The 53,761-nt window shown below is 64.6% G+C and carries 58 protein-coding genes and 1 pseudogene (1 of these 59 cut by a window edge); 31 read left to right on the top strand and 28 right to left on the bottom strand.

Annotated elements, in window-relative coordinates; genetic code table 11:
* Positions 1-500 carry the 5' portion of an MFS transporter gene (locus CAG31_RS17595; protein ID WP_085583417.1) on the bottom strand. It extends 1,156 nt beyond the left edge of the window, so the window shows 500 of its 1,656 coding nt (coding positions 1-500); its start codon is at positions 498-500; its stop codon lies off the left edge, out of view.
* Between the two features lie 352 nt (positions 501-852).
* Here CAG31_RS17595 and CAG31_RS17590 point away from each other — a divergent pair, with 352 nt between their 5' ends.
* On the top strand, positions 853-1,803 hold the full coding sequence (locus tag CAG31_RS17590; protein WP_085583415.1) for a polysaccharide deacetylase family protein: 951 nt from the start codon (positions 853-855) through the stop codon (positions 1,801-1,803).
* Between the two features lie 39 nt (positions 1,804-1,842).
* Here CAG31_RS17590 and CAG31_RS17585 read toward each other — a convergent pair whose 3' ends face one another.
* The 3 genes from CAG31_RS17585 to CAG31_RS17575 all read right to left on the bottom strand — a co-directional run bounded on the left by CAG31_RS17585 (position 1,843) and on the right by CAG31_RS17575 (position 4,384).
* Entirely contained in the window at positions 1,843-2,643 is an 801-nt protein-coding gene (locus CAG31_RS17585; RefSeq protein WP_085583413.1) for a sulfite exporter TauE/SafE family protein, read from the bottom strand.
* Positions 2,644-2,652: 9 nt separating this feature from the next.
* Positions 2,653-3,897 carry an FAD/NAD(P)-binding oxidoreductase gene (locus CAG31_RS17580; protein ID WP_085583411.1) on the bottom strand — a complete coding sequence of 415 codons (1,245 nt, stop codon included), beginning with the start codon at positions 3,895-3,897 and terminating at the stop codon, positions 2,653-2,655.
* A gap of 136 nt (positions 3,898-4,033) precedes the next feature.
* Positions 4,034-4,384 carry a helix-turn-helix transcriptional regulator gene (locus tag CAG31_RS17575; RefSeq protein ID WP_085583409.1) on the bottom strand — a complete coding sequence of 117 codons (351 nt, stop codon included), beginning with the start codon at positions 4,382-4,384 and terminating at the stop codon, positions 4,034-4,036.
* A gap of 104 nt (positions 4,385-4,488) precedes the next feature.
* Between CAG31_RS17575 and CAG31_RS17570 the strand changes: the two genes are divergently transcribed.
* Both CAG31_RS17570 and CAG31_RS17565 read left to right on the top strand, forming a co-directional pair.
* A complete protein-coding gene (locus CAG31_RS17570) occupies positions 4,489-5,352 on the top strand; it encodes an MBL fold metallo-hydrolase (protein ID WP_085583407.1) in 864 nt (287 codons plus the stop codon).
* Positions 5,353-5,475: 123 nt separating this feature from the next.
* Positions 5,476-6,333, top strand: coding sequence for a tyrosinase family protein (locus CAG31_RS17565; protein WP_085583405.1), 858 nt, complete (start codon positions 5,476-5,478; stop codon positions 6,331-6,333).
* 13 nt (positions 6,334-6,346) lie between these two features.
* Here CAG31_RS17565 and bkdR read toward each other — a convergent pair whose 3' ends face one another.
* Positions 6,347-6,835, bottom strand: a complete 489-nt coding sequence (bkdR, locus tag CAG31_RS17560; protein WP_007988200.1) for a Bkd operon transcriptional regulator BkdR — start codon at positions 6,833-6,835, stop codon at positions 6,347-6,349.
* 185 nt (positions 6,836-7,020) lie between these two features.
* On the opposite strand from bkdR, the gene CAG31_RS17555 reads away from it, so the two are divergent.
* From CAG31_RS17555 to CAG31_RS17535, 5 genes are all read left to right on the top strand, one after another.
* Positions 7,021-8,256 (top strand): 3-methyl-2-oxobutanoate dehydrogenase (2-methylpropanoyl-transferring) subunit alpha, encoded by a 1,236-nt coding sequence (locus CAG31_RS17555; RefSeq protein ID WP_085583403.1) that lies wholly within the window; start codon positions 7,021-7,023, stop codon positions 8,254-8,256.
* Between the two features lies 1 nt (position 8,257).
* Entirely contained in the window at positions 8,258-9,316 is a 1,059-nt protein-coding gene (locus tag CAG31_RS17550; RefSeq protein WP_085583401.1) for an alpha-ketoacid dehydrogenase subunit beta, read from the top strand.
* Positions 9,317-10,591 carry a dihydrolipoamide acetyltransferase family protein gene (locus CAG31_RS17545; RefSeq protein ID WP_085583399.1) on the top strand — a complete coding sequence of 425 codons (1,275 nt, stop codon included), beginning with the start codon at positions 9,317-9,319 and terminating at the stop codon, positions 10,589-10,591.
* A 7-nt stretch (positions 10,592-10,598) separates the two neighbouring features.
* Positions 10,599-11,972: a dihydrolipoyl dehydrogenase gene (gene lpdA / locus CAG31_RS17540; protein ID WP_085583396.1), complete on the top strand. Its 1,374-nt coding sequence runs from the start codon at positions 10,599-10,601 to the stop codon at positions 11,970-11,972.
* A 312-nt stretch (positions 11,973-12,284) separates the two neighbouring features.
* Entirely contained in the window at positions 12,285-13,304 is a 1,020-nt protein-coding gene (locus CAG31_RS17535; protein WP_085583393.1) for a branched-chain amino acid aminotransferase, read from the top strand.
* Positions 13,305-13,394: 90 nt separating this feature from the next.
* Here CAG31_RS17535 and dmeF read toward each other — a convergent pair whose 3' ends face one another.
* On the bottom strand, positions 13,395-14,324 hold the full coding sequence (gene dmeF, locus CAG31_RS17530) for a CDF family Co(II)/Ni(II) efflux transporter DmeF (RefSeq protein WP_085583391.1): 930 nt from the start codon (positions 14,322-14,324) through the stop codon (positions 13,395-13,397).
* Between the two features lie 11 nt (positions 14,325-14,335).
* Positions 14,336-14,611: a metal/formaldehyde-sensitive transcriptional repressor gene (locus CAG31_RS17525; protein ID WP_085583389.1), complete on the bottom strand. Its 276-nt coding sequence runs from the start codon at positions 14,609-14,611 to the stop codon at positions 14,336-14,338.
* A 626-nt stretch (positions 14,612-15,237) separates the two neighbouring features.
* Between CAG31_RS17525 and CAG31_RS17520 the strand changes: the two genes are divergently transcribed.
* Entirely contained in the window at positions 15,238-15,609 is a 372-nt protein-coding gene (locus CAG31_RS17520; RefSeq protein WP_085583387.1) for a DUF6124 family protein, read from the top strand.
* A 53-nt stretch (positions 15,610-15,662) separates the two neighbouring features.
* Positions 15,663-15,932: a hypothetical protein gene (locus CAG31_RS17515; protein WP_085583385.1), complete on the top strand. Its 270-nt coding sequence runs from the start codon at positions 15,663-15,665 to the stop codon at positions 15,930-15,932.
* A 120-nt stretch (positions 15,933-16,052) separates the two neighbouring features.
* Here CAG31_RS17515 and CAG31_RS17510 read toward each other — a convergent pair whose 3' ends face one another.
* From CAG31_RS17510 to CAG31_RS17500, 3 genes are all read right to left on the bottom strand, one after another.
* The gene (locus tag CAG31_RS17510; protein WP_085583383.1) at positions 16,053-16,391 is read right to left on the bottom strand and encodes an FKBP-type peptidyl-prolyl cis-trans isomerase; all 339 of its coding nucleotides are present in this window, start codon (positions 16,389-16,391) and stop codon (positions 16,053-16,055) included.
* A gap of 65 nt (positions 16,392-16,456) precedes the next feature.
* On the bottom strand, positions 16,457-16,981 hold the full coding sequence (locus CAG31_RS17505) for a hypothetical protein (protein ID WP_085583381.1): 525 nt from the start codon (positions 16,979-16,981) through the stop codon (positions 16,457-16,459).
* A 34-nt stretch (positions 16,982-17,015) separates the two neighbouring features.
* Positions 17,016-17,735 (bottom strand): hypothetical protein, encoded by a 720-nt coding sequence (locus tag CAG31_RS17500; RefSeq protein WP_139831360.1) that lies wholly within the window; start codon positions 17,733-17,735, stop codon positions 17,016-17,018.
* A 160-nt stretch (positions 17,736-17,895) separates the two neighbouring features.
* On the opposite strand from CAG31_RS17500, the gene CAG31_RS17495 reads away from it, so the two are divergent.
* Positions 17,896-18,972, top strand: coding sequence for a sensor domain-containing diguanylate cyclase (locus CAG31_RS17495; protein ID WP_085583377.1), 1,077 nt, complete (start codon positions 17,896-17,898; stop codon positions 18,970-18,972).
* Between the two features lie 54 nt (positions 18,973-19,026).
* On the opposite strand, the gene CAG31_RS17490 is transcribed toward CAG31_RS17495, so the two are convergent.
* From CAG31_RS17490 to moaB, 3 genes are all read right to left on the bottom strand, one after another.
* Positions 19,027-19,335 carry an RcnB family protein gene (locus tag CAG31_RS17490; RefSeq protein WP_085583375.1) on the bottom strand — a complete coding sequence of 103 codons (309 nt, stop codon included), beginning with the start codon at positions 19,333-19,335 and terminating at the stop codon, positions 19,027-19,029.
* A 240-nt stretch (positions 19,336-19,575) separates the two neighbouring features.
* Positions 19,576-20,781 (bottom strand): gephyrin-like molybdotransferase Glp, encoded by a 1,206-nt coding sequence (gene glp, locus CAG31_RS17485; RefSeq protein ID WP_085583373.1) that lies wholly within the window; start codon positions 20,779-20,781, stop codon positions 19,576-19,578.
* Entirely contained in the window at positions 20,778-21,317 is a 540-nt protein-coding gene (gene moaB / locus CAG31_RS17480; protein ID WP_085583371.1) for a molybdenum cofactor biosynthesis protein B, read from the bottom strand. Before moaB ends, glp begins: the two co-directional genes overlap by 4 nt.
* A 298-nt stretch (positions 21,318-21,615) precedes the next feature.
* Here moaB and CAG31_RS17475 point away from each other — a divergent pair, with 298 nt between their 5' ends.
* The 8 genes from CAG31_RS17475 (at position 21,616) to CAG31_RS17440 (ending at position 29,353) form a co-directional block, all read left to right on the top strand.
* Positions 21,616-22,515: a LysR family transcriptional regulator gene (locus CAG31_RS17475; RefSeq protein ID WP_085583369.1), complete on the top strand. Its 900-nt coding sequence runs from the start codon at positions 21,616-21,618 to the stop codon at positions 22,513-22,515.
* 132 nt (positions 22,516-22,647) lie between these two features.
* On the top strand, positions 22,648-23,478 hold the full coding sequence (gene fdhD / locus CAG31_RS17470) for a formate dehydrogenase accessory sulfurtransferase FdhD (RefSeq protein ID WP_085583367.1): 831 nt from the start codon (positions 22,648-22,650) through the stop codon (positions 23,476-23,478).
* Positions 23,475-23,960 carry a cyclic pyranopterin monophosphate synthase MoaC gene (gene moaC / locus CAG31_RS17465; protein ID WP_085583365.1) on the top strand — a complete coding sequence of 162 codons (486 nt, stop codon included), beginning with the start codon at positions 23,475-23,477 and terminating at the stop codon, positions 23,958-23,960. The genes fdhD and moaC overlap by 4 nt, the downstream gene beginning before the upstream one ends.
* Positions 23,957-24,208: a MoaD/ThiS family protein gene (locus CAG31_RS17460; RefSeq protein ID WP_085583364.1), complete on the top strand. Its 252-nt coding sequence runs from the start codon at positions 23,957-23,959 to the stop codon at positions 24,206-24,208. The genes moaC and CAG31_RS17460 overlap by 4 nt, the downstream gene beginning before the upstream one ends.
* Before the next feature lie 3 nt (positions 24,209-24,211).
* Entirely contained in the window at positions 24,212-24,673 is a 462-nt protein-coding gene (gene moaE / locus CAG31_RS17455) for a molybdopterin synthase catalytic subunit MoaE (protein ID WP_085583362.1), read from the top strand.
* 179 nt (positions 24,674-24,852) lie between these two features.
* Positions 24,853-26,199 (top strand): chromate efflux transporter, encoded by a 1,347-nt coding sequence (gene chrA / locus CAG31_RS17450; RefSeq protein ID WP_085583360.1) that lies wholly within the window; start codon positions 24,853-24,855, stop codon positions 26,197-26,199.
* 425 nt (positions 26,200-26,624) lie between these two features.
* Positions 26,625-27,989, top strand: a complete 1,365-nt coding sequence (locus CAG31_RS17445; RefSeq protein ID WP_085583358.1) for a glutamine synthetase family protein — start codon at positions 26,625-26,627, stop codon at positions 27,987-27,989.
* Positions 27,990-28,069: 80 nt separating this feature from the next.
* Positions 28,070-29,353 (top strand): FAD-binding oxidoreductase, encoded by a 1,284-nt coding sequence (locus CAG31_RS17440; protein WP_085583356.1) that lies wholly within the window; start codon positions 28,070-28,072, stop codon positions 29,351-29,353.
* 112 nt (positions 29,354-29,465) lie between these two features.
* Here the strand turns inward: CAG31_RS17440 and CAG31_RS17435 are convergent, their stop codons facing one another.
* The gene (locus tag CAG31_RS17435; RefSeq protein WP_085583354.1) at positions 29,466-30,251 is read right to left on the bottom strand and encodes a DeoR/GlpR family DNA-binding transcription regulator; all 786 of its coding nucleotides are present in this window, start codon (positions 30,249-30,251) and stop codon (positions 29,466-29,468) included.
* 207 nt (positions 30,252-30,458) lie between these two features.
* On the opposite strand from CAG31_RS17435, the gene CAG31_RS28225 reads away from it, so the two are divergent.
* Positions 30,459-30,809 carry a hypothetical protein gene (locus CAG31_RS28225; RefSeq protein ID WP_139831359.1) on the top strand — a complete coding sequence of 117 codons (351 nt, stop codon included), beginning with the start codon at positions 30,459-30,461 and terminating at the stop codon, positions 30,807-30,809.
* A gap of 197 nt (positions 30,810-31,006) precedes the next feature.
* Here the strand turns inward: CAG31_RS28225 and CAG31_RS17425 are convergent, their stop codons facing one another.
* Positions 31,007-31,900 carry a LysR family transcriptional regulator gene (locus CAG31_RS17425; protein WP_170930313.1) on the bottom strand — a complete coding sequence of 298 codons (894 nt, stop codon included), beginning with the start codon at positions 31,898-31,900 and terminating at the stop codon, positions 31,007-31,009.
* A gap of 86 nt (positions 31,901-31,986) precedes the next feature.
* Between CAG31_RS17425 and CAG31_RS17420 the strand changes: the two genes are divergently transcribed.
* Positions 31,987-32,763: an NAD(P)H-dependent oxidoreductase gene (locus CAG31_RS17420; RefSeq protein ID WP_085583348.1), complete on the top strand. Its 777-nt coding sequence runs from the start codon at positions 31,987-31,989 to the stop codon at positions 32,761-32,763.
* Between the two features lie 63 nt (positions 32,764-32,826).
* Here the strand turns inward: CAG31_RS17420 and CAG31_RS17415 are convergent, their stop codons facing one another.
* Genes CAG31_RS17415 through CAG31_RS17405 form a run of 3 tightly spaced genes read right to left on the bottom strand, consistent with a single transcriptional unit; the run spans position 32,827 to position 34,369 of the window.
* Positions 32,827-33,504 carry a DUF5710 domain-containing protein gene (locus tag CAG31_RS17415; protein ID WP_085583346.1) on the bottom strand — a complete coding sequence of 226 codons (678 nt, stop codon included), beginning with the start codon at positions 33,502-33,504 and terminating at the stop codon, positions 32,827-32,829.
* Between the two features lie 38 nt (positions 33,505-33,542).
* A complete protein-coding gene (locus tag CAG31_RS17410) occupies positions 33,543-33,965 on the bottom strand; it encodes an HD domain-containing protein (protein ID WP_085583344.1) in 423 nt (140 codons plus the stop codon).
* Positions 33,966-33,979: 14 nt separating this feature from the next.
* Entirely contained in the window at positions 33,980-34,369 is a 390-nt protein-coding gene (locus CAG31_RS17405) for a hypothetical protein (protein WP_085583342.1), read from the bottom strand.
* 160 nt (positions 34,370-34,529) lie between these two features.
* Here CAG31_RS17405 and CAG31_RS17400 point away from each other — a divergent pair, with 160 nt between their 5' ends.
* The gene (locus tag CAG31_RS17400; protein ID WP_085583340.1) at positions 34,530-34,961 is read left to right on the top strand and encodes a hypothetical protein; all 432 of its coding nucleotides are present in this window, start codon (positions 34,530-34,532) and stop codon (positions 34,959-34,961) included.
* Positions 34,962-35,143: 182 nt separating this feature from the next.
* Here the strand turns inward: CAG31_RS17400 and CAG31_RS17395 are convergent, their stop codons facing one another.
* The 5 genes from CAG31_RS17395 to CAG31_RS17375 all read right to left on the bottom strand — a co-directional run bounded on the left by CAG31_RS17395 (position 35,144) and on the right by CAG31_RS17375 (position 41,158).
* The gene (locus CAG31_RS17395; RefSeq protein WP_085583338.1) at positions 35,144-35,866 is read right to left on the bottom strand and encodes a hypothetical protein; all 723 of its coding nucleotides are present in this window, start codon (positions 35,864-35,866) and stop codon (positions 35,144-35,146) included.
* Positions 35,867-35,891: 25 nt separating this feature from the next.
* On the bottom strand, positions 35,892-36,440 hold the full coding sequence (locus tag CAG31_RS17390; protein ID WP_011333561.1) for a cupin domain-containing protein: 549 nt from the start codon (positions 36,438-36,440) through the stop codon (positions 35,892-35,894).
* Positions 36,441-36,871: 431 nt separating this feature from the next.
* Positions 36,872-38,155, bottom strand: coding sequence for an FAD-binding oxidoreductase (locus CAG31_RS17385; RefSeq protein ID WP_085583336.1), 1,284 nt, complete (start codon positions 38,153-38,155; stop codon positions 36,872-36,874).
* A 56-nt stretch (positions 38,156-38,211) separates the two neighbouring features.
* Positions 38,212-39,702: an aldehyde dehydrogenase gene (locus CAG31_RS17380; RefSeq protein ID WP_085583334.1), complete on the bottom strand. Its 1,491-nt coding sequence runs from the start codon at positions 39,700-39,702 to the stop codon at positions 38,212-38,214.
* A gap of 79 nt (positions 39,703-39,781) precedes the next feature.
* Positions 39,782-41,158, bottom strand: a complete 1,377-nt coding sequence (locus CAG31_RS17375) for a glutamine synthetase family protein (RefSeq protein ID WP_085583332.1) — start codon at positions 41,156-41,158, stop codon at positions 39,782-39,784.
* A gap of 282 nt (positions 41,159-41,440) precedes the next feature.
* On the opposite strand from CAG31_RS17375, the gene CAG31_RS17370 reads away from it, so the two are divergent.
* From CAG31_RS17370 to CAG31_RS17350, 5 genes are all read left to right on the top strand, one after another.
* Entirely contained in the window at positions 41,441-42,202 is a 762-nt protein-coding gene (locus tag CAG31_RS17370) for a gamma-glutamyl-gamma-aminobutyrate hydrolase family protein (protein WP_085583330.1), read from the top strand.
* 371 nt (positions 42,203-42,573) lie between these two features.
* The gene (locus CAG31_RS17365) at positions 42,574-43,716 is read left to right on the top strand and encodes an ABC transporter ATP-binding protein (RefSeq protein WP_085583328.1); all 1,143 of its coding nucleotides are present in this window, start codon (positions 42,574-42,576) and stop codon (positions 43,714-43,716) included.
* Positions 43,717-43,745: 29 nt separating this feature from the next.
* Positions 43,746-44,627 (top strand): ABC transporter permease subunit, encoded by an 882-nt coding sequence (locus CAG31_RS17360; RefSeq protein WP_170930314.1) that lies wholly within the window; start codon positions 43,746-43,748, stop codon positions 44,625-44,627.
* The gene (locus CAG31_RS17355; protein WP_085583324.1) at positions 44,624-45,499 is read left to right on the top strand and encodes an ABC transporter permease subunit; all 876 of its coding nucleotides are present in this window, start codon (positions 44,624-44,626) and stop codon (positions 45,497-45,499) included. Before CAG31_RS17360 ends, CAG31_RS17355 begins: the two co-directional genes overlap by 4 nt.
* Before the next feature lie 106 nt (positions 45,500-45,605).
* Positions 45,606-46,703 carry a polyamine ABC transporter substrate-binding protein gene (locus CAG31_RS17350; protein WP_085583322.1) on the top strand — a complete coding sequence of 366 codons (1,098 nt, stop codon included), beginning with the start codon at positions 45,606-45,608 and terminating at the stop codon, positions 46,701-46,703.
* 172 nt (positions 46,704-46,875) lie between these two features.
* Here the strand turns inward: CAG31_RS17350 and thpR are convergent, their stop codons facing one another.
* Positions 46,876-47,415 (bottom strand): RNA 2',3'-cyclic phosphodiesterase, encoded by a 540-nt coding sequence (gene thpR, locus CAG31_RS17345; RefSeq protein WP_085583320.1) that lies wholly within the window; start codon positions 47,413-47,415, stop codon positions 46,876-46,878.
* A gap of 109 nt (positions 47,416-47,524) precedes the next feature.
* Between thpR and CAG31_RS17340 the strand changes: the two genes are divergently transcribed.
* Complete coding sequence (locus CAG31_RS17340; protein ID WP_085583318.1) at positions 47,525-47,719, top strand: hypothetical protein; 195 nt, start codon at positions 47,525-47,527, stop codon at positions 47,717-47,719.
* A 529-nt stretch (positions 47,720-48,248) separates the two neighbouring features.
* Here CAG31_RS17340 and CAG31_RS17335 read toward each other — a convergent pair.
* Both CAG31_RS17335 and CAG31_RS17330 read right to left on the bottom strand, forming a co-directional pair.
* The gene (locus CAG31_RS17335) at positions 48,249-48,602 is read right to left on the bottom strand and encodes a DUF1428 domain-containing protein (RefSeq protein WP_085583316.1); all 354 of its coding nucleotides are present in this window, start codon (positions 48,600-48,602) and stop codon (positions 48,249-48,251) included.
* A gap of 2 nt (positions 48,603-48,604) precedes the next feature.
* Complete coding sequence (locus tag CAG31_RS17330) at positions 48,605-49,684, bottom strand: hypothetical protein (RefSeq protein WP_085583314.1); 1,080 nt, start codon at positions 49,682-49,684, stop codon at positions 48,605-48,607.
* Positions 49,685-49,972: 288 nt separating this feature from the next.
* Here CAG31_RS17330 and CAG31_RS17325 point away from each other — a divergent pair, with 288 nt between their 5' ends.
* The gene (locus tag CAG31_RS17325) at positions 49,973-50,245 is read left to right on the top strand and encodes a hypothetical protein (RefSeq protein ID WP_085583312.1); all 273 of its coding nucleotides are present in this window, start codon (positions 49,973-49,975) and stop codon (positions 50,243-50,245) included.
* Between the two features lie 43 nt (positions 50,246-50,288).
* Here the strand turns inward: CAG31_RS17325 and CAG31_RS17320 are convergent, their stop codons facing one another.
* A complete protein-coding gene (locus CAG31_RS17320; protein ID WP_085583310.1) occupies positions 50,289-50,498 on the bottom strand; it encodes a hypothetical protein in 210 nt (69 codons plus the stop codon).
* Between the two features lie 149 nt (positions 50,499-50,647).
* Positions 50,648-51,478: pseudogene (locus CAG31_RS17315) on the bottom strand (aldo/keto reductase); the annotation flags it as partial.
* Between the two features lie 85 nt (positions 51,479-51,563).
* Here CAG31_RS17315 and CAG31_RS17310 point away from each other — a divergent pair.
* Together CAG31_RS17310 and CAG31_RS17305 are read left to right on the top strand one after the other, a co-directional pair.
* Positions 51,564-52,334 carry an alpha/beta hydrolase gene (locus CAG31_RS17310; RefSeq protein WP_085583306.1) on the top strand — a complete coding sequence of 257 codons (771 nt, stop codon included), beginning with the start codon at positions 51,564-51,566 and terminating at the stop codon, positions 52,332-52,334.
* A gap of 343 nt (positions 52,335-52,677) precedes the next feature.
* Positions 52,678-53,544 (top strand): CAP domain-containing protein, encoded by an 867-nt coding sequence (locus CAG31_RS17305; RefSeq protein ID WP_085583304.1) that lies wholly within the window; start codon positions 52,678-52,680, stop codon positions 53,542-53,544.
* The last annotated feature ends 217 nt before the right edge of the window (positions 53,545-53,761 follow it).

The following is a 53,761-nucleotide window of genomic DNA, read 5'->3' as shown; positions in this document are numbered from 1 at the left end:
TGCGACGCGCCCAGCCCCAGCACCAGCGCCTTCATCCGCCATTTGGCCGGGAACGCCTGCACCATGTAATACAGGCCCAGGGAACTGAGCGCCGCGCCGACCATGCCGTGGGCGGCGCGCACCGCAATCGCCGAACTCAGGTCGTTGACGAACAGGTGGCCGAAGGTCACCAGCGCGTACAGCACCAGGAACACCTCGGTGAACGCCCGCAGGCCGAACTGCTGGCGGAACTTCACCAGCAACAGGTTCATCGACACGTTGGTCATCACATACGCCGCCGGCAGCCAGGCCATCTCCGCCGTGGTCGCGCCGAGCGCGCCTTGCAGGTAAGGCAGGTTGGCGACCACCAGCGAATTGCCCAGCCCGCCGGTCAACGCCACCAGCAACCCCACCAGCGCATAGGCCAGGCGCTTGGGGTTGGAATGCAGCGGCGTCGAGGGGGAACCCGGCAGGCTGGGCTTCTCGTGGGGCTGCCAGTTGCGCGGGGCGTAGTGATCCATTGAAAGGCCTTGTGCCGGAAAGTTGAACAAGTGTGACGCAAAACCACGGCCAAACCCATATCCGCTGTGGAATCGGAACTGCTCGCAATAGCGTGGAGTCAGCCCTGTCGACGGTGACTGAAACGGCCTCATCGCGGGCAAGCCCGCTCCCACATTGACCGTGCCGTGCACAAGACCTGTGGGAGCGGGCTTGCCCGCGATGACGTCGGCCCAGGCACCGCAGGGCTTGAGGCAGACCACTGCCCCGCCCGATTCGTAAAAATTGTTTAAAGGTCATCTCGCCCGCAGCGGATGTTTCCCGCCGCCCGCCGATGCCAACCTTGCCGCACTTCTCAACTGCAAGGTGTTCGCTATGACCACGTCCAACCGTCGACGCTCCCTGCGTCCGTTAAAAAGCCTTCTGGCCGCCGCCCTGTTGCTGCCCGCCCTCGCCTTCGCCCAGGAACGCCCCTGGCCGGACGGCTCGCAGCTGGTGATTTCGGTGTCGATGCAATTCGAGACCGGCGGCCAGCCGGAAGGCGCCGAAAGCCCGTTCTCCGGCAGCCCGCTGCCCAAGGGCTACCCCGACCTGCCGGCGCAGACCTGGTTCGACTACGGCTACAAGGAAGGCCTGTGGCGGATGCTCGACCTGTGGGACCGTACCGGCATCAAGGTCACCTCCCATGTGGTCGGCGAAGCGGCGCTCAAGCACCCGGAACTGGCCAAGGCCATCGCCGAACGCGGCCACGAAGTGGCGGCCCATGGCATGCGCTGGGCCGATTCGTACAACATGAACTACGCCCAGGAAAAGCAGTTCATCGGCGACGGCGTGGCCGCCGTGGAGAAAATCACCGGCCAGCGCTCGGTGGGCTACAACGCCAACTGGCTGCGGCGCAGCCCCAACACGCTGAAGGTGCTGCAGGACCTGAACTTCACCTACCACATCGACGACGTCAGCCGCGACGAACCGTTCGTGACCCTGGTGCGCGGCCGCAAGTTCGCCGTGGTGCCGTACACCCTGCGCAACAACGACATCGTGCTGGTCGAGGGCCGGCACTTCTCCGCCGAGCAGTTCTACCAGCAGCTGGTGCTGGAGTTCGACCGCCTGTATGCCGAGGGCGCCGAGAAACGGCGGATGATGTCGGTCAGCCTGCACGACCGTATCGGCGGCACCCCAGCGATGGTCGAGGCCATGGAGCGCTTCATCCGTTACGCCCAGTCCCATCCGAAGGTGAGCTTCATGCGCAAGGACCGGATCGCGCAGATCGTGCTGACCGAGAAGGATCCGCTGATCGACGACAGCGAAGCGGCCTATAACCACTGAGGCTTGCGGCGAGGACGCTTCCTCGCCGTCATCGCAAATTCAGGCCCGCAGCATCATGTAGGCCGCCACCACCAGGCACACCCCGGCGAACCCCACCTGCAAGGCCCGCGCCGGCACCAGGTAGCAGAGCTTGCGGCCGATGATCATGCCGACGATGCTGGCGACGATGAACGCTGCGCCCACGTGATCGATCCGCACCCCGGCGTGGAACGCACCGGCCACGCCGATGGCGGAGATCAGGCTGATCACCATCAGCGACGTGGCGACGATGCCGCGCATCTGCACATCGGTCAGTTGCTTGAACGCCGGCACGATCAGAAAGCCGCCGCCGACGCCGAGCAGTCCCGACACCACGCCGGTCACCGCCCCCAGCGCCGCGAGGGTCGCGGTGCATTTGGCGGTCCAGGCCAGGCGTCCGGTCTGCTGGTTGAGCATGCAGTTCTTCTGCCCCCAACTGGCATGGCCGTGGTCGCTCGGCCCCTCTTCCTTGCGTTCGCGGCGCAGCATGCGCCCGGCCACCATCACCATCAGCAGGCTGAAGAGGATCATTAGGATCTTCTCCGGCAACTGATGGGCGAAGTAGATGCCCAGCGGCGAAAACACCGCCCCCAGCGCCGCGATCAACAACGCCGCACGGTAGCGCACCAGCCCGTGGCGCAAGCCGTCGATGGCGCCGACCGCCGCCGCGCTGCCCACCGCGAACAGCGCCACCGGCGCCGCTTGCGTCATGCTCCAGCCCAACCCCAGCACCAGCGCCGGCACGGCGAGAATCCCGCCGCCCGCGCCGGTCAGGCCGAGGATCAGCCCCATCACCACACCAAACAGACTTGCCAGCAACATAAGCGGATCTCAGTCGACTCTGGACAGGCCGGTCAGCCATTCGCGACCCTTGAGCATGCCGTTCCAGTAGAACCACGGCAGCAACGTCGCCTTCAGCCACCACGCCGAACGGCGCGGCACGGTCGGGTCGAGGGCGAAGGTCGGCAGCAGTTTGCCGCCGTAGCCGAACTCGGCGAGGATCACCTTGCCCTTCTCCACCGTCAGCGGGCACGACCCGTAGCCGTCGTACTTGAGCGGCAGCGGCTGGCCCTTGCGCAGGGCCAGCAGGTTCTGCGCGACCACCACGACCTGCTTGCGCACCGCCGCGGCGGTCTTGGCGTTGGCGGTGCCACAGATGTCGCCCAGGCCGAACACCTCGGGGTAGCGCGGATGCTGCAGCGTGTGCGGATTGACCTCGCACCAACCGGCCGCATCGGCCAAGGGGCTCTGCGCGATGAAGTCCGGGGCGACCTGCGGCGGCACGGCGTGCAGCAGGTCGAAGGCCTTCGCCTCGCGGGTGACGTTGCCGTCGGCGTCCTTGACCTCGAACCACGCGGTCTTCGCCGGGCCGTCCACCTTCACCAGGTTCGAATTGAACGCCAGCCGGGCGTTGTACTTCTCGATGTACTTCATCAGCGGCGGCACGAAGGTCGGCACGCCGAACAGCGCAGGTCCGGCCAGGTTGAACTCCACGTCGATGCCGTTCAGCACCGAAGACTGGAGCCAGTGATCGCAGGACAGGTACAGCGCCTTCTGCGGCGCGCCGGCGCATTTGATCGGCATCGCCGGCTGGGTGAACAACGCCTTGCCGCCGCGCAGGTTCTGCACCAGTTCCCAAGTGTAGGCCGCGTGCTGGTAACTGTAGTTGGAGGTGACGCCGTGCCGGCCGAGGCTTTCCTGCAGGCCTTCGATCTTCTCCCAGGCCAGGCGCAGGCCGGGGCAGACGATCAGGTTGCGGTAGCTGACGGTGCGGTCGTCGTTGAGGGTGAGCTGGCGCTTGTCCGGGTCGACGCAGGTCACCAGGGCCTGCACCCAGGTCGCCTGGCGCGGCAGCACCGACGTCATCGGCCGCGCGGTGTCCTTCACGTCGTAGGCGCCGCCGCCGACCAGCGTCCACGCCGGTTGGTAGTAATGGTGGGTGCTCGGTTCGATCACGGTGACTTTCAGGGTCGGGTCACGCTTGAGCAGGCTGGCGACGAAACCGATGCCGGCCGTACCGCCGCCGATGACCACGATGTCCGCACTGATGGAGGGGCCCCAGTGTTGGTCGTTCATTGCTTGTTCCTTTTGCTGCACGCAAGGATGGATGCGGGAGCGAGCCGGCGCGCGATGACGGCGCGACATTCGCCATCGACATGGCCTGAACCACCGCAATCGCGATCAGGCCCGCTCCCGCAGGTGCCGTGTTTCGTTATTGGGGTCCTGGCTGTTCCCAACTCTTGAGCACCGCGCCGCAGTACAGGCCCGAGAGGGTTTTCATCACCTGGATCACTTCGTGACTGGCGAGGCCGTAGAAAATGTACTTGCCTTCACGGCGGGTCGCGACCAGCCCTTCATCGCGCAGGATGCCCAACTGCTGGGACAGGGTCGGCTGACGCACGCCGGTCATCTTTTCCAGGTCGCCGACGTTGCGTTCGCCCTGGGTCAACTGGCACAGGATCAACAGCCGGTCCTCGTTGGCCAGGGCCTTGAGCAGCGAACAGGCCTTGGAGGCCGACGCCCGCAGTTGGGCGACTTCACATTCGGTCAGACTGGATTGCATTTGCAGGAAGCCTTCAACGTCACTTAAGCTGCGAACATTATGTTTTTACATAAAGTGTTGCAACCCATGACTGACTTCTCGTCCCCTTTCACAGGTTCATCTCCATGCCCGCACTGATTGAAGCCTTCCTCGACCCCGTCTCCTCGACCTACAGCTACGTGGTCTACGAGGCCGACGGCGGTCAGTGCGCGATCGTCGATCCGGTGCTCGACTACGACGGCGCCGCCGGCCGCACCTGCACCGCCCAGGCCGACAAGATCATCGCCTTCGTCCGCGCCCATGGCCTGCACGTGCAATGGCTGCTGGAAACCCACGCCCATGCCGACCACCTCTCCGCCGCGCCGTACCTGCGCCGGGAGCTGGGCGGCAAGATCGCCATCGGCCAGGCGATCAGCAAGGTGCAGGACGTGTTCAAGGCGCTGTTCAACCTGGAGCCGGAATTTTGCGTCGACGGCTCGCAGTTCGATCACCTGTTCGCCCCCGGCGAATCCTTCATGATCGGCGGCCTCAAGGCCACCGCCCTGCACGTCCCCGGCCACACGCCGGCGGACATGGCCTACCTGATCGACGGCGAGCAGATCCTGGTCGGCGACACCCTGTTCATGCCGGACGTCGGCACCGCCCGCTGCGACTTCCCCGGTGGCGACGCCCATCAATTGTTCAAGTCGATCCACAAGCTGCTGGCCTTCCCCGCCAGCGTCAAACTCTACGTCTGCCACGATTACCCGCCGGCCGGCCGCGGCCCGCAGTGCCAGACCACCGTCGGCGAACAGCGCAAAAGCAACATCCATGTGCACGACGGCATCGATGAGGCGGCGTTCGTCCAGATGCGCACCCGGCGCGACGCCGGGCTGGGCATGCCGACGCTGCTGCTGCCGGCGATCCAGGTGAACGTGCGGGCGGGCAACCTGCCGCCGGCGGAAAGCAACGGCGTGACGTACCTGAAAATTCCGCTCAATGCCTTTTGAGGCGGAATGCCCGACACCTTTGCGATTCTTTTTCCCACGGGTGCCGGCGATAGGGTCGAATTGAACGAAGCGTCCTCCATGCGGAAACTCGAATGCGCAAACATTCAATGGAGTTTTCGCAATATGGACATTCGCATCAACCACCGGGACATGACGCCGGATCAGAAATCCCGTTTCGTCAGGGCCGTCCTCACGCTGAAAAACGATGTCGACAGCGTGCTGCGGCCCGGACAGCAGAGCCGCTACGACGACTTCGTGCAGATCCACAAGAACTCGATGGGCAGGGGCAATCCGCTGGTTCCCAATCCCCACGCCACCCCTTTGTTCTACCCTTGGCACCGAGTCCTGCTGCGCCAGTTCGAACTGGCCCTGCAGTCCGCCGTCGACGACCCCGACATCACCCTGCCCTACTGGAACTGGCAGCTCACCGGCGCCGACAACCCCTTCACCTCGGACTTCATGGGCGCCAACGGCGACAATCTGGACCGGCAGCACCTGATCAGCGGCCCGTTCACCCTGGAGGCCAACCGGTTCAGGGTCGCCGTATGGGACACCGACATCGCTCCCACGCCGGACAACATCAGTCTGCGCCGCAACTTCGGGCAGGCCGGCAGGCTGCCCGGGCCGGACGAGGTGATCGACGTGCTCAATCGCCCCTCCTACCAGCAAGATGCCAACGGATGGGAATTGGTCTCCCAACGCCAGTTGCACAATCCGGTGCATGGCTGGATCGGCGGCAACATGGCGGAAGCGTCCTCCCCCAACGACCCGATCTTCTTCCTGCACCACTGCTACATGGACCTGCTGTGGGAACGCTGGAAGCAACAGCACCGCAGCAGCGGCAAGCCATTTGCGGAGCCGTTGCTGAATCAGACCCTGGTCTTCCACCCGGACAACGAACCGGCGCCGTGGCCGCAGACCTTCACCGTACAAGAGACGATCGACACGCAAGCGCTCAACTACAGGTACGCCTCCGTCTGACCGCCCGTGGGGCTCAACTGCCCAAGGTCAACCCGTTCGCCGGCAGCGGCAGCGCGGTCTTGTAGCGCACCTGCTTGAGCGCAAAGCTTGAGCGGATGTTCGCCACGCCCGGCACCTTGGTCAGAAAGTCCATCATGAAGCGCTCAAGCGACTGGATCGTCGGCACCAGCACCCGGATCAGGTAGTCCGGGTCGCCGGCCATCAAGTAGCACTCCATCACTTCGGGGCGGTCCGAGATCGCCTCTTCGAAATGCTGCAAGGCTTCCTCCACCTGCTTCTCCAGGCTCACATGGATGAACACGTTGACGTGCAGGCCCAAAAGATCCGCATCGAGCAAGGTCACCTGCTCGCGGATCACCCCCAGTTCCTCCATCGCCTTGACCCGGTTGAAGCACGGCGTCGGCGACAGGTTGACCGAACGGGCGAGGTCGGCGTTGGTGATGCGCGCATTCTCCTGAAGGCTGTTGAGAATGCCGATGTCGGTACGGTCCAGTTTGCGCATGAGACAAAACCACCTGTTTTTTATGTTTATGCAGATTTTCTATCTGCAAATGATCTTCAGCGCAACGAAACACAGAGAAATATTCTTCTTGGCCGGGCCTATGATTGTTGTAGGACAAAAATTCTTTTACCGAAGAACGACTGTCAGCTCACTACAAGAAATTCACAAGATCGAGCGTAGAAGCCATGACCCAAGCGTATGAACCGCTGCGTCTGCACGTGCCCGAACCCTCGGGCCGCCCAGGCTGCAAAACCGACTTCTCCTACCTGCATCTGACCGACGCCGGCACGATGCGCAAGCCTTCCATCGACGTAGAGCCCGCCGACACCGCAGACCTGGCCCGTGGCCTGATCCGCGTGCTCGACGACCAGGGCAACGCCCACGGCCCCTGGGCCGAAGACGTGCCGGTCGAGATCCTGCGCAAGGGCATGCGCGCCATGCTCAAGACGCGCATCTACGACAACCGCATGGTGGTCGCCCAGCGTCAGAAAAAGATGTCGTTCTACATGCAGAGCCTCGGCGAGGAAGCCATCGGCAGCGCCCAGGCCCTGGCGCTGAACATCGATGACATGTGCTTCCCGACCTACCGCCAGCAAAGCATCCTGATGGCCCGCGAAGTGCCGCTGGTGGATCTGATCTGCCAGTTGCTGTCCAACGAGCGCGATCCGCTCAAGGGTCGCCAGCTGCCGATCATGTACTCGGTCAAGGACGCCGGTTTCTTCACCATCTCCGGCAACCTCGCCACCCAATTCATCCAGGGCGTGGGCTGGGGCATGGCCTCGGCGATCAAGGGCGACACCAAAATCGCCTCGGCCTGGATCGGCGACGGCGCCACCGCCGAATCGGACTTCCACACCGCCCTCACCTTCGCCCACGTCTATCGCGCCCCCGTGATCCTCAACGTGGTCAACAACCAGTGGGCGATCTCCACCTTCCAGGCCATCGCCGGCGGTGAAGCCACCACCTTCGCCGGACGCGGCGTCGGCTGCGGCATCGCTTCCCTGCGCGTGGACGGCAACGACTTCGTCGCCGCCTTCGCCGCCTCCGCCTGGGCCGCCGAACGCGCCCGCCGGGGCCTGGGCCCGACCATGATCGAATGGGTCACCTACCGCGCCGGCCCGCACTCGACCTCCGACGATCCGTCCAAGTACCGCCCGGCCGACGACTGGAGCCACTTCCCGCTGGGCGACCCGATCGCTCGCCTGAAGCAGCACCTGATCAAGATCGGCCACTGGTCGGAGGAAGAGCACGCCGCCGCCAGCGCCGAGATCGAGGCCGAAGTCATCGCCGCCCAGAAGCAGGCCGAGCAGCACGGCACCCTCACCAGCGGGCAGATCCCGAGCGCCGCGACCATGTTCGAAGACGTATACAAAGAGATGCCGGAGCACTTGAAGCGCCAGCGTCAGCAGTTGGGGGTCTGAGATGAACGATCACAACAACAATATCCAGCTGGAAACCGCCATGACCACGACCACCATGACCATGATCCAGGCCCTGCGCTCGGCCATGGACGTGATGCTTGAGCGCGACGACAACGTCGTGGTGTTCGGCCAGGACGTCGGCTACTTCGGCGGCGTGTTCCGTTGCACCGAAGGCCTGCAGACCAAATACGGCACCTCGCGGGTGTTCGACGCACCGATCTCCGAGAGCGGCATCGTCGGCACCGCCGTGGGCATGGGCGCCTACGGCCTGCGCCCGGTGGTGGAAATCCAGTTCGCCGACTACGTGTACCCGGCCTACGACCAGATCATTTCCGAGGCGGCGCGCCTGCGCTACCGCTCGGCCGGCGAGTTCACCGCGCCGATGACCCTGCGCATGCCCTGCGGCGGCGGCATCTACGGCGGCCAGACCCACAGCCAGAGCATCGAGGCCCTGTTCACCCAGGTCTGCGGCCTGCGCACCGTCATGCCGTCCAACCCCTACGACGCCAAAGGCCTGCTGATCGCCTCCATCGAAAACGATGACCCGGTGATCTTCCTGGAGCCCAAGCGCCTGTACAACGGCCCGTTCGACGGCCACCACGACCGCCCGGTGACCCCGTGGTCGAAACACCCCGCCGCCCAGGTGCCGGACGGCTACTACACCGTGCCGCTGGACGTCGCCGCCATCACCCGTCCGGGCAAGGACGTGACCGTGCTGACCTACGGCACCACCGTCTACGTGTCGCAGGTGGCCGCCGAAGAGAGCGGCGTGGACGCCGAGGTCATCGACCTGCGCAGCCTGTGGCCGCTGGACCTTGAGACCATCGTCAAGTCCGTGAAGAAGACCGGCCGCTGCGTCGTGGTGCACGAAGCCACGCGCACCTGCGGTTTCGGCGCCGAGTTGGTGTCGCTGGTGCAAGAGCATTGCTTCCATCACCTGGAAGCCCCGATCGAGCGCGTCACCGGTTGGGACACCCCCTACCCGCACGCGCAGGAGTGGGCGTATTTCCCAGGGCCGTCCCGAGTGGGCGCGGCGTTGAAACGGGTCATGGAGGTCTGAATGGGCACGCACGTCATTAAAATGCCGGACATCGGCGAAGGCATCGCAGAAGTAGAACTGTCGCAGTGGCACGTCAAGGTCGGGGATCTGGTCGTCGAAGACCAGGTGCTGGCCGACGTCATGACCGACAAGGCCATGGTCGACATCCCGTCGCCGGTGCACGGCAAGGTCATCGCCCTCGGCGGGCAGCCAGGTGAAGTGATGGCCGTCGGCAGCGTGCTGATCAGCATCGAAGTCGAAGGCGCCGGCAACCTGAAGGAGTCCGCCGCGCCGGCTCCGGTCAAGGAAGCCCCGGCCCCCGTGGCGCCGAAGGTCGAGGCCGTCATCGAAAGCAAACCTGCCGCCGCACCGCGTCCGGCCGCCGTTTGCCAGGGCCCGATGGTGGCCCGCGAGGCCGGCGACCGTCCGCTGGCCTCCCCGGCGGTGCGCAAGCACGCGCTGGACCTGGGCATCCAGCTGCGCCTGGTGCGCGGTTCCGGCCCGGCCGGCCGGGTGCTGCACGAAGACCTCGACGCCTACCTGGCGCAAGGTCAGTCGAACGCTTCGGCGCCTGCCGCCAACGCTTACGCCCAGCGCAACGACGAAGAGCAGATCCCGGTGATCGGCATGCGCCGCAAGATCGCCCAGCGCATGCAGGAATCCACCCAACGCGCCGCGCACTTCAGCTACGTCGAGGAAATCGACGTCACCGCCATCGAAGAGCTGCGCGCGCACCTGAACGACAAGCACGGCGCCAGCCGCGGCAAGCTCACCCTGCTGCCGTTCCTGGTGCGGGCGCTGGTCGTCGCCCTGCGCGACTTCCCGCAGATGAACGCCCGTTACGACGACGAGGCCCAGGTCATCCACCGCCTCGGTGCGGTGCATGTCGGTGTCGCCACCCAGAGCGACGTCGGCCTGATGGTGCCGGTGGTGCGCCACGCCGAAGCCCGCAGCCTGTGGGGCAGCGCCGCAGAGATCGCCCGCCTGGCCAACGCCGCGCGCAACGGCAAGGCCAGCCGCGACGAACTGTCCGGCTCGACCATCACCCTGACCAGCCTCGGCGCGCTGGGCGGCATCGTCAGCACCCCGGTGCTGAACCTGCCGGAAGTGGCCATCGTCGGCGTGAACAAAATCGTCGAACGGCCGATGGTCGTCAAAGGCCAGGTGGTGATCCGCAAGATGATGAACCTCTCCAGCTCCTTCGATCACCGCGTGGTCGACGGCATGGACGCGGCGCTCTTCATCCAGGCCATCCGTGGCCTGCTCGAACAACCCGCGACCCTGTTTGTGGAGTGAGGCACGCATGCAAACCCTGAACACCACCCTGCTGATCATCGGCGGCGGCCCCGGCGGCTACGTGACGGCGATCCGCGCCGGCCAGCTCGGCATCTCGACCATCCTGGTCGAAGGCCGCTCGCTGGGCGGCACCTGCCTGAACATCGGCTGCATTCCGTCCAAGGCCCTGATCCATGTGGCCGAGCAGTTCCAGCAGACGCAGCACCACAGCCAGCATTCGGCGCTGGGCATCAGCGTCGGCGCGCCGACCCTCGACATCGGCAAGAGCGTCGAGTGGAAGGACGGCATCGTCGACCGCCTGACCACCGGCGTGGCGGCGCTGCTGAAGAAGAACAAAGTGCAGGTCATCAATGGCTGGGCCAAGGTCATCGACGGCAAGACCGTCGAGGTCGGCGACACCCGCATCCAGTGCGAACACCTGGTGCTGGCCACCGGCTCGAAGACCGTCGACCTGCCGATGCTGCCGATCGGCGGGCCGATCATCTCGTCCACCGAAGCCCTGGCGCCCACGTCGGTGCCCAAGCGCCTGATCGTGGTCGGCGGCGGCTACATCGGCCTGGAACTGGGCATCGCCTACCGCAAGCTCGGCGCCGAAGTCAGCGTGGTCGAGGCCCAGGACAGGATCCTGCCGGCCTACGACGCCGAACTGACCCAACCGGTGCACGAAGCCCTCAAGCAACTGGGCGTGAAGCTGTACCTCAAGCACAGCGTCCTGGGCTTCGACGGCAAACTGCAAGTGCGCGACCCGAACGGCGAAACCCTGAACCTGGAAACCGACCAGGTGCTGGTGGCCGTCGGCCGCAAGCCCAACACCCAGGGCTGGAACCTCGAAGCGCTGAACCTTCAGATGAACGGCGCCTCGATCAAGATCGATAGCCGCTGCCAGACCAGCATGCGCAACGTCTACGCCATCGGCGACGTGGCCGGCGAGCCGATGCTGGCCCACCGCGCCATGGCCCAGGGCGAAATGGTCGCCGAGCTGATCAGCGGCAAGACCCGCGAGTTCAACCCCACCGCCATCGCCGCCGTGTGCTTCACCGACCCGGAGCTGGTGGTGGTCGGCAAGACGCCGGACGAGGCCAAGGCCGCAGGGCTGGACTGCATCGTGTCGAGCTTCCCGTTCGCGGCCAACGGCCGGGCCATGACGCTGGAGTCCAAAAGCGGCTTCGTGCGGGTGGTCGCCCGCCGCGACAACCATGTGATCGTCGGCTGGCAAGCGGTCGGCGTCGGCGTGTCGGAGCTGTCCACGGCGTTTGCCCAGAGCCTGGAGATGGGTGCGCGGCTGGAAGACATCGGCGGCACCATCCACGCCCACCCGACCCTGGGCGAGGCGGTGCAGGAAGCGGCGCTGCGGGCCTTGGGGCATGCCTTGCACATTTGATTCAGGAAGATAGAGGGGGGGCAGTGATGGCCCCCTTCGCGGGCAAGCCCGCTCCCACAGGTTTTGTGTCGTGAACACTGATGCGGCGGGCTGATTCCTACAGGGGATCAGGCTGCCCGCAGAATCTGCGGTCACCGCAAGGCCTGTGGGAGCGGGCTTGCCCGCGATTTCTCAAGGGCGACACGATTTATCTGCCCGTCATCCGATAGTCCGGGCTGCGAAACCGGATCAGAATGAAGTATTGTTGTGCCCATCCAAAAAAACGTCAGAAGCCTTGACCGTTTCGACGGTTGTTCAGTGATAGAGGGTGTCATGGGTAACGAAAGCATCAATTGGGACAAGCTGGGTTTTGACTACATCAAGACCGACAAACGCTATCTGTCGTACTTTCGCAACGGCGAGTGGGACAAAGGCACCCTGACCGAAGACAACGTGCTGCACATCAGCGAAGGCTCCACCGCCCTTCACTATGGCCAGCAGTGCTTCGAAGGCCTGAAGGCCTACCGTTGCAAGGACGGCTCGATCAACCTGTTCCGCCCGGACCAGAACGCCGCCCGCATGCAGCGCAGCTGCGCCCGCCTGCTGATGCCGCACGTGTCCACCGAGCAGTTCATCGAGGCGTGCAAGCAAGTGGTCCGCGCCAACGAGCGCTTCATCCCGCCGTACGGCACCGGCGGCGCGCTGTACCTGCGTCCGTTCGTGATCGGCGTGGGTGACAACATCGGCGTGCGCACCGCGCCGGAGTTCATCTTCTCGGTGTTCGCGATCCCGGTCGGCGCCTACTTCAAGGGCGGCCTGACCCCGCACAACTTCCAGATCTCCACCTTCGACCGCGCCGCCCCGCAAGGCACCGGCGCCGCCAAGGTCGGCGGCAACTACGCGGCCAGCCTGATGCCGGGCTCCCAGGCCAAGAAGGCGCACTTCGCCGACGCCATCTACCTGGATCCGCTGACCCACAAGAAAATCGAGGAAGTCGGTTCGGCCAACTTCTTCGGGATCACCCACGACAACAAGTTCGTCACCCCGAACTCGCCGTCGGTGCTGCCGGGCATCACCCGCCTGTCGCTGATCGAACTGGCCAAGACCCGCCTGGGCCTGGAAGTGGTCGAAGGCGACGTGTTCATCGACAAGCTGTCGGACTTCAAAGAAGCCGGCGCCTGCGGCACCGCCGCCGTGATCACCCCGATCGGCGGCATCAGCTACCAGGACCACCTGCACGTGTTCCACAGCGAAACCGAAGTCGGCCCGGTCACCCAGAAGCTCTACAAAGAGCTGACCGGCGTGCAGACCGGCGACATCGAAGCGCCGGCGGGCTGGATCGTCAAGGTCTGACCTGACGCCCGGCAACGCAAAAGCCCCTCTCCGAGCGATCGGTGAGGGGCTTTTTAATGCCCGTACGTCAGCCTTTCGGCGTGCCGCAGGTCAGGCGCTGCGCAGTTCGACGGTCAGGTGCGACAGCTCATGCACCGGCGCCAGACGCTCGCGGATCGCCTCGGCGCTGACGCCGGCGGCCGCCACCACGCTGACGATGGCCGCCCGCGCCTGCGGGCCGACCTGCCAGACGTGCAGGTCGCTGATGCGCACATCGTCCGAGGCTTCCAGCAGCTCGCGGATCTCTTCGGCCACCGGCTCGTCGGTGGCGTCGAGCAGCACGGCGGCGCTGTCGCGCATCAGGGTGTACGCCCACTTGGCGATGACCACGGCGCCGACGATGCCCATCACCGGATCCAGCCACACCCAACCCAGATACCGGCCCGCCAGCAGCGCGGCGATGGCCAGCACCGAGGTCAGCGCGTCGGCCAGTACGTGCATGTAGGCCGAGCGGAGGTTGTTGTCGTGATGGTGATGATGAGCATGGTCGTGGCCGTGTTCATGGTGATGCCCGTGGTCATGGCCGTGATGGCCCATCAACATGAAGGCACTGACCAGGTTGACCGCCAACCCCACCACCGCGATCACCGTGGCTTCGCCGAAGGCCACCGTGGTCGGCTGGAACAGGCGCAGGGCCGATTCGCCGGCGATGCCGAGCGACACCAGCCCCAGCACCATGGCCGACGCGAAGCCGGCCAGGTCACCGACCTTGCCGGTGCCGAAACTGTAGCGGCGGTTGCTGGCGTTGCGCCGGGCGAACCCATAGGCCGCCGCCGCAATGCCCAAGGCGCCGGCGTGGGTCGCCATGTGGAAACCGTCGGCCAGCAGCGCCATGGAGCCGGTGACATACCCGGCGGCGATTTCGCCGATCATCATCACGAAGGTCAGCGCCACCACCCACAGGGTGCGGCGGGCGTTCTCGTCGTGGGAGGCGCCGAGGAACTGATGGTCGTGGGCGAAGCGTTGAGCGTTGGGCGTCATGGCGTGTGGGCTCACTTTGAATAACGGCGGATGGCTTGCAGCAACTCTTCCACGCCTTGGGCGCGGGCTTCGTCGCTGAGGTCGGGGTGGGCGACGTGCTCACGGGCATGGGCCTCGATGAACTGCTCCATCAGGCCGTTGACCGCCCCACGGATCGCCGCCATCAGGTGCAGGGTCTTGCCGCAGTCGGCCTCGGCCTCCAGCGACCGCTCCACCGCCTGCACCTGGCCGGCGATGCGCCGCACCCGGTTGAGCAGCTCGGTCTTGTGTTCGTGCGTGTGCGACATACCTATACCCCCTACACCTATATTGGGCGCGATGATCGCCGTTCGGCCCGGGCCTGGCAAGGTGGTTTTCGGGGGAAGGGATGAATGGAGGGCCGCGAGATCCCTGCTCCGGTCTCAGCCTGCATTACCTTTACCGGCGCCATCGTCAGCAGGCTGGCTCCCACAGAGGGGCGCGGGTGGATGCTGAATCTGAGTTCACCGCAGTACCCTGTGGGAGCCAGCCTGCTGGCGATGGCGTCAGTGAGGGCACCACAGGGCTGGACGGCCTGCCCCCCCCCCCCGAAAAACCAAGCATCATTTCAGCATCATCCGCCAGGCTACGTTGCCTTGCGCCTTTGCCTACAACTGCGCCAGAATCCGCCGGCTTGTGCGGTTTGGGGGGCGTCGGTAACTTGATTCGCGTCACTGAAGGGTCAGTGATCGGGTTTAGTCGCCCGACGTCTCACGAATTGTAAAGCAGCCATTCAGGCGGGTTTTTCAGTACCTGCTCTCTATGGTGGCTGTACGCAGGGCGCCTTCGGGCGCGCCGGATTCGTGAGACCTGCCGGTCGACTAACCTGCGTACAGCCGCCTCCCCCTCGATTAGTCGCGACGGGTGGGCAGCCTTAATCTTCGAGGTCTCACATATGTTCAAGTACACGCCTAATCCGCCAGAAGCAGAAACAGACGAATCCGATCCAACGTCGCCCTACTCCACCCCCGACTCCCGCAAGCTCCACGAAGCCGCCGAGCGCGCCCTCGACCACTACCTCAAGCCTGAAGCCCCGAAACGACGAAGATCCCGGCCGATGTTCCTCATCGCCCCGGACATGGATCAGGAATCCCTGCTGGCCCACGCCTGCGAATCCATGGCCTCGGCCAACACCCTGCTCAACGACTTCGCCGCCCTGCTGGAACCGCCCTACCGCAACACCGTGCTGGGCATCGCCCAAGTGGTGATGCTGGGTGAACTGGCCGTCAACCGCGCCCTCGACAACATCGATCCGCCCAACCGCTGAGCAACCCCGTGGCGAGGGCGCTCGTTCCTCGCCACACACCGGGAGAACCGACCATGCCTCATCAACCAGATGCGCACGTCGTCGCGGCCCTGATGGCCATCGGCCTCAACGAGCGGGATCACCGCTGGGCCCAAAGAACCTGCCTGGCGCTCTACGAAAGTGAAAGGGAATCGGTGGTGGCGTCCGCCGTGCAGGCACTCGGACAGCTCGATGCGCTGGATCCGGAACAACTGTTGCCCACGCTCGAACGGCTGAAACGCCGGTTCCCGTCATGGGAAACCTCAGCGTTCCACCGGCTGGAAGCAAAGGCGATGGCCGCCTGAAAGACCGCGTCTTCGTTCATCGCGAGCAGGCTCGCTCCCACAGGGTGACTGCACTCCTCTGTGGGAGCGAGCCTGCTCGCGATGACGTCGGCCCACCGACCGCCAAACATGAGCCCTGGCTCAATCCTCCCGCGTCAACACTTCCAGCAACTCAATCTCAAACACCAGGTTCGAGTTCGGCGGGATCTTGCCCATCGTGCGCTCGCCGTACCCCAGGTGCGCCGGCACCAGCAGTTTGCGCTTGCCGCCCACTTGCATGCCCATCAGGCCTTGGTCCCAGCCCTTGATCACCCGACCGGTGCCGATCACGCACTGGAACGGCTTGCCCCGGCTCCAGGACGAGTCGAACTCGGTGCCGTCCTCCAGCCAGCCGGTGTATTGGGTGGTGATCAATGCGCCTTTGACGGCGGCCTTGCCTTCGCCCACCTGCAGATCGATAACTTGAAGCTGTTCGTTCATGGCAGTGCTTTATTCCGAGTATTGAGCGGAGGCTTTTCTCAGAAAAACACTCGCTCGGCAACTCATTACATGGCCCCGGCGTCCGGATGGCCCTGCTTCCAGGCCATGCTTTTGTCCTGCTTGTCTTTGGCATCCACGGCGAAGTCCTTGTCGAAAATCGCCTCTGTCACGATTGAAGTGTTGGCACTGCGCTTCTTGTCGGCGACCACGCCAATCTGACTGCCTATTGTGAATTCAGTAAAACGCGACGGGGGAATGCCATGCAGATCCAGGAGTTTGACGGTATCGCCTTCACGCACTTCGATCTGTTTTTTCTTCGCATCGACGCTGACGACTTCAAGGGGGGAAATCGTTATCAGCGTCGGATCCCACGCATAAATGCCGCCGCTGCCTACACACGTCTGGCTGGTGGGCTGTATCTCACCGTCCGCCAGACGATGAGGCTCTTTGTTGCAGTCGACGAAAATGCCTGACTGGTCGGATGTCGCCAGCCCCAGGTACTTTTCACCGGTGGGCAACTTCAAGATCTGTTCGCCCTGGGCGCCATAGGCCAGCAACGTCAACATCAGCGTGATCACGTGTTTATTCATCACACACCTGCCATCGATCCAATCAGTGTTGCCGTCACGGAAGCCAGTCGAAGCGCTTCCGGGCGATCCGTGTGCCGTCAGGTATTTCATATCCGATGTAGGACACTTGTTTCTTGGGTATCTGGTAAACATTGCCGAACGAGTCATAACGCTGCGGTTGGCTGTTTGTCCTCATCAGCACTTTTTGCACCAGCACGTAATACGTCGTGTCGGTTTCGATGAGCAGTACGGCTTCCGTCGCGCTGTCTTTTGTCTGTAGAGGCTGCCCAAGCACCGCAGGGAAAACCTTCGCGTACTTTTCCTCGAAATGCAGTTGAACGGGGCGCAGCACACCGCCGTCCCGCACCTGCTGCGCCTGCAAGGTGCCGAAATACTCGGCCAGACTGGCTGTGCCCCATAAGCCGCCGACCAGAAACAGCACAAACAGCACTTTATGAATGAAATGCCAGAACGGTTTCTGATCAAGCGCCCAGGCACTGTTCAGCCCGACGTAAACAATGGCTCCCACCGCCAGAATGATCGGAACCCACACGCCGAACAGCTTCGCGGCCGTCCAAGCGAACGCAAGATAAAAATAAATGGAGATGTCCAGCGAGATCAGGGAAATGCCGAACGTCTTGAAGTAATAAAACAGATGCAGCCAGGAATAGAAAAACAGATAGGCGCCAAACAAGAGGGTCGGCCCGCCGAAGTGAGTGGACAACGGCGAACCGTCTGCCGAAGGCACTCCCGCTGTCGTGCTTGGCTGAGTCACACCGATAGTCTCCCTGCCAAAGGCCTGTGGCCGCGTTCATTGCATAACCGACAAGTCTAGTGCCGATCAGGAAGAATGCGATGCATCCCAATTGTCGTGTGATTTAAGATAGCCACCCGCCATCACTCTCGGACCGATACGCCATGACGGCAGCGCTTGAATGACTCAATTCTGGATCAGCCTGGCCCTCGGCACCGTCATGCTGGCTGTGATCATTGTCTTGATCCGGCGCGAGCGAGCCTTGCGCCGGCAGCTCGCCGAGTACCGCGAACTGCTGACCCGCGCCGCCGAGGGCCCGCACATCCGGCAGGACGGCGACGCCGAGCGTTTCAAGCGCAGTCAGTATTTTGCCCGGATCGGCACCTGGGATTGGGAGGTCGACACGGACCGGTTGTATTGGTCGGACGCGATCTTCGGCATGTTCGGGTTCAAGATCGGTGAAGTGACGCCCTCCTACGCGCTGTTCTGCTCCTGCGTGCATCCGGACGACCGCGCCAAGGTGCGGGCCGGCGAGCTGCGGTGCCTGGAGACCGGCGAGAACCACGACGAGGAATACCGTGTGGTCTGGCCCGACGGCACCATCCGCTGGCTGCGGGAAACCGGCAACGTGGTGAAGAACGACCACGACACGATGATCAAGATGATGGGCGTGGTGCGCGACATCACCGAGGAGAAGGCCTCGGCCAGTTACCTTCAGCACCTGGCCCACTTCGACCCGCTGACGGGCCTGCCCAATCGCCTGGTGCTGGAGGAACGCCTGTCTCAGGCGCTGGAGCAGGCGCGGCTCACCGCGACCCGTGTGGCCCTGGTGTTCGTGGACCTCAACGGCTTCAAGGCAATCAACGACCGTTACGGCCACGCCGCCGGCGACCGCGTGCTGATCACCACCGCCACCCGCCTCAAGCGCATCCTGCGCGCCAGCGACACTGTCGCGCGGATCGGCGGCGACGAGTTCGTGGTCATCCTCCAGGGCCTGGCGCCGGGCCTGAACCTGCCGGACGAAGCCCGCCGCATCTGCCAGAAGATCTTCGTCGAACTGTCCCCGCCGATCACCATCGGCAACGACCAGCGCCACATCGGCAGCAGCCTGGGGGTCGCGGTGTTTCCCGACCATGCGCCGACCATGGATCGCCTGCTGCACATCGCTGACCTCGCGATGTACGAGGCCAAGCGCAGCGGGAACAATCAGTATCGGTTGGGGGGCGGTCAGGTGTTGAGCGGCACTCGCGTCGAGTGACGCTCAGGATTTGGGTGTGCAATCAGTCTTCCCTGACCAAGTGCGGCCACAGGCTCAACGCACCACCGGCTGAATCTCAACAATGGTCCCGTTGGTGATCATCACCATCACGTATTTGTCGTCGATCTGTACCCATTGCGCCTGTGGCTCGGGATCCCTGAGGCCTTTGCGGCGCCAGTCGGTGATTGCCTTTTCGTTGCGTTGGTAGAGGTCCGGAGCGCGGTCGTGGACCTTCAAGGCGCGGTTGCCGGTCGGGGACTGCACGCTCGGGGCGCTGGAGGTCTCGGCCGCTTGCAGGGGTGTTCCGGTGGCGGCGAGGCCGGCGGCCAGGGCCAGGGTGGCGATCAGGGTTTTGCTGTTCATCGGTGAAGCTCCTGGGTAGGCGGATACCTGAACTCCGACTGTGGAGCGCCGGAATCATTCCTTGCGGATTGCGAATGGCTGGACAGTGTAGTCGCCGACACGGCCGCCATGCCTTGCAGGGCCAGCGCCCACAGGGTCCTCGCTCAATCCGTGAACGACACAAACCTGTGGGAGCCAGCCTGCTGGCGATGGCGCCCGTCGAGGCGCCGCGCAGGGTTCAGCGTTCAACCCGCACAGGGCTCAGAACAGTTCGCTGAAGGGAATGAAACGCAACGGGTCGCCCGCACGGTGGGTCGTATGCTCGGGGATCTCCGCCAGGCCGTCCGCCCAGGTCGCGCCCAGCAGCACGCCGGAGCTCTGGTTCGGGTACAGCACCGCCCGTCCCGCCTCCAGCCGCACCCGCAGGTACTCGCGGCGACTGCCGGGCTTGGGCCAGTCGAAGCCGGCGGCCACCGTGACGCTCAGCGGCATCACCTCTTCCACGCCCTGGATGCGCAGCAGATACGGCCGCGCCAGCAAGCCGAACGTCACCAGCGCCGACGTCGGATTGCCCGGCAGGCCGATCACCGGCACGGCGCCGAAGCGGCCCACCGTCAGCGGCTTGCCGGGTTTGATCGCCAACTTCCACAGCAGCGGTTTGCCGTCGTCGCGCAGCACCTGGCCGAGGCAGTCGGCATCCCCCGCCGACACGCCGCCGGTGGTGAGGATCAGGTCCGCGGCCACCTGCAACTGCTCAAGCTTGAGCCGTGTCTGCGCCGGACGGTCCGGCAGGATGCCGGCGTCGATCACCTCGCAGCCCAGCTCGCCCAACCAATGGCTGAGCAGCGTGCGGTTGCTGTTGTAGATGCTGCCGGGGCGCAGCGGTTGGCCGGGCTCGACCAGTTCATCACCGGTGGACAGCAACGCCACCCGCGGGCGGCGCACCACCGGCAGGTGCGTCATGCCTTGCCCCGCCGCCACCGCCAACTCGAACGGCCCCAGGCATTTGCCCGCGCGCAGCAGCACATCGCCGGCCCGGTTTTCCTGGCCTTGGGGGCGGATGTTCTGGCCGGCCTTCAGCGGTTGCAGAAAACGCACCCGGCCGTCCTCCAGCACTTCGGTGTTCTCTTGCATCTCCACGCAGTCGGCCCCCGGCGGCACCGGCGCGCCGGTGAAGATCCGCGCGCAGGTGCCGGGCAGCAGCGCATCCGGCGCCAGACCGGCATAGGCCCGCTGGGACACGGCCAGTGGCTGGCGGTGCAGGTCGGCCAAGCTCAAGGCGTAGCCGTCCATGGCGCTGTTCGGCCAGGGCGGCAGGTCCAGGGTCGCCACCAGGTCGCTGGCCAGCACCCGTCCCCTCGCCTCGTCGAGCGGCACCGGTTCGCTGTCCGGCAGACGTTGCGCGTCGGCCATCGCCAACAATTGGTCGAGGGCTTCCTCGACCGGCATCAACGGCGCGCGGCTCATCCGCGCGGCCCGCAGGCCTGCACCGGCTTGAGGTGCGGGACGAAATTGCACGGGCGGTGACGGTTGTCCAACTGCTCGGCCAGGATGCCTTCCCACGCGGTGCGGCAGGCGCCGGTCGAGCCCGGCAGGCAGCACACCAGGGTGCCGTTGGACAGCCCGGCCAGCGCACGGCTCTGCACGGTGGAGGTGCCGATGTCGAGAATCGAGATGGCGCGGAACAGCTCGCCGAAGCCGTCGATCTGCTTGTCCAGCAGGCAGGCCACCGCTTCCGGCGTGCTGTCGCGGCCGGTGAACCCGGTGCCGCCGGTGATCAGCACCACCTGGATGCCGTCGTCGGCGATCCAGTTCGCCACCTGGGCGCGGATCTTGTACAGGTCATCCTTGAGCAGGTTGCGCTCGCTGAGGGTGTGGCCGGCCTCCAACAGACGGCTGACCAGCAACTGGCCGGACGTGTCGCTGGCGTAGTCGCGGGTATCGCTGACCGTCAGCACGGCAATATTCAGGGGAACGAACAGGGCATCCGATTTGGCACTCACGGGAATTCTCCGGCAGTTATCGATTCAACTGAACCAGAGCCTAAGTGCCACTTATGAGGAGTGTCTAATCACTCTAACCAACCGCTCTATCGACCCGCTCTATCGACCGTTTCCGGCCTGTTGCGACCCTCGTCCGCCCCCCTGGGAACGGGCCCGATAGAGACCGTCGATAGGCCGTTAAAAACCTCCGATTGGACGCACGGCGCGACGGATGGGATCGTGGCGCCCTGCGCGGCCCGTGCGCACTGCGCATCTGCGTCAATACTCATACCCACTTTCCCATCGAGCAGGTGCCGTCATGGACATCAAACAACTCAAGTTCCTGATCGCGCTGGACGAGACCCGCCACTTCGGCCAGGCCGCCGCCCGCTGCCACATCACCCAGCCGACCCTGTCGATGCGCCTGCGCAACCTGGAAGATGAACTGGATCTGGTGCTGGTCAACCGCGGCCAGCGCTTCGAAGGCTTCACCCAGGCCGGCGAACGGGTGCTGGCCTGGGCCCGCACGCTGCTGGCCGCCCACGACGGGCTGTTCGCCGAGGCCGCCGCGTGCCGGGGGCAACTGGTGGGCAGCCTGCGCCTGGGCCTGGTGCCGCTGAGCAACTTCAACCCGGTCAATTACATCCAGGGCCTGTCGGGCACGTTCCCGGAGCTGAAGTACAGCCTGACGTCGATGAGCTCGGACGAAATCATCGAGAACCTGGGCAACAACCAGCTGGACCTTGGGGTGTGCTACCTGGATCACGTCAACCCGAACTATTTCGAGTTCTTCGAGATCGGCGAGACCCGCGTCGGCCTGCTCTACGACACCCGCCACTTCCACTTCGACGGCCCGGAAATGAGCTGGGAGGACGCCGCCGAACTGCCGCTGGGCATGATCACCACCGGCATGCACTACCGCAAATCCATCGACCTGAGCTTCCGCAGCCGCGGGCTCAACCCGCAGCCGATCATGGAAAGCGATTCGACCTATCAGCTGCTGCAGGCGATCCACCAGGGCTTCTGCTGCTCGATCATGCCGCTGGACAGCGGGCTGGAAGAGCCCATCGAACACCTGGCCTTCATCAACCTGCCGGACGCCAGCGTGCTGGCCCCGCTGGGGCTGGTGATGCGCAAGACCGAGCCGCGTTCGGCCATCGCCGAGAAGTGCTTCGCCGAGGCGCGGCGGATGTTCGGGATTCAAGCGCCCGGGGTTTGAGAAGCTGATCCTGAAACCACCTGCTGTCCACCATCATCGACCAATCCAATCACCGCATCGGAACAAGCGATTGGACGCACTTCGAGGACCTCCGTAGCCTGATCCCCATTCAGCGCTGCGAGGCTTTTTCCGATGGTGTGCCCGATTGAACCGACCGCAAACGACAGCGCCACCGACGCCCCGGCGCCGGTGGCCTACCGTGAATACCTGGACGATGCCCCGGTGTCCCACGCCGCCCTGGCGGCGGAGATCGCCCTGGCCATCACCTACAACGGCCTGAGCCAGGCGGTGATGATGGTCTCGCCGGGCGACGTCGAGGATTTCATCCGCGGCTTCAGCCTGAGCAACGGGATCATCGACAGCCCCGACGAAATCTACGACATCCGCCTGACCCGGTTCGACCAGGCCTGCCAGGCCGACGTGCAGATCTCCAGCCGCGCGTTCTGGGCGCTCAAAGATCACCGCCGGCAGATGGCCGGCACCAGCGGCTGCGGCCTGTGCGGCGTCGAGGCGCTGGAGCAGGCGTTGCCGCAACTGGAGATCCTGCCGCCGGCCCCGTTGCCGCCGGCCGCGCACCTGGCCGGCATCCGCCAGCGCATCGAACAGGCCCAGCCGATGGCCCGCAGCAGCGGCGCCCTGCACGCGGCGCTGTACTTCGGCGCCGAGGGCGAACCCTTGCTGTGCCGCGAAGACATCGGCCGCCACAACGCCCTCGACAAGCTGATCGGCGCGATGCGCTTCGCCGGCCTCGACCCTCGCCAGGGCTTCGTCGCGGTCACCAGCCGCTGCAGCCTGGAGCTGATCCACAAGGCCGTGCGTGCCCGCCTCGGCACGCTGGTCAGCCTCTCGGCACCCACCGCGCTGACTGTGCGCTGGGCGCGCCGGCACCGGCTCAACCTGATCCACATCCCCCACCGCAGCGCCCCGAGAATCTACAGCCCGATCCAGGAGCAACCCGAATGAGCGACACCCTCACCCACCTCGACGACCAGGGCCGGGCCAACATGGTCGATGTCACCGACAAGGCGCCGACCCGGCGTGAAGCCAGCGCCCAGGCCTGGGTGCACATGCGCCCTGAGACCCTGCGGATGATCCAGGCCAACGGCCACCCCAAGGGCGACGTGTTCGCCGTGGCGCGGATCGCCGGGATCCAGGCAGCCAAGCGCACCCACGAGCTGATCCCGCTGTGCCATGCGCTGCTGCTCAGTTCCATTCACGTCGAACTCAAGGCCTGCGAGCCGGACCGGGTGCAGATCGTCGCCACCTGCCGCCTCACCGGCCAGACCGGCGTCGAGCTCGAAGCGCTGACCGCCGCCAGCGTCGCCGCGCTGACGATCTACGACATGTGCAAGGCAGTGGACCGGGCGATGGTCATCGGCGACATCCGCCTTCTGAGCAAACAGGGCGGCCGCTCCGGCCACTTTCAATGGGAGACCCCGCAATGATCCTGATCAACTACTTCGCCAGCTACCGCGACCGCCTCAACCTGGGCGGCGAAAAGATCCCCGCCAGCGACGCCTTGGCCTGCGTCGAGGACGTGCGGCAGATGCTCATGGCCCGCGGCGAGCTGTGGCGCGAGGTGCTCGGCGCCGGCAACCTGATGTGCGCGGTGAACCAGGAGCTATGCCAGACCGACCAGGCGATCGAGGACTTCGACGAGATCGCGTTCTTTCCGCCGGTCACTGGAGGCTGAGGCATGGGGGTTCGAGTCCAGCGCAAAAGCTTCGATGCCGGCCAGTTGATCGCCGACCTGCACGCCCGGAATCCGCGGGTGGGCGCAGTGGTGAACTTCATCGGCTACGTGCGTGACCTGAACGTCGGCCAGCCGGTGAGCGAGCTGTTTCTGGAGCACTATCCGGGCATGACCGAGAAGTCCTTGGCGCAGATCGCCGAACAGGCCCGCGAGCGCTGGCCGCTGCTGGCGGTGGAGATCGTGCACCGGGTGGGCGCGCTGACGGTGACCGAGCCGATCGTGTTCGTCGGCGTCAGCAGCAAGCACCGGCATGCGGCGTTCGAGGCCTGCGCGTTCATCATGGACGTGCTCAAGACCCGCGCGCCGTTCTGGAAACGGGAGACCACGCCGGCCGGCGCGCATTGGGTCGAGGCCCGGGAGAGCGATCAGTCCGCCGCGTTCCGCTGGAGCCTGGCCCACGCTTGAGTTCGGCATCAGGACTGGATCGGCGGAATGTGCCTCGTGGCGAGGGAGCAAACGCCCTCACCACACATGCAGGCCCTTCCCATTCCCACTGAAAAAGCGCAGCGCCCGCTCACGCACTCCCTCGCTTCACAAAAGCCTGATTAGATAGGCGCTCCAAACACCTCGTCCAGGAGCCGCCGGTGAGCGATACGCCCCCCAAGGATCTGCCCAAACCCGACCCCGTCAGCCTGCGCCAGGCCTGGCGCTTCTGGCTCAAGCTGGGCTGCATCGGTTTCGGCGGCCCGGCCGGGCAGATCGCGATCATGCATCAGGAGCTGGTGGAGCGCCGGCGCTGGATCTCCGAGAAGCGTTTTCTGCACGCGCTCAACTACTGCATGCTGCTGCCCGGCCCCGAGGCCCAGCAACTGGCGACGTACATCGGCTGGCTGCTGCACCGCACCTGGGGCGGCGTGGTGGCCGGGGCGCTGTTCGTGCTGCCGTCGCTGTTCCTCCTGATCGGTCTGTCGTGGGTGTACATCGCCTTCGGTGACGGGCCGGCGGTGGCCGGGGTGTTTTACGGGATCAAGCCGGCGGTCACTGCCATCGTCCTGCACGCGGCCCACCGCATCGGCTCTCGGGCCCTGAAGAACGCCTGGCTGTGGGCGATCGCCGCAGCCGCCTTCGTGGCGATCTTCGCCTTCAACGTGCCCTTTCCGCTGATCGTGCTGGGCGCCGCGCTGATCGGCTACGTCGGCGGCCGCTGGGCGCCGCAACGATTCACGGCCGGCGGCCATCGCAGCGGTGAGAAATCCTACGGTCCGGCCCTGATCGATGACGACACCCCGCCGCCCGAGCATGCCCGATTCAATCCGGGGAAACTGCTGCGCCTGGCGTTGGCCGGCGCCGCGCTGTGGTGCCTGCCGATGGCGCTGCTGACCGCGCTGTTCGGCTGGCACGGCACGTTCACGCAGATGGGCTGGTTCTTCACCAAAGCGGCGCTGCTCACATTCGGCGGCGCCTATGCGGTGTTGCCTTACGTGTATCAGGGAGCGGTCGGCCACTACGGCTGGCTGACGCCCGCGCAGATGATCGACGGCCTGGCGTTGGGCGAGACCACGCCGGGGCCGCTGATCATGGTGGTGGCGTTCGTGGGCTTCGTCGGTGGCTACGTGCAGCCGGCCTTCGGCCCGGAACACGCGTTCGCCGCCGGGGCGCTCGCCGCCGCGCTGGTGACCTGGTTCACCTTCCTGCCTTCGTTCCTGTTCATCCTGGCGGGCGGGCCGCTGGTGGAGTCGACCCACAACGAACTGAAGTTCACCGCGCCGCTCACTGCGATCACGGCGGCGGTGGTCGGGGTGATCCTCAACCTGGCGTGCTTCTTCGCCTGGCATGTGTTCTGGCCCCAGGGGTTCGCCGGCCGGCCCGATGTCTTTTCGGTGCTGCTGGCCCTGGCGGCGGCCATCGCGCTGTTCTTTTTCAAGCGCGGCGTGATCGAGGTGTTGATCGTTTGCGCCCTAACGGGGCTGGGGGTCTACCTGCTGCGCTGAGCCGACGCCGGCGACAGACGTGCCGGAATCAGGCGTTTACTTGTGCGCGGATTCCCCCTTACTATCCAGCCACACCGGCCTGGCGGGGCACTCCCGCCGCCGACGTTTTCCGCCAACGGAAACACGCGTCATGAGCACGTCACCCCAACAACGACAAACGTTGAACGTCTCTTCTGCGTGCGCCCTCCCTCACCGGGGGTGCGCATGAACCGCATCGTCAATCTCCCCATGGCCCTGAGCCGCTCCAAGCTGCGTCACTCCGCACGCCCGCCGGATATTGCCCTGCCCGTCTGATCGCGTCCGTGCGGACCGCGACAGCCCTCCCCTTGCCATCCGATATCCCTGCCGGAACGCCCGGGCCTTGGCCCGTTGCCGCGTCCGGCCCGAACCTGCGCGCCTGTGCGGCGCCACCGTGAGTGATTGACATGAAATTCGCAGCCATTGAAGACGCCCGTACCTTTCTGGAGCAGAACCCCGACATCGACATGTTCGAGCTGTTCATCCTCGACGCCAACGGCGTGCCGCGCGGCAAGCTGCTGCACCGCGAAGAACTGCTCGCCGTGTACGAAAGCGGCCGGCCCCTGCCCAGCACCATCCTCGGCCTGACCGTGCACGGCGAGGACGTGGAAAACTCAGGCCTGGTGTGGGACGTCGGCGACATCGACTGCCGCGCCTACCCGCTGCCGGGCAGCCTGGTGCGCCTGCCGTGGCGGCAGATTCCGACCGCCGCCGTGCAGGTCAGCATGCACCCGCAGCAAGGCATGCCGGCCAGCATCGCCGACCCGCGCCACCTGCTGATCAAGGTCATCGAACGCCTGAAGGCCGAGGGTTTCCACCCGGTGATGGCGTGCGAGCTGGAGTTCTACCTGCTCGACGCCCGGCGCGACGGCAACGGCCGGCCGCAACCGGCGCTGGACGCCGACGGCGGCCGACCGCGGCACACACAGGTGTACGGCCTGCGTGAATTGGAGCAGATCGAGCCGTTCCTCGCCGACCTGTACAGCGCCTGCAAGCTGCACGGCATTCCGGCCCGCACGGCAATCTCGGAATACGCGCCGGGCCAGGTGGAAATCACCCTTGAACACGGCGATGCGCTGGAGGCGATGGACCAGGCCGTGCGCTACAAGCGGCTGGTCAAGGCCGTGGCGCACAAGCACGGCATGCAGGCGACGTTCATGGCCAAGCCGTTCGACCACCTGGCGGGCACCGGCATGCACATGCACGTCAGCCTGGCGGACGCTGAGGGGCGCAACCTGTTCGCCTCGGAGGATCCTGCCGGCACGCCGCTGCTGCGCACGGCCATCGGCGGCATGCTCGCCTCGCTGCTCGATTCGCTGCTGCTGTTTTGCCCCAACGCCAACTCCTACCGGCGCTTCCAGGCCAACAGCTATGCGCCGCTGGCGCCGACCTGGGGCGTGGACAACCGCACCGTCAGCCTGCGCGTGCCGGGCGGGCCGGCCCCTACCCGGCATGTCGAACACCGCATCTGCGGCGCCGACGCGAACCCCTATCTGGCGGCCGCGGCGATCCTCGCCGGCATCCACCGCGGCATCAAGGACAACCTCGACCCGGGCGAACCGGTGCAAGGCAACGGCTATGCCCAGGCCAAGGAGCTGCTGCCGACCGACTGGCTGACCTCGCTCACCGCCCTGGAGAACTCGGCCTGGGCCCGGGATGCGCTGGGGCAGGATTTCCTCGGGGTGTACCTGGCGGTGAAACGCGCGGAGTACCGGCAGTTCATGGCGGAGGTGGGTGAGCAGGATTGGCGCTGGTACCTGACCGAGGCCTGAACCCCGCTGCTGAATCCCCCTGTGGGAGCCTCCGCTCCCACAGGGGCTGCAACCGACTTGAATTCCGTGTGGACACTGACATGACCGAACGCTGCAATTCCTACTACACCGCCACCCTCGACCGCGACACCGACTACCCCACGTTGCAGGGGCGGCACAGCGTCGACGTGGTCATCATCGGCGGCGGCTTCACCGGCGTCGCCACCGCCGTGGAACTGGCCGAAAAGGGCCTGAAAGTCGCCATCGTCGAAAGCCACAAGATCGGCTGGGGCGCCACCGGGCGCAACGGCGGCCAGGTCACCGGCAGCCTCTCCGGCGACGGCGCGATGCGCAAACAGATGCGCCGCACCCTGGGCGACGACGTGGACGATTTCATCTGGCACCTGCGCTGGCGCGGGCACGAGATCATCAAGAACCGGGTGGCGAAATACGCCATCGCCTGCGACCTCAAGCACGGCCATCTGCACGCCGCCTACAAGCCGGCCCACCTGGACGGCCTGCGCAGCGACTACGAAGAGGCCGTGCGCCGGGGCATGGGCGATGACGTCAGCCTGCTCGACCGCAGCCAGGTGCGCGACCTGCTGCAAAGCGACCTCTACCACGGCGCCATCAAGAACACCCGCAACCTGCACCTGCACCCGCTCAACCTGTGCATCGGCGAGGCGCGTGCCGCCGAAAGCCTGGGCGCGCTGATCTTCGAGCACAGCGAAGTGCTGGAGATCCTCCACGGCGACAGGCCCGGCGTCAGAACCGCCCACGGCCAGATCGACGCCAGCCAGGTGCTGCTGGCCGGCGACGTCTACCACAAGCTCGAACCGGGGCAGCTCAAGGGCAAGATCTTCCCGGCCATGGGCGGCATCGTCACCACCGAGCCCCTGGGCGACCTGGCCCGGCAGATCAACCCCGAGGACCTGGCGGTGTACGACTGCCGCTTCGTCCTCGACTACTACCGCCTCACCGCCGACGGCCGCCTGCTCTTCGGCGGCGGCGCCAACTACAGCGGCAAGGACTCGCGGGACATCGCCGGCGAACTGCGCCCGTGCATCGAACAGACCTTCCCCGCGCTCAAGGGCGTGAGGATCGACTATCAGTGGAGCTGCGCGATGGGCATCGTCATCAACCGCATCCCGCAGCTGGGCAAGCTTTCCGACAACGTCTGGTACTGCCAGGGCTATTCCGGCCACGGCATCGCGACCACGCACATCATGGGCGAGATCATGGGCCGCGCGATCACCGGGCAGATGACGCAGTTCGACACGTTCGCCGCCTGTTCGCACATTCGCGTGCCGATGGGGGATCTGCTGGGCAATCCGATGCTGGCGGCGGGGATGTGGTACTACCAGATGCTGGAAAAACTGCGCTGACCATATCGGCCCTATCGCCAACAGGCTGGCTCCCACAGTGAATGTGCGGCGAACACAAAACCTGTGGGAGCCAGCCTGCTGGCGATGGGGCCCTCGCCCCCACCGCAACACCTCAGTCAGGCAACTGCTCCACCGCAATCCCCAGCCGCCGGTAATCCTCCACACTGCCCGACGCCACATGCCGCTCGGTGATCAACGTGTGCAGCCGCTCGCAGGGCGCCACCACGAACGGCTCCACCGCACCGAGCTTGTCCGCCGTGGTCACGGCGATCACCTGCGCCGCGCTGTCGAGCAACGCCTGCTTCACCGGCACTTCATCAAAGTGCAGCGAGGTGATCCCCACCTGCGGATGAATCGCGCACACCCCGGTGAACGCCAGGTCCGCCTTGATCGAACCGATCAGGCGCAACGCCTCCTGGCCGCCGGCGGACAAGGTCTTCGGGTTGAGCTGCCCGCCCGCCAGAATCACCTTCACCCCTTGGTATTCGGACAGCGCGACCGCCGTCATCGGTGCAGCGGTCACCGCGGTGATGCGGATGTCCGCCGGCAGCGAACGCGCCACCTGCAGGGTGGTCGAGCCGGAATCGAACATGACGATTTGCCCGTCGCGCACCTTCTGCGCGGCGTATTTGGCCAGTCGGACCTTCACCTCGTCGATCTCGTCCAGGCGGGTGAGGAAATCCTTGCCGGTGTCTTTCGGCCGGGGCAGCGCCCCGCCGTGCACCCGCTGCACCAACCCGGCGCTGTCGAGCTCGGCCAGGTCGCGGCGGATGGTGTCTTCGGATACCGCGAAGTGCTGGCTCAGCTCGGAGGCCATGACCTTGCCGTCACGTTCGAGGATCAAGAGGATTTTCTGGCGGCGCAGGGACGGGAGTTCGGCGGCGGAATGGTCGTGCATGGTTTTGCCTGATTTTGCGTTTTCTTGCAAGATTAGCCGCCACAAGGCAGAAGCACAATGACCTACGCATCACCGGCTACCGCGTTAGCGCAAGGAATGCTAACGACCTGTCAAACCTGACAGGTCAAAGAACGCCGCTACCGACTTAACATGCCCTGACATAAGCACCTGGCAGCCATTGCCTGCCGATTACATGAGGAGAAACTCATGCCTGGGCTCAACAAGACATTAGCCGCCGTGTTTCTTGTCGGGGTCGTGTCGGCAAACGCAACTCTGACACGAGCCGATGTATGTGAAGATGCCTGGAAAACCTCATCAGCCAGCAAGACCTGTGACCTGAAGAGGATGACCATGCAACTTCCGGAAAGCTCGTTCGACGAAGACCGCTTCTGCCTGGTCGAGGCTTCTTGCCTGACCGGAGACACCCGTCAGGAAAATCCCGGAGCTTTTGCGACGCGTCAGATCTACGTCCGCAGTGACTACACCGCCAGACCCTACTTGCAGCAAGTTCCGAACCTGGTGAATTGCAAAGGCGTGCTGAAACTCAATCGGTGCTGAATGTGCAGGTGCCGACCGGGCGGCGTTATCAATGACTTCGATCATTGGAATCACGCATCCGAATTTTTTCTTTTGCGCAGGCCTAGGCACAATGGCGCCGTCAAAAAACGCTTAGGATTAGCCCGCCATGAACCTCAATTTCGCTTTCGCCTGCATGATCGTCGTGTCGTTCGCCATCGCCCTCGGCCACGCGTGATTCAGACGGACGCCGCCAGGTGCTCGCGCAACCACTTGTGCGCCGGGTCGCGGTGCGAGCGCTCGGCCCAGAGCATCGCCATCTCATAGCCCGGCACCGCCAGCGGCGGCTCTACCGCTTGCAGGGTTGAGCTGTCGCGGACCAGCCGCGACGGCAGCATCGCCACCAGATCGGTGCTCGCCAGCACCGATTTGAGCAACAGGAAGTGCGGCACCGACAGCACCACCCTTCTCGACAGCCCCGCCTCTGCCAACGCCTTGTCCGTCACCCCGAAAAAGCCCCCGCCTTCCGGCGACACCAGCACGTGCTCCAGCGCGCAGAAGCGCTCGCGGGTCAGTTCGCCCTGCAGGCCAGGATGGCCGATGCGGCCGGCCAGCACGTAACGCTCGGTGAACAGCGCCCGGCGGTGCAGTTCCAGCGGCGCGTCTTCGCTGGTGTGCAGCGCCAGATCGATCATGCCCTGCTCCGCCTGCTTGACCAGATGCTGCGGCGACAGGTCCAGCACCGCCAGCCGCGTGCCCGGCGCCTGGGCGCGCAGGCCGCCTAGCGCCGGGAGCAGCACGGTCGATTCGCCGTAGTCCGACGCCGCGACCTTCCAGGTGTTGTGCGCCTTCGCCGGTTCGAACGGGCTGGCCGGCGCCACCGCCCTCTCCAACGCCTCCAGCGCCTCGCGCAACGGTTCGCGCAACTCGTCGGCCCGTGCCGTCGGGCGCATGCCCCTGGGGCCCGGCAGCAGCAACGGGTCGCCGAAGATCTCGCGCAGCTTGGCCAGGTGCACGCTCACCGAGGGCTGCGACAGGTTCAGCCGCTCGGCGGCGCGGGTGACGTTGTGCTCCGACAACAGCACGTCGAGGGTCAGCAGCAGGTTGATATCCAGCCGTCGCAAATTATTCACTGCTATACCTGATATGTCAGAGATTCATTTCCACTATACCGGCTGGATGCCGATCCTGCTTTCACCCAATCAAGGAGCGTTTCCCCATGAATGTGCTGATGGTCTATGCCCACCCCGAACCGCAATCGCTCAACGGCGCCCTCAAGGACTTCACCGTCCGCCACCTGGAAGCCGCCGGCCACACCGTGCAGGTGTCCGACCTCTACGCGATGAACTGGAAGGCCGCGATCGACGGCGACGACAGCCCCGAACGCGACCGCAGTGCGCCCTTCGAACCGTCGCGCGACTCCAAGCGTGCCTACCGGGACGGCACACAAGCGGCCGACATCGCCCGCGAGCAGGAAAAACTGCTGTGGGCCGACACCCTGATCCTGCAGTTCCCGCTGTGGTGGTTCTCGATGCCGGCGATTCTCAAGGGCTGGGTCGAACGGGTCTACGCCTGCGGCTTTGCCTACGGCGTGGGCGAACACTCCGAGAGCCGCTGGGGCGAGCGCTACGGCGAAGGCAACCTGAAAGGCAAGCGGGCGATGCTGGTGGTGACTGCGGGCGGCTGGGACTCGCACTACGGCCCGCGCGGCATCAACGGGCCTATCGACGACCTGCTGTTCCCGATCCAGCACGGGGTGCTGTACTACCCCGGCTTCGATGTGCTGCCGCCGTTCGTGGTGTACCGCACCGGGCGGATGGACGAGGCACGGTTTGCCCGCACCTGCGACGAACTGGGCTCACGGCTGGATGAGCTGTGGAGCACCCGGCCGATTGCGTTCCGGCAGCAGAACGGCGGGGATTACGAGATTCCTTCGTTGACGCTCAAAGAGGATGTGGCGCCGGAGCGTACGGGGTTTGCTGCTCACCTGCGCTGACCTGCACGGGTCATGCTCACGTATCCCAGTGCTACGTCTGCATGACCCGCAATGAATGGGCAATCAACCGTTCTTGAGTCGCATGCAATCCATGAAGTCTTCGGTCGCCCATCCGACGCTGCCGTTGCCATCGAAGCGCTCATTGATCAAGTGCAGTGTCATTGAGGACGCTGCCTGCGCAGACATCGGGAAAAACGCACCGCCTGGCTCACTGTGCATGAAAAAGTCGCCCAGTTTGGCAGAGCAATGTTCACAGTGATTCATGTAGTAAATCGCTCCCGCCATCTTGCTGTGATCGGGCTGGTAGCGAGTGGAGTAGGTACGAAGTTGTTTGATGACCGATGGCGACAATGTCCTGATGTTTGACAACCCGACCCGGACCCCGTGACTTACCCAGTAGCCCAATCCGCTTTCCAGGGAAAAGCCGGTGTCCTCGTCCTCTTCGGCATATTCGAATTGCTCGTGCTCCTCCGGGAGCTTGAATGAGAAAACGCGGGTGGGGCAGTAGCACTTCCAGCACTCCGTTGACGACTGCAAGATGAAATAGTACGGGGAGCGCAGGTAAAACTCCGGCTCATGCTCCAGACCGGGCTCCTCCGGTCGAGGCAACCAACGTGCAAAAGCCTCAGTGCTCACACCCTCCGGCACAAACCAGGTCTTTGCTTGGGCATCCCACCGCGCGCCCAGCAACTTGGCTTGATCCTTTTCCGCATACGGTACCTTCAAATCTATCCGTGCCATCTACCGCTCTCTTCTTCCATGTTTGAATCAAACTGCCGTCAGGATCGCAACCGGCCGATCGCCCGCCGGTACTTCTCGATCCGCTCAAGATCCTCCCACCCCGGCGAGGCGATCCGCGACAGGTCGCTGTTCTCTTCCAGATCCGCCAGCTTCACCGCCCGCCCGATGGGGTTCAGGGCCACCCGCTCGATGAAGTCCTCGTAGGCTTCGCCCGGCACTTTGGTCACCGATTCGATGGCCGTCAGCACCGTTTCGCTGAACCCCTCCTTGCGCAGATCGTCGAGGCTGACATCGCAGTCCTCGACCACATCGTGGAGCACGGCGACGATGCGTTCCTCCAGGCTGCTCATGCGCAACATGACTTTCAGAGGATGCAGAATGTACGGCGCCCCGCCCTTGTCCACTTGCCCCGCATGGGCCGTGGCGGCGATGGCGATGGCGCGTTCCAGCGTTTGAGTCATGGGATGTCCTCGGTTCAGACGCCGTACCGGCCGCCGACGTGAATGTTGCGTTTGAGCCAACTGCCGATGGCCTTCAACCGCCCCACCGGTTTTGCCGGCTCGGCGTAGCGCTGGAGGATCAACGAAACCAGGGCGGCCTGATCCGCCATCGGCTGCGCATCGATCAACTCGGCCACCCACGGGCAACCGGCTCTCTTGAGATGTACGCGCCACTCGCCGGGCCAGTCGTCCAGTTCGTCCAGCGCCAACCACCGCACCCCGCCCTGCTCCGCATGCCCGCCGCCGATGGATTGCTCGAAACAGAACGGTGTGCCCGGGCGGGACAGGTCGAGGCTGAAAATATAGACGTCCTGGGTGAGGTGCTGCGTGGTGGGGGCGTTGTTGCGGCTGCCGATGGTGATCATGGCGGTTGTCCGATCCTTGGGGATGCTGTCAGTCTGCAATTGTTCCCTGTCTGTCCGGTCGGCGCAACGGCACAACCCCGATGGAACCTCCCCGGCGAGCCCGCTCTCGAAACCATAGGCGCCCCTCCATGACCCGACATGGCGCCAAGGGAGAGCTCCGATGAACATCCGACCCCTGTTCCTGATTGCCGCATCCTGCGTGATCCCCACCTGCGTCTCGGCCCAGGGCTGCGATGTCCTGACCCGTTCCTCCAGCGCTTCGGTCCCTGCCGTGGAAACCCACAGCTGCTACGAATACGAAGGCATGCCCGCCGGTGCCATCGACTGGTCCTGCAGCAACGAAAGCAAGGACATGCTCAACAGCACCAAGAAAAAGGTCGAGCACTGCGCCGATGGCTACCGGGCCTCGTGCATCGCGACCCTCACCCAGGAATCCCTGGCCAATCCGCATTCCACCAGCAAGGACAAGAGCGCCAAATCGCTGAACATTCCCGACCGTGCGCAGGTGAGCATCTATTACTACAGCGCGGAGGATCTGGCCCAGGCGAAAACCGATTGCGAAAATGGCGGCGGGCACTGGAAATTGAAGTGAGCGAGCTTGCGGCTTGCCAGGACAGCCCCGTAACGTCACCACCAATCGCCAGAGTTTCGGCTCAGGGCGTGAGTGATGTGTTTGGAGTTATAGAGCAACGAGGGTTCGATGTTCTTGGCCAGAACATTTGAAGATGCCGGTCTTACACAAATAAATCCGTCACTTTTCTACTTGTCACTTTTCTACTTGGCTGCCCGCGAGCAAAACATCTTCTGGGCAAGTTCGATGTGGCCCGAGCAATACATTTTCTTCGCGATGTCGTTCGTGAGCTTGTAGCGCCTCAAGTGGCCGACATCACCCTCAATCAATAGATCGAGCTCTGCCTTGACCTCTGAAAAGTGGATCGCCGCGTATTTTTTTCCCAACGAACTCAGCCGGATGGAGTCCTGCTTGATGGTCCAGGTCGGCACAACAAAGAATTCCCAGTTGTTCAGATCGCGAATGTCCTGGGTCTCCTGCTTATCGTCCTTGAAATGCGCAAGGATAAAAAAGTCAGACCAGCGGCGATAAATCTCGATGGCCTTTCCATAAGGCTTTGAAATGTAGTTGTTCCACACATACCCTTGCCGGGGCTCAAGATCGAACTTTACGTTCTTGCTGCCGCTGGAAGTGGACTTGACCTCGATCCCCCAGCCAAAGCGGGTGCTGTGGCAATGGTTCTTAAAGTCTGGGGAAAAATCCGGAACACCCCTGCCGTAGGTCAGATCCACCACGTCCCAGTCCTTGCGGGTCTTGTAGTGTTCTGCAAGGGTGCGATCCGAACAAAGCGCCAGGTAGACCAGGTACTCCGCGAAATTGCCACGGGAGGTCGGCGACTTCAGGTCGGCATAACACCACTGCCATGCATCCAGCAATGTCGCGCTGGCGATGCGCGTGTTGGTAAAGGGGGAATGTAACTCAAGCATCAGGCTTGTCACTCTCCCTTAAACATCAGAAGTTAGCCGGCGTATTCGCACTAATAATCTCCGCCTCATCCGCCCCGATATTCCGGAACTTATGCGGCAGCGTAGTCGGGAAGTAGTACCCGTCCCCCGCGCTCAGCACGCTCACCTGCCCGTCCACCGTCAGTTCCACGGTGCCACGGGTCACCAAGCCGCACTCTTCGCCTTCGGCGTGCACGATCGGCTCTTCGCCGGAGCTCGCGCCCGGCGCGTACTGTTCGCGCAGCAGGCGCATCTGGCGGCTGGGGACGGAGGCGCCGATCAGCAGCAGGCGCAGGCCGTGGCGGCCGAGGTCAGGTTGTTCGTTGGCGCGGAAGACGTATTGGTGTTCGCGCGGGGGCTGGTCGAAGGTGAAGAAGTCAGCCAGGGACATCGGTATGCCTTCGAGCAGCTTTTTCAGCGAGCTGACGGAAGGGCTGACGCGATTCTGTTCGATCAGGGAGATGGTGGCATTGGTCACGCCGCTACGCCGGGCCAGCTCGCGCTGGGAGAGTTTGTAGCTTTCGCGTACTAGTTTGAGTCGAGAACCCGTATCCATGACAGCCTTATGTTGAGGTACTTAAGGGCAATGGGGGTGGGTGGCGGGTGACGCGCCGGGGGCGCGGATCACGTTGCTCCCGTGTCCCGGAACCGTGAAAGGCGGCTATTAAATCACGTTTGGTGGTGTTGCTCAGCAGGTTCGATGGACGGTGGGTGAAATGAGCCTGCCGGGGGTGAACCCGAAGTAAATGCAGGGCCTGTGGGAGCTGGCTTGCCAGCGATTCGATGGCACTTTCAACATCATTTTTGCTGATAGACCGCTATTGCTAGTCGAATCGTCGCGCCGCAGCGCCCACAGGTTTTTGGGGTTTCAGTGGGATAGGCGGTGCCTGGGCTGACCTCATCGCTTGCAGGCAAGCGCCTACAGGGGTGTGGGTTTGCGGGCAAAAACCGGCGGCGCCTGTGCGGGGCCGCCGCCGGGGAGGTAAATCAGATGCCGAAACGGTCGCGCAGCGAGTAGTACGCGGCGCCCATGGCGGTGAGCGGGGCCTGGAAGGTGCGGCCGCCGAACATCGGCATGTGCGGCAGGGAAGCGAAGGCGTCGAAGCGTTCGGCGTCGCCGCGGATCATTTCCGAGATCAGCTTGCCGGCCAGGTGCGAGCAAGTGACGCCGTGGCCGCTGTAGCCCTGCATGTAGTAGGCGTTCTTCTCGATGCGGCCGAACTGCGGCATGCGCGACATGGTCAGCAGGAAGTTGCCGGTCCAGCGGTAGTCGATCTTCACGTCCTTGAGCTGCGGGAAGGTCTTGAGGATCTTCGGGCGGATCAGGGTTTCGATGTCGTCCGGCTCGCGGGCGCCGTAGACCACGCCGCCGCCATACAGCAGCCGGTTGTCCGCGGTGAGGCGGTAGTAGTCGAGCAGGTAGTTGCAGTCCTCGACGCAGTAATTGTTGGTGATCAGGCTGCGGGCCTGCTTCTCGGTCAACGGTTCGGTGACGCAGATCTGCGAGCCGCACGGCATGCTCTTGGCCGTCACGCGGTTGTCCAGGCCCTGCGGCAGGTAGGCGTTGCCGGCGATCAGCAGGTACTTGGCGCGCACCTGGCCTTTGGCGGTACGCACGACATTGGGCTCACCGTACTTGATTTCCACGGCGGCGGACTGCTCGTAGATCTTGCCGCCCAGGCGCACGATGGCCGCGGCTTCGCCGAGGGCCAGGTTCAGCGGGTGGATGTGGCCGCCCTGCATGTCCAGCAGGCCGCCGACGTAGGCGTCGGAGCCGACTTCACGACGGATGTCCGCCGCGTCCAGCAGCTTCAGGTTGCGGTTGCCGTAGCGTTCCCAGCTGCGCTTCTGCTCGGCGAGGCCCTTGAGCTGCTTCTTGTTCATCGCCGCGAAGATGCCGCCGGGGCGGTAGTCGCATTGGATGTCGTATTGCTTGATGCGCGAACGGATGATGTCGGCGCCTTCGAAGATCATGCTGCCGAGGATCTCGGCGGTCTTGTCGCCGTAGCGCGCCTCGATCACATCGACGTCGCGGCTGTAGGAGTTGACCAGTTGCCCGCCGTTGCGGCCGCTGGCGCCGTAGCCGACCTTCGCCGCTTCCAGCACCGTCACCTTGTAGCCGGCCTCGGTCAGGAACAGCGCCGAGGACAGGCCGGTGTAGCCGGCGCCGATGATGCAGACATCGCAGTCCACCGCTTCTTCCAGGGTCGGGAAGTCGATGGTTTCGTGGCGGGTGGCCGCGTAGTAGCTGTTGACGTGTTGCTGTTTCATTTTCTTGTTCTCCGAGGGCCGCCGGCACGTGCCGGCGGCCGCCGCTGCAAATTAGGTCAGAGCTTGATCCAGGTCGCTTTCAGCTCGGTGTACTTGTCGAAGGCGTGCAGCGACTTGTCGCGGCCGTTGCCCGACTGCTTGAAGCCGCCGAACGGCGCGGTCATGTCGCCGCCGTCGTACTGGTTGACCCACACGCTGCCGGCGCGCAGGCCACGGGCGAAGGTGTGGGCCTTGCTCAGGTTGCTCGTCCAGACCCCGGCGGCGAGGCCGAAGATGCTGTCGTTGGCGATCTGCAGCGCCTCTTCGACGGTGTCGAAGGTGATCAGCGACAGCACCGGGCCGAAGATCTCTTCGCGGGCGATGGTCATGGCGTTGGTCACGCCGTCGAAGATCGCCGGCTGCACGTACAGGCCGCCGGTCTCTTCGAGGGTGCGCTGGCCGCCGGCGATCAGTTCGGCGCCCTGCTCCCGGCCGATGCCGATGTAGCGCAGGACGTTGTCCAGCTGCCGCTGATCGACCACCGCGCCGACGGTGGTGGCCGGGTCGAGGGCGTGGCCGGGTTTCCACGCTTGCAGCGCTTCCACCAGCAGCGGGATGAATTGCTCGCGAATCGAACGCTCCACCAGCAGACGCGAGCCGGCGGTGCAGACTTCGCCCTGGTTGAAGGCGATGGCGCTCGCCGCCGCTTGTGCGGCCGCGCGCAGGTCCGGCGCATCGGCGAACACCACGTTGGGGCTCTTGCCGCCGGCTTCGAGCCACACGCGTTTCATGTTGCTTTGGCCGGCGTAGATCATCAGTTGCTTGGCGATGGCCGTGGAGCCGGTGAAGGCCAGCACGTCGACGTCCATGTGCAGCGCCAGCGCCTTGCCGACGGTGTGGCCGAAGCCCGGCAGGACGTTGAACACGCCTTTGGGAATGCCCGCGTCCAACGCCAGTTGCGCGATGCGGATCGCGGTCAGCGGGGACTTCTCCGACGGTTTGAGGATGAACGAGTTGCCGGCGGCCAGGGCCGGGGCGAACTTCCAGCTGGCCATGATCAGCGGGAAGTTCCACGGCACGATGGCCGCGACCACGCCGGACGGCTCGCGGGTCACCAGGCCCAGTTGATCGTGGGGCGTGGCGGCGACTTCGTCGTAGATCTTGTCGATGGCCTCGGCGCTCCAGCGGATCGCGTTGGCGGTCGCCGGCACGTCGATGCTCATCGAGTCGCTGATCGGCTTGCCCATGTCGAGGGTTTCCAGCAGCGCCAGTTCTTCCTGGTGCTCAAGGATCAGATCGGCGAAACGGATCAGGATGCGCTTGCGTTCGGCCGGGGCCTTGTTGGCCCAGACGCCGGAATTGAAGGTCTGACGGGCGACTTCGACGGCAAGGTTAGCGTCGGCTTCGTCGGTGCTGGCCACGGACGCCAGGAAGCGGCCGTCGACCGGGCTCAGGCATTCGAACGTGGCGCCGCCGATGGCCGGGCGGTACTCGCCGTTGATGAAGGCGCGGCCTTCGAGGGTCAGGGACTGGAAACGCTGTTCCCAGTCGTTGCGGGTCATGGTCATGGCTGTGGCTCCCACAGGGAATGGAGTGTTCTTTCGGACTTGTGGTTTGCGCCGGACACTGTGGATCCGGCGGTGGTCTTCAGACCGTATGCAGGTACCAGTTGTACTCAAGGTCGGAGATCGAGTTCTCGAACTCGGCCAGTTCGCTTTCCTTGCACGCGACGAACACGTCGATGTACATCGGGTCGATGTACCGGGCCATGACTTCGCTGTCGTCCAGCACCCGCAGCGCGTCGCGCAGGTTGTTCGGCAGGCTCTGTTCGTTCTGCTCGTAGCTGTTGCCTTCGGTCGGCGCCGGCGGCTCGATCTTGTTGGTCAGGCCGTGGTGCACGCCCGCCAGCACCGACGCCATCAGCAGGTACGGGTTGGCGTCGGCGCCGGCCACGCGGTGTTCGATGCGCACGGCGTCCGGCGAGCCGGTCGGCACACGCACGGCCACGGTGCGGTTGTCGATGCCCCAGCTCGGCGAGTTCGGCACGTAGAACTGCGCGCCGAAACGACGGTACGAGTTGACGTTCGGGCAGAGGAAGGCCATCTGCGCCGGCAGGGTCTCCAGCACACCGCCGATCGCGTGACGCAGCGCGGCGTTCTGCTCGGGATCCTCGCTGGCGAAGATGTTGTTGCCTTCCTTGTCCAGGATCGAAATGTGCACGTGCAGACCGTTGCCCGCCTGGCCCGGGTACGGCTTGGCCATGAAGGTGGTGTCCATCTCGTGGTCGTAGGCGATGTTCTTCACCAGACGCTTGAGCAGGATCGCGTATTCGCACGCCTTGATCGGGTCGGACACGTGGTGCAGGTTGACTTCGAACTGCGCCGGGGCGCTTTCCTTGACGATGGCGTCGGCGGGGATGCCCTGCTCTTTCGCGCCTTCGAGGATGTCTTGCAGGCAGTCGACGTATTCGTCGAGGTCGTCGATCAGGTAGACCTGGGTCGACACCGGGCGCTTGCCCGACACCGGCGAACGCGGCGACTGCGGACGGCCGTTCACGTTGTCCTGGTCGATCAGGTAGAACTCAAGCTCGAACGCGGCGCAGATGGTCAGGCCCAGTTCGTCGAACTTGCGCACCACGTTGGCCAGCACTTCGCGCGGGTCGGCGAAGAACGGCTCGCCTTCGAGTTCATGCATGGTCATCAGCAGTTGGGCGGTCGGACGCTTCTGCCATGGCTCGATGCTGAGGGTGCCGGGAATCGGGTAGCAGATGCGGTCCGCGTCGCCGATGTCCAGGCCAAGGCCGGTGCTCTCGACGGTGGAACCGTTGATGTCGAGGGCAAAGAGCGAAGCCGGCAGGTTGATGCCTTTCTCGTAGACCTTGTGAAGACTGGTGCGCTCGATGCGCTTGCCGCGCACCACACCGTTCATGTCTGCAATCAGAAGGTCGACGTACAAAACCTCAGGATGTTTCTTAAGGAATGCGTTTGCTTCGTTGAGTTGAACGGCACGCAGAGGGACCGACATGATGCACCTATTTAGCTGTTAATTATTATGTTCACTGCTGTTTCGCGGAGCCAGTCAACCCGAACGGCAAAGTGAAGTCAATAGCGAACACAGGGCCGTTCAGCGTTTATTTTTCGGGCTTTTTTTAACATTCGCATGCCGACGCAGACGCCAGAGCGGCGGAAATCCTGAAGATTGGATGAACGGCGTTTAGAATTTTTTACATGGCAGTTGTTAATTAAAATAAACGCGGCTAAGCTCCGGAAAAGCTCGTTCAAGTGTCAAACTTCGAGGTGAATAAAAATGGCATTCAAGCCATTGATCGGCGTTACTGCGTGCGTCAAACAGATCGGCCTGCACCCCTACCACATCAGCGGCGACAAGTACGTGCGTGCTGTCAGCGTCGCGGCGCAGGGGCTGCCGGTGGTCATTCCTTCCCTGGGCGGACTGACGGAGATCGGCGACCTGCTCGGTCAGCTCGATGGCCTGCTGCTCACCGGCTCGCCCTCCAACGTGGAACCCTTCCACTATCAGGGCCCGGCCAGCGCTCCCGGCACGGATCACGATCCGGCGCGGGACGCCACCACTCTTCCCCTATTGCGTGCGGCCATTGCGGCGGGCGTTCCGGTGCTCGGCATCTGCCGCGGCTTCCAGGAAATGAACGTGGCCTTCGGCGGCAGCCTGCACCAGAAGGTGCATGAGCTGCCGGGCATGCTCGACCACCGCGAAGCCGACAGCCCGGATGTCGCCGTGCAGTACGCCCCGGCCCATGCCGTGACGGTGCTGGCCGGCGGCGTGTTCGAGGCGCTGGAGCTGCCGGGCGAATTTCAGGTCAACTCCATCCACAGCCAGGGCATCGACCGCCTCGCCCCCGGCCTGCGCGCCGAAGCGGTGGCGCCGGACGGCCTGATCGAGGCGGTGTCGGTCGAGCACAGCCCGACGTTCGCCGTCGGCGTGCAGTGGCATCCGGAGTGGCAGGTGCTGGACAACCCGCCCTACCTGAAGATTTTCCAGGCGTTCGGCGCGGCCTGCCGGCAACGTGCGGCGCAGCGCCACCAGCGCTGACCTCCCCCGTAGACGCAACACCCTTTACTGCCCCCACGGGAGCGGCGGTTGTGCGTGTGCACATCCGTCACCCGTGAAAACAACGAAACCGCAATAACAACAAGTACGACCAGGCAGCCAGGACGGCGGCGCCGAACAAGCCGGATCGGCAGGAGTGTCGGCAATCGGATCGATGCAAAACCCTGTGGGAGCTGGCTTGCCAGCGATGAGGCCTTCACCCTCGACATTGAGGGTGACTGACCCGCCGCCATCGCTGGCAAGCCAGCTCCCACAGGGGGATGCGGTCCGAGAGGAATGACTCCAAACGATCTGCAATCCACTTTTGAGCCAGGCCATTTGGCCCGGCGACTGAAACCTGTTGGGAGTTTCACATGGCAAACGCCTCCAGCACTTACAGGAAGGCCCTTGAAGGTCATCAGCAACCGAAGAAGGTTCTGGTGAAAGTCGATCGCGTCACCAAGAAATTCGACGAAACCACCGCCGTGGACGACGTGTCCCTGGAGATCCATCAGGGCGAGATCTTCGCCCTGCTCGGCGGCTCTGGTTCCGGCAAGTCGACCCTGCTGCGCATGCTCGCCGGTTTCGAGCGTCCCACCGACGGGCGGATCCTGCTCGACGGCGTGGACATCACCGACATGCCGCCGTACGAACGACCGATCAACATGATGTTCCAGTCCTATGCGCTGTTCCCGCACATGACGGTGGCGCAGAACATCGCCTTCGGCCTCAAGCAGGACCGTTTGCCGGCCAGCGAGATCGACGCCCGTGTCGAAGAGATGCTGCGCCTGGTGCACATGACCCAATACGCCAAGCGCAAGCCGCACCAACTGTCCGGCGGTCAGCGCCAGCGTGTGGCCCTGGCCCGTTCGCTGGCCAAGCGGCCCAAGCTGCTGCTGCTCGACGAACCGATGGGCGCGCTGGACAAGAAGCTGCGCTCGCAGATGCAGCTGGAGCTGGTGGAGATCATCGAGCGCGTGGGCGTGACCTGCGTGATGGTGACCCACGACCAGGAAGAGGCCATGACCATGGCCGAGCGCATCGCGATCATGCACCTGGGCTGGATCGCCCAGGTCGGCAGCCCGGTGGACATCTATGAGGCGCCGGTCAACCGCATGGTCTGCGAATTCATCGGCAACGTGAACGCCTTCGACGGCACCGTGGTGGAAGACCTCGAAGGCCACGCGATCATTCACAGCCCCGACCTTGCGCAGAAGATCTACGTCGGCCACGGCGTCAGCACCTCGGTGCAGGACAAATCGATCACCTACGCGATCCGTCCGGAAAAGATGCTGGTCAGTTCCCTCAAGCCCGAAGCCCGCTACAACTGGTCCGAAGGCAAGGTGCACGACATCGCCTACCTCGGCGGCCATTCGGTGTTCTACGTCGAGCTGCCCGGCGGCAAGATCGTCCAGTCGTTCATGGCCAACGCCGAACGCCGCGGCGCACGGCCGACCTGGGACGACAAGGTCTACGTGTGGTGGGAAGACGACAGCGGCGTGGTGCTGCGCTCATGAGCACTCTCAATCAGCGGCTCATGCGGTGGGTGCCCAGCGGACGCAAGTTCGTCATCGGGATTCCTTTCATCTGGCTGTTCCTGTTCTTCATGCTGCCGTTCTTCCTGGTGATGAAGATCAGCTTCTCGGAAGCGGCCCTGTCGATTCCGCCCTACTCGGAGATCTACACCTACGCCGAGCAGAAATTCCAGCTGTTCCTCAACATCGGCAACTACAGCATGCTCGGCGAAGACGAGCTGTACCTGTCGGCCTACCTCGGTTCGCTGAAGGTCGCGCTGCTCAGCACGCTGATGTGCCTGGTGATCGGTTTTCCGATGGCCTACGCGATCACCAAGGCCAGCAAGGAAGCGCAGAACGTCCTGCTGCTGTTGATCATGATGCCGACCTGGACCGCGATCCTGATCCGCGTGTACGCGTGGATGGGCATCCTCAGCAACAACGGCCTGCTCAATGCGTTCCTGATGTGGACGGGGCTGACCGATCACCCGATCGAGATCCTCAACACCAACACGGCGGTCTATATCGGTGTCGTGTATGCGTACCTGCCGTTCATGGTGCTGCCGCTCTACGCCAACCTGGTCAAGCACGACGCCAGCCTGCTTGAGGCCGCGCAGGACCTGGGTTCGAGCAACTTCAACAACTTCTGGAAAATCACCGTGCCGCTAGCCAAGAACGGCATCATCGCCGGCTGCATGCTGGTGTTCATCCCGGTGGTGGGCGAGTTCGTCATTCCGGAACTGCTGGGCGGCCCGGAAACCCTGATGATCGGCCGCGTGCTGTGGCAGGAGTTCTTCAATAACCGCGACTGGCCGGTGGCGTCCGCCCTGGCGGTGGTGATGCTGCTGATCCTGATTGTGCCGATCCTGCTGTTCAACCGCAGCCAGGCCAAAGAGATGGAGGGACGGGGATGAAACGTTTCGGATTTTCCAAGTTCATGCTGATCTTCGGCCTGACGTTCATTTACCTGCCGATGCTGATCCTGGTGATCTACTCGTTCAACGCCTCTAAGCTGGTGACGGTGTGGGGCGGCTGGTCGGTGAAGTGGTACGCCGGCCTGCTCGACAACACCCAGCTGATGGGCTCGGTGGTGCGCTCGCTGGAGATCGCCTGCTACACCGCGATCGCCGCCGTGGCGCTCGGTACGCTGGCGGCGTTCGTGCTGACCCGCGTCACCCGCTTCAAGGGCCGCACGCTGTTTGGCGGCCTGGTCACCGCGCCGCTGGTGATGCCTGAGGTGATCACCGGCCTGTCGCTGCTGTTGCTGTTCGTGGCCATGGCACAATTGATCGGCTGGCCCCAGGAGCGCGGCATCGTCACCATCTGGATCGCCCACACCACGTTCTGCGCGGCCTACGTGGCGGTGGTGGTGTCGGCGCGCCTGCGCGAGCTGGACCTGTCGATCGAGGAAGCCGCGATGGACCTGGGCGCCAAGCCGTTCAAGGTGTTCTTCCTGATCACCATCCCGATGATCGCGCCGTCGCTGGCGGCGGGCGGCATGATGTCGTTCGCCCTGTCGCTGGACGACCTGGTGCTGGCCAGCTTCGTGTCCGGCCCCGGCTCGACCACGCTGCCGATGGAAGTGTTCTCGGCGGTGCGCCTGGGCGTGAAGCCTGAGATCAACGCCGTGGCCAGCCTGATCCTGCTGGCGGTGTCGCTGGTGACGTTCCTGGTCTGGTACTTCGGCCGCAAGGCGGAAGCCAACCGCAAGCGCGCGATCCAGGAAGCCATGGACCAGACGGCCAACGAGTCCTGGCAACAGCCGCAGCGCGCGGCGACGGCCTGACGACTGCGGGAACCTGACTGTCATGACTGTGGCGAGGGGGCTTGCTCCCTCGCCACAGGGTTTTATCCGCAATGTGTTTTTGAACAAGAAAAATGGAGTTTCACCGATGAAAATGTTTGGCAGGACTCTGCTGACACTGTCCTTATTGGGCGCAATCGCCACGGGCGCCCAGGCCAACGACAAGGTGCTGCGCGTCTACAACTGGTCCGACTACATCGCCCCCGACACCGTCAAGAAGTTCGAGGACGAGACCGGCATCCAGGTGACCTACGACGTGTTCGACAGCAACGAGACCCTGGAGGCGCGTCTGCTGGCGGGCAAGTCCGGCTACGACATTGTCGTGCCGTCCAACAGCTTTCTGGCCAAGCAGGTGAAGGCCGGGGTCTACCAGACCCTGGACAAATCCAAGCTGCCGAACTGGAAGAACCTCAACCCGGTGCTGCTCAAGAACGCCGCCGCCAGCGATCCGGACAACGCCCATGCCTTCCCGTACATGTGGGGCTCGATCGGCATCGGCTTCAACCCGGACAAGGTGCGCGAAGTGCTCGGCAAGAACGCGCCGGTCAATTCCTGGGATCTGCTGTTCAAGCCAGAGAACGCCGAGAAGCTCAAGGCCTGCGGAATCAGCTTCCTCGACTCGCCGACCGAGATGCTCCCGGCCGCCCTGCACTACCTGGGCTACCCGGTGAACGACAAGGACGCCCGGCACATCGCCGAGGCCGAAGCGCTGTTCATGAAGATCCGTCCGTCGGTGGCGTATTTCCATTCGTCCAAGTACATCTCGGACCTGGCCAACGGCAACATCTGCGTGGCCGTCGGCTACTCCGGCGACGTGCTGCAGGCCAAGGCCCGCGCCGAAGAGGCCGGCAACAAGGTGACGATCGACTACAGCATCCCCAAGGAAGGCGCCGGCAGCTTCTACGACATGGTCGCCATCCCCCGCGATGCGGCCAACGTCGAGAACGCCTACCTGTTCATGAACTTCCTGATGCGCCCGGACATCATCGCCGAGATCACCAACAGCATCGGCTACAGCAACGCCAACCAGGCCGCCACGCCGCTGGTGGACGAAGCGATCCGCAACGATCCGGGCTCGTATCCGCCGCAGGAAGTGATGGCCACGCTGTACGCGGTGCCGGATCAGCCGATCGCCACGCAGCGGATCATGACCCGGGGCTGGACGCGGGTGAAGCTCGGCAAGTGAACCTGCGGGAGCGAGCAGGCTCGCTCCCGCAAGGGATGCAGCAAGATTCAAGACAACGGTTTCCCGTTCATGCAGCGCCTTACCACCGCTGCACCCTCTCTCTGAACGGCCTCACCTGGCACTCCTCGGTTCAGGTGAATTCAGGCGCCCTCGGGCGCCTTTTTTTGTCGGTTCAGGCCAGCGGCCATTCGGCCAGGGCGCGGTAACGGCCCTTGTGGGATTCGAACAAGGCGAAGCGCTCGGCCCGCAGGAAGAATTCCGGCGGCGTGGCGGATTCCGGGACGGGTTCGCGAAAGTCGCGCATCAGGGTCAGGTGCGGCCGAAATTCCCGGGGCGGCTCTTCGAAACCGAACGGCAGCATCGCCTGCTCCAGCGCGTACACCAGCCGCAGCAGCGCCGGCGGTGCCTGTTCCGGCGCCAGCGACAGCACACCGGCCTTGCGCCACACCTGCAAGCGGTCCAGCGAAATCCTCAGCGCAGTTCCTGGCGTGCTCACCTTGGCGGCCGCTTCGCACACCTGCGCAATCTGCGCCAACGGCACCGCGCCGAGAAACAGCAGCGTCAGGTGAAAGTTGTCCGCCGGCACCGGTTTGCCGGCCCTCAGGTTCAAGGCGCTGCGCCATTGGGCAATGGCCTTGCGCTGCACCGGCGGGCAGTCCAGGGCAAAGAACAGCCGCTTGAACGGTTGATCCCCAGGTAAATCGTCCTTCATGGCCCTTCTCCTTCGCGGGTCGTGATCCTGTGGATTCTACACGGCCGTTTTCTGGCGGCCCGCGACATGGAGGTTATAGTTCAGGGATGGCCATCGACCGGAGACCGCCATGCGCGAGATCCTCAGCAAAGAACCCTGGTGGGCCCGACCGCCGAATCCCGGGCAGGACGAAACCGAACTGGAATGGGGCTGGCTGGTGCACTACAGCGAAGGCGAGCCGCGCTTCGAATTCATCCACGAGCGGCCGACGGACGAACAGATCCGCTTGCGCAAGAGCTGCCGGATCACACCGTCGGCAGAGTAGGCCTGAGCCATTGCCCGCCGCAAATCCTGTGGGCGCTTGCCTGCAAGCGATACGGCCAGCACTGCTGGCATCTCCGGTGCCTGATCCACCGCTATCGCCAGCAGGCTGGCTCCCACAGAGGATTGCGGGTATCCGCAGTATCTTTGTTCACCACAAAAACCTGTGGGAGCTGGCTTGCCAGCGATGAGGCCAGCACTGCCGACATGTGTGGAGCCTGACCCGGCGCCATCGCCAGCAGGCTGGCTCCCACAAGAGATCCCGGCACACCGCAAAACCTGTGGGCGCTGCGGTGCGACGATTCGACTTGCCAGCGATAGGGCCGGCACTGCCGACATCTGTGGAGACTGACCCACCGCTATCGCCAGCAGGCTGGCTCCCACAGAGGATTGCGGGTATCCGCAGCATTTTTGATCACCACAAAACCTGTGGGAGCTTGCCTGCAAGCGATGAGGTCGGCACTGCCAACATCTGTGGAGACTGATCCACCGCCGTCGCAGGCAAGCCAGCTTCCACGGAGATGCGGTGGGCTTCAGGATTCGACGAGGTGCCTGAAGCCGCCGAAGATCATGCGCTGACCATCGAACCCCATCGGGTTGGCGTCCGGCTGCATGCGCGGGTCGTCCATCATTTTGGCCATGCCGGCGTCGCGGGTGGCCTTGTCCGGCCAGATCAGCCAGCCTGCGGACACGGTTTCGCCTTCCTTGAGCTTCACCGCCATCGGGAACGACGTGACCTTGCCGTCCGGTACGTCATCGCCCCAGCACTGCACAACGTCCCGGGCGCCGTATTCCTTGAACAGTTTCGCGGCGACCGCACAGTGCTTTTCATATTGCCCGCGGTTGGCGTTCGGCACGGGCGCCACAAAGATATCGATGTAAGCCATGGTCATTCTCCTTGAGGATCGGGTTGGATCTGCTGACTGGTCGATTCCGGCGGCCGCCATTCGACACGCTGGAGGCCCTGCCCGACCGACGGCTCTTCGCGGCCGCCCAGGCTGCCCTCGACCTGCCCCGCGATGTGCAGCGTGCCGGCCATGACGCCGGTCGTCGGGTTCTGCACCAGTTTCAGCCAGGCCTTGTCGAACGTGTTGCCCAGGCTGCTGCGGATCAGCGCTTCGCTGTCCGGCCGGTCGTTGGCCTGGATGATCGCGCGGATGCCCGCCACGCCCACGGAGATCAGCGCCCCGGCGAGTTTCCCCGCCGCGGCCGCCACCGCGCCGGCGGCGCCGCGCGGGGCCATTTCCGCTTCCATGCGCTGGCTGGCGCGCCGGGCCACCGGGGCCATGCCGGCATCGGTCGAGGCGATGCCCTTGGCGCCGCCGTCGGTGTGGATCTTGTCGATCAGCGCGGCGTAGGCCGGCAAGGTGTTCAACGGTTCGGTGCTGATGACCTGGTACAGCGACGCATCCCGGGCCGGCGGCGGCCCGAGGGCGATGGCGGGAATCTTCTGCAGGCGCCCGTTGAGTTGGGCGACGGGCACGCCGTGACGCTGGGCGATGAGCGGCATCTGCTTCGCCATCTGCTGCGCATAGAACGCCGTGGACTGACCGAGGATCGCGTCCGGGTCGATCTCCACGGCCACCGGCGCCAGTACCCTTTCCTGATACTGATCAAGCAGATACGCCGCCAGGCGCTTGGCCGACGCGTCCTGTTCGCCGCCGGCGCTGATCGTGTACCAGCTGACTTTCATCGACAGCCATTCCTGGGTCCAGTAGCTACTGAACCACGGAATGAAATTTTCTTCAGTTTGCTGATAGACCCGAGTGCGCCAATGTTCCATCGAACCCCGGGCGAACAGCTTGACCTGCTCGGTGGCCTGCTGCGACGCGCTGAGGATTTCCCGGTCAATCTGTTGCCAGGTGGCGGGCGAGACCACCACCGCCGGCGCGCTGACCGGGGCCCGCGCCGACGTGGCGCAGCCGGCCAGCAGAAACAGTGCGGCGACGGCCAGCGCGCGCAGGTTCACGGTGGTGTCCTTCAGGGAGCCGGGGCGGTATGCGTTTGAGTATAGGTGGGCCGGTCAGCGGTGAGGGGGATGTGCAGGCCCTGTCGCGAGCAGGCTCGCTCCCACAGGAGATTGCCGTGCTGCTCAAAGGGTGAAGGCCAGCCTGCTGGCGATCGAAGGGCCGACAGGCTCACCGCCACACCCGAACCATCATTGCCGTCGATGTTCACCATTACGACGATTGCCTTCCGCGCAAGGGTCGCCTGGCGCAGGATTCACCCAACCGCAACACATCGAGGATTCAACACCATGAGCCACCCCGTCACCCTCGCCGTGAGCTTCCCGGTGTTCGGCAGCAACTACTATGACCAGCACGCGGTGTCGCGCAAGGCACAGGCACTGGTGTTCAACGAAGATTTCGAAGATCTGCTGATGCCCGCCGCCAGTCATCATTTCAGCAACGGCGTGGTGGGCCTCAACGATCAGTTCCGTTTTCTGAGCGACATTCTCGCCACCCATCTGCTGGATCTCGAGGCCTCGGTGCCTGCGCGTTCCCGCGTCCGGGCGAGCGCTCACTTTTAATGCCAAGGGCGCTCCCGGCCGGGAGCGCCCTCTTTGCGTTCACTCAATCGTCGTTGTCGTCGCGGTCGCGGTGATGACGACGCCACTCGCGCCGGTCGTCGCGGTCATCCCAGCGCCGGTCGTGGTCGTAGTAGCGGCCACGGTCGCGGTCGTAATACCCGCCATGGCGGTAGTCATCATCAAAATCCGCGACACAGCCGCCCAGCAGGACGGCGGCGGAAACGGTCAGCAGCAAGGTTGTTGCAGGCTTCATTCAGGGCTTCCCAAAACCAGGGTCAAGACGACGGAATCGGCCGGCGCTGCCCTCGCCTCTTGGCCCGGTGCGCGCCGCCGCAGATACGACCGGGCAAACCGCCGATGATTCAGCGGGTGCCCGCCACCGTCTGTCGTCTCGTGCCGTTCTCAGCCCACCAGCGCGATCAATTGCTGGCGCTGCGCGTCGGTCAGCGTCAGCCCGAACCCGGCACAGGCGTTGTCGGCCATGCTGCGCGGGTTGCCGGTGCCGGGAATCACGCAGGTGACCGCCGGGTGGGCCAGCAGAAACTTGAGCAGCAACTGCGGCCAACTCGTGACCTGCACCTGCGAAGCCCACCCCGGCAGAGGTCGGCCCCGCAGCCGCTCCAGCAGCGCGCCGCCGCCGAACGGCCGGTTGCAGATCACCGCCACCCCGCGCTCGCGGCACAACGGCAGGATGCGTTTTTCCACGGCGCGGTCGTCGAGGGCGTAGTTGATCTGCAGGAAATCCACCTGTTCGGCCCGCAGCACCGCTTCGACCTCGTCATGGGCCGACGGCGCGTAATGGGTGATGCCGATGTAGCGGATGCGCCCCCGGGCCTTCCAGTCGCGCAAGGTCGGCAGGTGGGTCTGCCAGTCCAGCAGGTTGTGGATCTGCATCAGGTCGACGCAGTCGGTGCGCAGCAGACGCAAGGAGCGCTCCATCTGCGCGATGCCCTCTTCTCGGCCGCGAGTCCAGACCTTGGTGGCCAGAAAGGCCGGCGAGCGCGGTTCGTGGATCGACAGCAGCCCGCCGACGGTCTCTTCGGCGCGGCCGTACATGGGCGAGCTGTCGATGACCGTCCCGCCCTTGCTGAACAGCTCGCCGAGCACCGCCGGCAAGGGCCGGTGCAGCGGATCGCCCGGCGCAGCGTCGAAGGCGCGGTAGGTACCCAGCCCTACCGTCGGCAGCGCTTCGCAGGTCGAGGGGATGGCGCGGGTCTGCATGGTCTGGCCTCCTGCGGCACTGAGCGAGGCGCTGGGGCGAGGGTTCGCTGGGCTACACTGCGACAACCCGCCTGCGCGCCCCGTTAAAGTTAGCCGAATGTCACGAACCCTGATGTCACTCGTCGCCTTGGCCGTCGCCGCGTACCTGATCCTGTGCGCGGCGCTGTTCGTGTTCCAGCGCGCGCTGATCTATTTCCCCCAGCCTGCGGCGGTGGACTCGCCGGATACGCGACTGACGCTGTCCACGCCGGACGCCGACATCCGTGTGAGCGTCCGGGAACACCCCGGCCCCAAGGCGCTGATCTACTTCGGCGGCAATGCCGAGGACGTTTCGCTCAGCCTGTCGGCGCTTGCCCGGGCCTTTCCCGGTCAGGCCGTGTATCTGCTGCACTACCGGGGTTATGGCGGCAGCGGCGGTTCCCCCTCCGAAGAAGCCATTGCCCGGGATGCCCTGGCGCTGTTCGACCGGGTGTACGCCAGCCATCCCCAGATCGCGCTGATCGGGCGCAGCCTCGGTTCCGGCGTCGCCGTCCGGCTGGCCAGCCAGCGGCCCGTGCAGCGTTTGATCCTGGTCACGCCCTACAACAACCTTGAGGAACTCGCCGCCCGCCAGTACCCGTGGGCGCCGGTCAAGTGGCTGCTCAAGGACCGTTTCGAGTCCGGCCGCTACGCGGCCCACATCCAGGTACCGACACTGCTGCTGGCGGCGAGCGACGACGAGGTGATTCCCCGCGCCAGCACCGAGCGGCTGCTGCGCAGCTTTCCCGAGGGCGTGGCGACGCTCAGGGTGATCGCGCCTGCAAGGCACAACTCGATTGCCGAGCGGCCGGAGTACCTGGAATGGATGGGCGAGGCGCTGAACCGCTGAGGGTTGCCGGGCGGTGACGGTGGCGTTGCTTCCACAGGATTCGGGGAATCGACACAGAACCTGTGGGAGCAACTGTCTTGGCTACACCCTGCGGCGCCTGAACGGTCGCCATCGCCAGCAGACTGGCTCCCACAAGGGATCCCGGTACACCCCCAACAACCTGCGAAGAGCCGGAGAAGACGCCGCAACGGCCTACAGGAACGCCCGTCCCAGACACTTCGTCGGCCCGCCGCGATTCTCACCGTCGCCCCGTGAACCAAGCCTCAAAAGCCCAGTCCTACCCGCGCCGCCTTTCGCGGTTCATTTCACTAAAGCGCCGTCCCCCTTAAGAGCCGCCCCTTCCATGCGCCACGCCGTTCGTCCGTCCCGCTTCGTTCCGCTGTGCCTGCTGTTCCTCTCGCCGCTGCTTGCCGCCCCCGCCCATGCCGGTGCGGAACGACAATTGGCAACCGCCATCAACGACTTGCGCGCCCACCCCCAACGATGCGACCGCCGCCCGACGCAACGCCTGGCGCCGCTGGCGCTCAAGCAGGATCTGGCCCTGCCCATCGGCTACGGTTATGGCGGCGGGTTGCGCGAGCGCCTGAAGGGTCAAGGGTACGCGGCGGTGTCGGTGCGCAGCATCCGGATCGTCGGGGCCGAAGACGCCGACGAGGCGTTCGACCAATTGCAGGACGACCACTGCGGCGCCCTGCTCGACGCCCAGTACGCCGACATTGGCATCAGCCGCGCCCGCAACGAATGGCAAGTGGTGCTGGCGCGGCCGGTGCTCGACAGCCGGGTGGGCGACAACCGCAGCGTCGGCAAGGCCCTGCTGGCCGAGGTCAACGCGGCCCGCGCCCGCCCGCGGATGTGCGGGCGCCAGCGGTTCGCCGCCGCCCGCCCCTTGAGCTGGAACCCGGCCTTAGGCGCCGCCGCCCAAGGGCACAGCAAGGCCATGGCCTACGGCAACTACTTCGCCCACCGCGACCCCGACGGCGACATGCCCTCCGACCGCGCCCGCGCCGCCGGCTACCGCGGACGGCAGATCGGCGAAAACATCGCCGCCGGCCAAGGCTCGCCGGGCAAGGCCATGGCCGGCTGGCTCGCCAGCCCCGGCCACTGCGCCAACCTGATGAACCCGATGTTCACCCAGGTCGGCGCCGGGTTCGCCAGCGATGTGCGCAGCGATCAAGGGGTGTACTGGACGATGCTGTTCGGCGCACCTTGACCGACCCTGACGCAGGCGCGCAAAGGCGTTCAATGACGCAAGCCCGTTTCATCGTTTTTTTGATAGCATCCGGGCTTTCATGCACCCTCAGTGCTGCTATTCCAAGGAACGGATTCAAGCATGCTGGACGCCAACGCTACGCACATCACCCTCACCCTCGAAGGCGCCAACGCGGACTTCCAGGTGCTCAGCTTCACCGGCCGCGAAGCCCTCAACC

The organism is Pseudomonas sp. R25(2017), from assembly GCF_002112565.1.
GTDB classification, from domain to species: domain Bacteria; phylum Pseudomonadota; class Gammaproteobacteria; order Pseudomonadales; family Pseudomonadaceae; genus Aquipseudomonas; species Aquipseudomonas ekonensis.
The sequence above is the reverse complement of the archived record's forward strand: the minus strand, read 5'-3'. Positions and strand labels throughout refer to the sequence as shown.

What these genes read in the sequence shown, in the direction of transcription:
- CAG31_RS17555 (WP_085583403.1), top strand. Translation starts at nt 7,021, where the DNA reads ATGACCCAAGCGTATGAACCGCTGCGTCTGCACGTGCCCGAACCCTCG.
- CAG31_RS17525 (WP_085583389.1), bottom strand. Translation starts at nt 14,611, where the DNA reads ATGTCGCACACGCACGAACACAAGACCGAGCTGCTCAACCGGGTGCGG.
- CAG31_RS17535 (WP_085583393.1), top strand. Translation starts at nt 12,285, where the DNA reads ATGGGTAACGAAAGCATCAATTGGGACAAGCTGGGTTTTGACTACATC.
- CAG31_RS17375 (WP_085583332.1), bottom strand. Translation starts at nt 41,158, where the DNA reads ATGTCGGTCCCTCTGCGTGCCGTTCAACTCAACGAAGCAAACGCATTC.
- CAG31_RS17495 (WP_085583377.1), top strand. Translation starts at nt 17,896, where the DNA reads ATGACTCAATTCTGGATCAGCCTGGCCCTCGGCACCGTCATGCTGGCT.
- CAG31_RS17310 (WP_085583306.1), top strand. Translation starts at nt 51,564, where the DNA reads ATGTCACGAACCCTGATGTCACTCGTCGCCTTGGCCGTCGCCGCGTAC.
- CAG31_RS17445 (WP_085583358.1), top strand. Translation starts at nt 26,625, where the DNA reads ATGAAATTCGCAGCCATTGAAGACGCCCGTACCTTTCTGGAGCAGAAC.
- CAG31_RS17575 (WP_085583409.1), bottom strand. Translation starts at nt 4,384, where the DNA reads ATGCAATCCAGTCTGACCGAATGTGAAGTCGCCCAACTGCGGGCGTCG.
- CAG31_RS17305 (WP_085583304.1), top strand. Translation starts at nt 52,678, where the DNA reads ATGCGCCACGCCGTTCGTCCGTCCCGCTTCGTTCCGCTGTGCCTGCTG.
- CAG31_RS17370 (WP_085583330.1), top strand. Translation starts at nt 41,441, where the DNA reads ATGGCATTCAAGCCATTGATCGGCGTTACTGCGTGCGTCAAACAGATC.
- CAG31_RS17435 (WP_085583354.1), bottom strand. Translation starts at nt 30,251, where the DNA reads ATGCACGACCATTCCGCCGCCGAACTCCCGTCCCTGCGCCGCCAGAAA.
- CAG31_RS17350 (WP_085583322.1), top strand. Translation starts at nt 45,606, where the DNA reads ATGAAAATGTTTGGCAGGACTCTGCTGACACTGTCCTTATTGGGCGCA.
- fdhD (WP_085583367.1), top strand. Translation starts at nt 22,648, where the DNA reads ATGGTGTGCCCGATTGAACCGACCGCAAACGACAGCGCCACCGACGCC.
- CAG31_RS17510 (WP_085583383.1), bottom strand. Translation starts at nt 16,391, where the DNA reads ATGAACGAACAGCTTCAAGTTATCGATCTGCAGGTGGGCGAAGGCAAG.
- CAG31_RS17335 (WP_085583316.1), bottom strand. Translation starts at nt 48,602, where the DNA reads ATGGCTTACATCGATATCTTTGTGGCGCCCGTGCCGAACGCCAACCGC.
- CAG31_RS17550 (WP_085583401.1), top strand. Translation starts at nt 8,258, where the DNA reads ATGAACGATCACAACAACAATATCCAGCTGGAAACCGCCATGACCACG.
- CAG31_RS17355 (WP_085583324.1), top strand. Translation starts at nt 44,624, where the DNA reads ATGAAACGTTTCGGATTTTCCAAGTTCATGCTGATCTTCGGCCTGACG.
- thpR (WP_085583320.1), bottom strand. Translation starts at nt 47,415, where the DNA reads ATGAAGGACGATTTACCTGGGGATCAACCGTTCAAGCGGCTGTTCTTT.
- CAG31_RS17340 (WP_085583318.1), top strand. Translation starts at nt 47,525, where the DNA reads ATGCGCGAGATCCTCAGCAAAGAACCCTGGTGGGCCCGACCGCCGAAT.
- moaC (WP_085583365.1), top strand. Translation starts at nt 23,475, where the DNA reads ATGAGCGACACCCTCACCCACCTCGACGACCAGGGCCGGGCCAACATG.
- CAG31_RS17580 (WP_085583411.1), bottom strand. Translation starts at nt 3,897, where the DNA reads ATGAACGACCAACACTGGGGCCCCTCCATCAGTGCGGACATCGTGGTC.
- CAG31_RS17515 (WP_085583385.1), top strand. Translation starts at nt 15,663, where the DNA reads ATGCCTCATCAACCAGATGCGCACGTCGTCGCGGCCCTGATGGCCATC.
- CAG31_RS17475 (WP_085583369.1), top strand. Translation starts at nt 21,616, where the DNA reads ATGGACATCAAACAACTCAAGTTCCTGATCGCGCTGGACGAGACCCGC.
- CAG31_RS17410 (WP_085583344.1), bottom strand. Translation starts at nt 33,965, where the DNA reads ATGACTCAAACGCTGGAACGCGCCATCGCCATCGCCGCCACGGCCCAT.
- CAG31_RS17320 (WP_085583310.1), bottom strand. Translation starts at nt 50,498, where the DNA reads ATGAAGCCTGCAACAACCTTGCTGCTGACCGTTTCCGCCGCCGTCCTG.
- CAG31_RS17325 (WP_085583312.1), top strand. Translation starts at nt 49,973, where the DNA reads ATGAGCCACCCCGTCACCCTCGCCGTGAGCTTCCCGGTGTTCGGCAGC.
- moaE (WP_085583362.1), top strand. Translation starts at nt 24,212, where the DNA reads ATGGGGGTTCGAGTCCAGCGCAAAAGCTTCGATGCCGGCCAGTTGATC.
- CAG31_RS17365 (WP_085583328.1), top strand. Translation starts at nt 42,574, where the DNA reads ATGGCAAACGCCTCCAGCACTTACAGGAAGGCCCTTGAAGGTCATCAG.
- lpdA (WP_085583396.1), top strand. Translation starts at nt 10,599, where the DNA reads ATGCAAACCCTGAACACCACCCTGCTGATCATCGGCGGCGGCCCCGGC.
- CAG31_RS17380 (WP_085583334.1), bottom strand. Translation starts at nt 39,702, where the DNA reads ATGACCATGACCCGCAACGACTGGGAACAGCGTTTCCAGTCCCTGACC.
- CAG31_RS17420 (WP_085583348.1), top strand. Translation starts at nt 31,987, where the DNA reads ATGAATGTGCTGATGGTCTATGCCCACCCCGAACCGCAATCGCTCAAC.
- CAG31_RS17390 (WP_011333561.1), bottom strand. Translation starts at nt 36,440, where the DNA reads ATGGATACGGGTTCTCGACTCAAACTAGTACGCGAAAGCTACAAACTC.
- CAG31_RS17395 (WP_085583338.1), bottom strand. Translation starts at nt 35,866, where the DNA reads ATGCTTGAGTTACATTCCCCCTTTACCAACACGCGCATCGCCAGCGCG.
- glp (WP_085583373.1), bottom strand. Translation starts at nt 20,781, where the DNA reads ATGAGCCGCGCGCCGTTGATGCCGGTCGAGGAAGCCCTCGACCAATTG.
- CAG31_RS17385 (WP_085583336.1), bottom strand. Translation starts at nt 38,155, where the DNA reads ATGAAACAGCAACACGTCAACAGCTACTACGCGGCCACCCGCCACGAA.
- CAG31_RS17490 (WP_085583375.1), bottom strand. Translation starts at nt 19,335, where the DNA reads ATGAACAGCAAAACCCTGATCGCCACCCTGGCCCTGGCCGCCGGCCTC.
- CAG31_RS17545 (WP_085583399.1), top strand. Translation starts at nt 9,317, where the DNA reads ATGGGCACGCACGTCATTAAAATGCCGGACATCGGCGAAGGCATCGCA.
- CAG31_RS17585 (WP_085583413.1), bottom strand. Translation starts at nt 2,643, where the DNA reads ATGTTGCTGGCAAGTCTGTTTGGTGTGGTGATGGGGCTGATCCTCGGC.
- CAG31_RS17565 (WP_085583405.1), top strand. Translation starts at nt 5,476, where the DNA reads ATGGACATTCGCATCAACCACCGGGACATGACGCCGGATCAGAAATCC.
- bkdR (WP_007988200.1), bottom strand. Translation starts at nt 6,835, where the DNA reads ATGCGCAAACTGGACCGTACCGACATCGGCATTCTCAACAGCCTTCAG.
- dmeF (WP_085583391.1), bottom strand. Translation starts at nt 14,324, where the DNA reads ATGACGCCCAACGCTCAACGCTTCGCCCACGACCATCAGTTCCTCGGC.
- CAG31_RS17570 (WP_085583407.1), top strand. Translation starts at nt 4,489, where the DNA reads ATGCCCGCACTGATTGAAGCCTTCCTCGACCCCGTCTCCTCGACCTAC.
- CAG31_RS17405 (WP_085583342.1), bottom strand. Translation starts at nt 34,369, where the DNA reads ATGATCACCATCGGCAGCCGCAACAACGCCCCCACCACGCAGCACCTC.
- CAG31_RS17400 (WP_085583340.1), top strand. Translation starts at nt 34,530, where the DNA reads ATGAACATCCGACCCCTGTTCCTGATTGCCGCATCCTGCGTGATCCCC.
- CAG31_RS17505 (WP_085583381.1), bottom strand. Translation starts at nt 16,981, where the DNA reads ATGAATAAACACGTGATCACGCTGATGTTGACGTTGCTGGCCTATGGC.
- CAG31_RS28225 (WP_139831359.1), top strand. Translation starts at nt 30,459, where the DNA reads ATGCCTGGGCTCAACAAGACATTAGCCGCCGTGTTTCTTGTCGGGGTC.
- CAG31_RS17590 (WP_085583415.1), top strand. Translation starts at nt 853, where the DNA reads ATGACCACGTCCAACCGTCGACGCTCCCTGCGTCCGTTAAAAAGCCTT.
- CAG31_RS17440 (WP_085583356.1), top strand. Translation starts at nt 28,070, where the DNA reads ATGACCGAACGCTGCAATTCCTACTACACCGCCACCCTCGACCGCGAC.
- CAG31_RS17460 (WP_085583364.1), top strand. Translation starts at nt 23,957, where the DNA reads ATGATCCTGATCAACTACTTCGCCAGCTACCGCGACCGCCTCAACCTG.
- CAG31_RS17415 (WP_085583346.1), bottom strand. Translation starts at nt 33,504, where the DNA reads ATGGCACGGATAGATTTGAAGGTACCGTATGCGGAAAAGGATCAAGCC.
- CAG31_RS17520 (WP_085583387.1), top strand. Translation starts at nt 15,238, where the DNA reads ATGTTCAAGTACACGCCTAATCCGCCAGAAGCAGAAACAGACGAATCC.